This window comes from Noviherbaspirillum pedocola (genome assembly GCF_016632335.1).
Classification (GTDB): domain Bacteria; phylum Pseudomonadota; class Gammaproteobacteria; order Burkholderiales; family Burkholderiaceae_D; genus Noviherbaspirillum_A; species Noviherbaspirillum_A pedocola.
In genome coordinates this window covers 1-57,671 of record NZ_JAEPBG010000013.1, presented here as the reverse complement: position 1 = coordinate 57,671, position 57,671 = coordinate 1, and the positions used below count along the sequence as shown (strand labels likewise).

Below are 57,671 nucleotides of genomic sequence, written 5' to 3'. Positions count from 1 at the left end.
CTGACCGATGATTTCGAGTGGCGGGGAAAGGAAGAAGAGTGGAACTACCCCGTGCGGGGAACGGGTGATTGCGAGGATCTGGCGCTCGAGAAGCGGAAAAGGCTGGTTGCACGCGGATTGCCACGCGCGGCAATCCGAATCAGCGTTGTCTTTCACAAGGAGTTCAAATGCCCACATGCCGTACTTCTTGCAGAAACCAGCAAGGGCACGATCGTCCTGGATAACCTGACGAATGAGCTGCTCTGCTGGGATAAGGCTCCATACAATTATGCAAGCCGTGAACGTCCCGATGGACTATGGGAGCATTTCGACCAGAGCTTCTGGGAGTGGCAGCCCATAAGGTCTCGATGAGTCATCAGCAACGAAATATCCGGTGTGAAAGTCCGCTTTTTCATCACCGTGACTTGTGAGGTTTTTTCAGGCCATACAAACGTGGCATCGCTCGGTTTGATGAAGGCATCCTGGTCTTCCTGCTCGACGCTTGAGGCATTTCGTATTTCAGCCTGGAATACGGCCCGACCCGGTCGTAATGCTGACCGCACTCTCCTCTGCGCCACGCGTGTTACGCCTGCCAAGTTTTCCAGGCACCAAGGCCAATGCGCCAAGCCAGAACAGATGCCATGTCGCAGGTAACGGAACTGCGCGCACCTCGACGACGGAAATATCATCCAGTGCTGAGACCGTACTGTGATAGCCGAACTCGAGCAGCGTCGTAGCCGATGGAGCCATGAAGTCAAAAACATACTGTGTCCAGTCACTCGGTGCATTCCGGTTGGTTTGCGCATCCATCACATTGCCATTCAGGATGGATCGGAATCCCCCCGCCGGATTACCAGTGATATTGGGAAAATTTCGATACCAGTACGAAAGCTCGTAAGCAGTGCCCGGTGTGGTTGTCAGAACTTGTGACAATCGGATTTCCAAGTCACCCGGCGCCGAGGTAAATACCAGTCCATATCTGCCGGAATGGACGGCGTCAGCCATACCGTCGAGGCTTTCGGTGTGGGCCCCCATTCGCTGGGGAGATAGCGTCCAGCCCGTCAGATTGCCGAGCGGACTGGCGCTTGTCGGTGTAATTTCAAACCCACCGTTGAATACCAGCTCTGCGTGCGCTTGCGAGGCCAGACCCCACGCAATCGCGGCGAGGCCAATAATGAAACCTTTCCGCCATTTGCGCCTTCCTGCCAATGCAATGGCGCCGATGACAAATAAGCCAGTAATAGCAGGCTCAGGAATCTGCGGTGTCGGCCGCACGATGAAGTGTCCGGCTTCAAAGCGGAAATCCGCTTCCGAAGTTGGGCCTGAATCCAGGTAGTACGAAAGCGCCGGTTCGGTGAACAATTCGAAAAGGGCGACATTGAAGGTAATGAACGGCGGGTTGCCATCCTGAATTTGGATCAAATAATACGGAGCCCAGAATCCCTCCCGGTTTCCGCCAAAGATATCGATGAAGTTGCGCATCGCCAGATAAGCGCAAGGTACCGAATTGGGCGGACAGAATTGATAGATCGGCCGGATCAGGCCGCCGAAGAACTCGTCGTCGATGGAATATCGAAAACCCTCGAATCGTCCGCCCGGCTCCATACCGGCGAGCACTTCTCTGACGGAGAGATTTGCTGTCACCGGCAGCCTTGCCCAGTCCAGCCCGGTATCGGTATCGCGGACTATTGTTGCGGGCCCGAAAGCGGAATCGACCGTAAGCAGGGCTGCCCGCGCCGGCAGGAGCGGTAGCAGCAGGCTGAAAAGTAGAACAAGGAAACGATTCATCCTGGCCTCCATACGGATGCATGCACTTCAGTCCCAACAGGGCGGCGTTTCTCATCTTGCGCCGGGCACGCGATACCAATCTGAGATAGGGCAAACCGTCGAAAGGCACGCTGCCTACTCTTGCTGCGGCAAGAGTCGTGTCCCGAATCACTCTCGTTGAATAAGAGATGGCGAGCATCGTGCCAAGGGTCGGCAAATGCGCGCGTCGAAAATGCGCGCAAGGGGAAGCACCCTTGCTGCGTCTTTCTCCATGTCTGAACGCGAGTTCATCACTTTTATTTTTCAACGAATCGGTGGTTCAGGACATTCGCTGAACGCGGAGAAATGCCGGTGCGCGCCAATAGTCAATTTCCACGACACCGTATGCTTGCCTGGCTTGGGATTGCTCAGGCCTTTTCGCGTCGGGCGCGCGCAAAATCGGGATGCGACCGCCGTACGCACTCCCCCGCCCCGCACGCAAGCAAGCAATGAAAGAGCGCCATGCCGGATCCTGCCACCACGCCCATCCCGTTCTGGCGGGAGTCGCTGGACGCCCTGACGGTCTCGCTTGCGTCCCATGCTGGCGGACTGTCCGAGGAGGAATCCAGGCTTCGCCTGCAGCGCACCGGTCCCAACCTGCTGCGGGAACATGCCCGCCTGCCGCTCGTGCTGCAATACCTTGCGCACTTCCGCAATCCGCTGGTGATGATCCTGCTTGCGGCCAGTGCTGTTTCCGCACTCACTGGAGAATTCACCGGATCGGTGATCATCTGGATCATTGTTTTCATGAGCGTCACGCTGGATTTTGTTCAGGAATACCGCGCTGATCAGGCCGCAGAAAGGCTGAAGCAGACAGTGTCGGTGCAGGCCACGGTGCTGCGCGAGGGCACGCAGCACTCGCTGCCGATGGCCATGCTCGTGCCAGGCGACGTCGTCGTGCTCATGGCCGGCGCGCTGATCCCTGCCGACTGCATCCTGCTCGAAGCACGCGATCTGTTCGTCAATCAGGCGCTGTTGACCGGCGAATCCTGGCCGGTGGAAAAGCGGGCCAGTCCGCAGGGCATCGCTACCGAAGCGCTGAACGCCGCCAGCAATGCGCTGTTCATGGGCACTTCGGTGCTGTCCGGTTTTGCCACGGCAATGGTTTGCCGCACCGGCAAGGACACCGTTGTCGCCGGGATCGCCGACAGTCTGATCGCCAAGCCGCCGGCATCCGCATTCGAGCGCGGCAGCCACAGCTTCGGCATGCTGATCCTGCGACTGACGATGCTGCTGGTGCTGTTCGTCTTCCTTGTCAATGCGCTGCTGCACCGACCCTTTCTCGAATCCTTCCTGTTCGCCCTGGCGCTGGCCGTCGGCCTCACGCCCGAGCTGCTGCCGATGGTGATCACCGTGACCCTGTCGCGCGGCGCGCTGCGCATGGCGAAGCGGCATGTCATCGTCAAGCGTCTGGCCGCGATCCACGATCTCGGCAGCATGGACGTGCTGTGCACCGACAAGACCGGCACGCTCACCGAGGCACGCATCCGGCTTGACCGGCACCTCGACATCGATGGCAATGACAGCGACGCGGTGCTGCGCCTGGCCTACCTGAACAGTCATTTCGAGACCGGGCTGAAGAGCCCGCTGGACGACGCCATCCTCGAACATGCCGACATCGATGTCTCGGCCTGGCGAAAGATCGATGAAGTGCCGTTCGACTTCGAGCGACGGCGCGTATCGGTGCTGGTGGATGACGGCAGGCAAAGGCTGCTCGTGGTGAAAGGCGCGCCGGAAGACATCCTGCGCCTGTCCGTCGAAACGGGCCTGCCCGACGGCGCATTGCAGCCGCTGGACGACGCCTTGATGGCGCGAGTGCGCGCGCTGCATGATGCGCTCGAACGCGACGGCCACAAGCTGCTGGCGATTGCATGGCGGCGCGTCGCCGCAGACCATCCGCATGCGGTAGTGGATGATGAAACGGAACTCGTGTTCTGCGGCTTTGCCGCCTTCATCGATCCGGCCAAGGACAGCGCCGCCCATGCGCTGAAGGCGCTGATGAAGAGCCATGTCGACGTGAAGATCCTGACCGGGGACAGCGAACTCGTCACGCGCCATCTTTGCGCGCGCCTGGACCTGGCAGTGACGGGTGTGCTGCATGGCGAAGAGATCGACCGGCTGGACGACCGCGCGCTGGCGGCGCGGCTTGCCGGCGTAAACCTGCTGTGCCGTGTCACGCCGATACAGAAGAACCGGGCGATCCTGGCACTGAAGGCGCAGGGCCGCATCGTCGGCTTTCTGGGTGACGGCATCAACGATGCGCCCTCGCTGCATTCGGCCGATGTCGGCATCTCGGTCGACAGCGCGGTGGACGTGGCCAAGGCCGCGGCCGACATCGTGTTGATGAAGCATGAGCTGGGCGTGCTGCATGACGGCGTGCTCGAAGGCCGGCGCACCTTCATCAACATCATGAAGTACATCATGATGGGCACCAGTTCCAACTTCGGGAACATGTTCAGCATGGCGGGCGCGACGCTGTTCCTGCCCTTTCTGCCGATGTTGCCGACGCAGATCCTGGCCAACAATCTGCTCTACGATCTGTCCGAGCTGCCGATACCGATGGACCGCGTCGATGTCAGCCAGCTCGCGCACCCGCGTCACTGGGACACCCGCTTCATCCGCAACTTCATGTGGACCCTCGGCCCGGTCAGCTCGGTGTTCGACTTCCTCACCTTTTTCCTGCTGCTTGCAGTCTTCCATGCGGATGAGCGCCTGTTTCACACCGGCTGGTTCGTCGAATCGATCGCCACCCAGGTGCTGGTGATCTTCGTGATCCGCACCCGCGGCAGTCCCCTGGTCAGCAAGCCGAGCCGGGCGCTGGCGGCGAGCTCGATCGCGGTGGTACTCATCGCAGCGCTGCTGCCGGCAACGCCGCTGGGCGCGCCGCTCGGTTTCGTCCCGCCGCCGCCGCTGTTCTACCTGGCGCTTGCGGCGATGGTGCTGGTCTATCTCGCGGCGGCCGAAGCGGTGAAGCGCTTCTTCTATCGCCGCCTGGCGGCGTCGACAAGGAGCTGACGCCGGCAACCCTGCCATGCATGAGAACCCGGCCGCCGTCATCGCAGTGATGAACACGCTGTGAAGACTGCGCATGCAGGCAGGCGCGAGCAAACGGAGCCACCATGCAAGCGGTACAAGTATCAAGCGCCATCACGCTGTTTCTGTGCGGAGATGTCATGACCGGCCGGGGAATCGACCAGATCCTTCCCCATCCCGGACGACCTGAGCTGTTTGAAAACTTCGTTCACTCGGCGCGGGAGTACGTGCGGCTTGCCGAAGAAAAGAATGGTCCCATCCGCCGCCCGGTCGGCTTCGACTATGTCTGGGGCCATGCCCTCGATGTCCTGCGACATACGGCGCCGGATGTGCGCATCATGAATCTCGAGACTGCCGTGACCACCAGCGCTCAGGCATGGCCCGGCAAGGGCATCCATTACCGCATGCACCCGGCGAACCTTCCCTGCCTCAGCGCCGCCGGTGTCGATTGCTGCGTGCTCGCCAACAACCATGTCATCGACTGGGGTTATCAGGGCTTGGACGATACCTTGCGCAGCTTGCACCAGGCCGGCATCACCACCGCCGGCGCAGGATGCGATGCGGAAGAAGCCGCTGCGCCCGCCGTGCTCGATGTGCCCGGCAAGGGTCGAGTGCTCGTGTTTGCCTGCGCGCTCGGGGATTGCGGCGTGCCGGAGGCCTGGCGAGCAGGCAAGGCCAGGCCGGGCGTAAATCTCTTGCGCGATCTCGACGCACGCAATATGCAATCCATTACGGAGAAGGTACGCGCTACGAAGCGAGCCGGCGATGTGGTGGTGATGTCCATTCACTGGGGCGGGAACTGGGGTTTTCGCATACCGGCCGAACACCGCGACTTTGCTCACCGTCTCATCGATTCAGCCGGCGTGGACATCGTGCACGGGCATTCCTCGCATCATGTGAAGGGTATTGAGGTCTACCGCGGCAAACTGATTCTGTACGGCTGCGGCGACTTCCTGAATGACTATGAAGGAATTGGCGGCTACGAACAGTTCCGTGGCGACCTGGCCCTGATGTATTTCCCCGTCATGAAAGACGGACGGCTTGCACGGCTCGCGCTGACAGCAACGCAGATCCGGCGCTTGCGCGACTATCCCGCCCCCGAGGAGGGAGTGCGCTGGTTGATGGAAACCCTGAACCGCGAAGGGAGGACGCTCGGCACGCAAGTCGACAGACTGACCGGCACCGAGCTGCTGCTCCGGTGGCGCAGCGCTGGCTGACACGGGGGCGGCGCACGAGCGGGCACCAATTCAGCGGCCCCTTCGGCGCTTCGGATACGGATGCGATGCTCATTGATCCCCCGCAAATGCGATACCGCGGGAAGGTGGATATCTGATGCCGTGGACTTTGGCACCGCCTGTGCATCAAGGCGCGGCACAACAGCTTGTGCTCATGCACAGCCAGGACGGCTTGGCGGTAACTACGACCGCGTTCAGGGGAGCAAGCGCATCGCGTTTCACGACAGGCATTCCGGCCGAAGCCGGTCTGAAAATTGCCATGAAGGAGGCAATGATGGTCAATCGCTGGTTCGGAAAATTGCTGGCGACATGCATGTTTGCCAGCGTCACCCTGGGTGCGCATGCCGCGGCGGTTGATGAAGAGTCGCGCGGCGAGTTGCTTTACACAACGCACTGCATTGCCTGCCACACCACTCATGTGCACTGGCGTGACCAGCGACTGGCGAAGGACTGGAACAGTCTTGCCGGCCAGGTACGGCGCTGGCAAGGCAACGCGGGGCTGCGCTGGGACGACGAAGATATCGCAGCCGTCACGCGCTACCTGAACACGCTCTACTATCACTTCCCCGCCGGCTCGGAAGAAAAGACCATTTCAATGCGCAGCAAGGCGCGCTGAGCTTGCACGCCGGTCGGCTTCCGTGCGCGAGAAGGAAAAATCCATACAGCGGGTCTACCCGGCCTCGACCGCCAAAGCCTTGGCGCTTGCCTGGATACCGGGCAGGCTCATATGCCGAGCGTCTCCTGATCCATGCCAGGCTGCACCACCTGCGCAGACGGGTGCTCAACGACGATGCAATCCGTCGTCAGGACCAGGCTGGCAATCGAGGCCGCGTTGCCCAGTGCCAGGCGCGTCACCTTGGTCGGGTCGATGATGCCCATTTCCATCATGCTTCCAAAGGATCCGGTCGCCGCGTTGTAGCCGAAGTCCGCCGCGCCGCGAACCACCTTGTCGATGATGACATCCGGTTCTGCGCCGGCATTGAATACGATCTGACGCAAGGGCTCCTCCAGCGCGCGGGAAATGATGTTTACGCCCGCCCGCTGCGCCATGTTCTCGAGCTGCAGATGTTCCAGCGCGGGACGTGCCCGCAATAGCGCGACTCCGCCACCCGCGCCTATGCCTTCCTCGACGGCGGCGCGGGTAGCGTGCAAGGCATCATCCACTCGCGACTTCCTCTCCTTCATTTCCGTCTCCGTCGATGCGCCAACCTTGATCAGGGCGACGCCTCCGCTGAGCCTGGCTGCACGCTCTTCCAGCTGCTTGCGTTCATGGGCACTTCCGGCGCGCTCGACCTGGTGCCGGATCTGCTCGATACGGCTGCGGATGGCGTCATGCTCTCCGGCGCCGCCTATGATGGCGGTGCTGTCCCGTTCTATCTCGATGCGCGTCGCCCGTCCCAGAGCCTGCAGCGGCAATTTTTCCAGTGTCGTGCCGGCTTCCGCGTCGAACACCCGGGTGGCGCTGACGATGGCGATATCTTCCAGCAGTGCCTTGCGCTGGTCGCCAAAGCCGGGCGCCTTCACCGCGCAAACCTTCAGCGTGCCGCGCAGCGCATTGATCACCACTGTCGCCAGCGCGTCGCCGCTGAGGTCATCGGCCACGATCAGCAAGGGCTTGCCCGCCTTGATGACCTGCTCCAGCACCGGCAGCAATTCCTCCACGGAGGAAACATGCTTCGGATACAGCAGCACCAGCGCATCTTCCAGGACCGCCTTGCCCGTCTGCGGATCGGTGATGAAATACGGAGAGAGGTAGCCACGGTCGAATTGCAGGCCTTCGACCACCTGCAGCTCGTTCTCCATGCCGCGCCCGTCCTCCGACTTGATCATCCCGTCGCGCCCGACCCGCTCCATGGCCTGGGCAATCAGATTACCAATGGCAGGATCGCCGTTCGCCGAGATGGTGCCTACTTGCGCAATCTCCTGGCTCGTAGCCACCTTGCGCGAGTCTTCCTTCAAGCGCGCGACGACGGCGTTCACCGCGGCATCGATGCCGCGCTTCAGGTCCATCGGATCAAAGCCTGCCGCGACGAATTTCATGCCCTGCCGCACGATGGCCTGCGCCAGAACCGTGGCGGTGGTGGTTCCGTCGCCGGCCATCTCGGAAGTCCGGGCGGCAACCTCGCGCGCCATCTGCGCGCCGACGTTTTCATACGGATCGGGAAGTTCTATTTCCCGCGCGACGATCACGCCGGAATTGATCACCGTCGGCGCGCCATAGCGGTTTGCGAGCACGACGGTTCGTCCCTTCGGGCCGAGGGTAAGCTTGACCGCTTCAGCCAGGATGTCGAGGCCATCGCATATCTTCGCGCGCGCCTGCTCGTGAAACAGAATGTCCTTGGCTGACATTTCTCTTTCCTCCCAAGCCTGCACGTCGGCTGAGGGTTGCCTGTCCGTCCGCGACAGTTGAGGCTATTGGACCGAGAGCTGCTTGGCGCCGGTACCGGCCTTCTTCGGCAGAGTGAGCATCAGCAGGCCGTTCTCATATTTGGCTTCGGCCTTGGCGTCATCGACTTCCTGAGGCAAGGTGAAGCTGCGCGACTGCTGCCCGTAATAGCGCTCGCTGTATACCGTGCCAGTGCTCTTCTCTTCCTTCTCTTCCTTCACTTCGGCATTGACGGATACCCGGTTTCCTTCCACCGATATCTTGATGTCTTCCTTCTTCACTCCCGGAATTTCGGCCTTCACCAGGTATGCCTGATCGGTTTCGGTAATCTCGGTGCGGATGCGCGGTTCGGCTTGCATGTGGCGGAAGGCAGGAATAAGGGAGAACTCCCTGAACAAATCCTCGACGCTGCGGAAAGGCTCCATGCGGGCAATTTCCGAAAGCGGATTGAAGCGAGTCATGTTGCTGGCCATGATCAGTCTCCATAAGTGAATGCTTCGGGCATCGGCGGCCCGGCAGGACCATCGAATGTGATGCACCAGGTGCGGCGGCGAATCGCTGCACCGGATCATCATACGAAGCAGGTATCGCGATTCCCCTGACTCAGGTCAAACCGTCAGGGATTGCAGGGCCGTGCAGCGCGGTCTTGCGCCGGTTTCCATTCATGGCTGCATGTTTTGCGGACAAGCCGGTTCCAAGTTCGGTGGCATCGGCCGATTCCGCATCGCATACGGGCCCGGCATGCGGGGCATCTTTGACACCGGGCATGCCGGAGCAAAGCGCTCTGCTCACAATGGATCGCATCAGGCCATGCACATCTCGGGCATATGCCGCCGCAGCGGGAACGCCTTCACCGCCGCCGTCGCCCATGCGTACAGTCAACTCGCAGACGCGCCAACGAGGCGGATGCATGCCTTACGCCCGGACGGGCCCTGTCCTTCAGTACAAGGCGCAGCCATGTTGACCGCCCCCTTCACCGAACCGATTGCGCAGGAAGTATGGCAATCGAGGTATCGCCTCACCGGGCACGGTCAGGCGAACGAGCCGGACGTGTTTGCGACATGGGACCGCGTCGCGCTGGCGCTGTCGGATCAGGAAGCGCATCAGCGTGACCGATGGCGCAAAGCCTTTCGCGGACTGCTTGCGCATTTCCGCTTCCTGCCCGGCGGACGCATACTGGCCGGCGCCGGCGCCGGGCACAGGATGACGCTGTTCAACTGCTTCACGGCCGGCAACCTGCATGATTCCCTCGGCGGTATTTTCGAGGCGCTGGCCGAGGCAATGATCACGATGCAGGCCGGCGGCGGCATCGGTTGCGATTTTTCGCCGCTGCGCCCGCGCGGCATGGAAGCGGCAGGCAGCGGCAATATCGCCTCCGGCCCGGTGTCCTTTCTGCGCATCTGGAACGAAGCCTGCTCGGTGCTGACCTCGATGGCGCCGCGGTCCGGTGCGATGATGGCCCTGTTGCGCTGCGACCACCCGGACATCGAGACCTTCATCGATGCCAAGCGCGAAGGTGCTGATCTGCATCACTTCAACCTGTCGGTGCTCATCAGCGATGCCTTCATTCGGGCGGTCGAGGAAGACGCGCCATGGCGCCTGGTGTTCCCGATTGGCGACCGTCCTCAGCCCGAGGACGCCGCAATCTGTGACCGGCAATGGTCGGGCGCCGACAAGCCCGAGCGTTGCCTGGTGATGCGCACCGTGATGGCGCGCGAGCTGTGGCAGCGGCTGCAGCGCGCCGCCTTCGCATGCGGCGATCCCGGCGTCGTGTTCATGGATCGCATCCGCAGTGAAGACAATCTTCGCTATGCCGAGACCATCAGCGCGGTGAATCCCTGCGGCGAAGTGCCGTTGCCGCCGCATGGCGCCTGCAATCTCGGCTCGATCAACCTGACGCAATTCATTGATGACGCCTTCGGCGCGCATCCGAGGCTGAAGCTGCACGAGATCGCAAGCAGCGCGGCGCTGGCGACCCGGCTGCTCGATAACGTGATCGACGCCTCGCCCTTCCCGCTGAAAGCGCAGCAGCGCTGTGCGCACGGCTGCCGCCGCATCGGCATCGGCATCACCGGCCTGGCCGACGCCTTCGCCATGCTGGGCATCCGCTACGGTTCGGCGGCTTCGCTGGAAGTGGCCGATACGGTGATGAAGACGATCTGCGAAGCCGCTTATCTGGCCTCGACCGAGCTGGCGGCCGAGCGCGGCAGCTTTCCGCTGTATCGCAGCGCCGACTACCTGGCCGGGCCTTTCATCCAGCGCCTGCCGGCCGAACTTGGTGACGCGATCCGGGCCAGGGGCATGCGCAACAGCCATCTGCTGGCGATTGCGCCGGCTGGCACAATCAGCCTGCTGGCCAACAATGTCTCCAGCGGCATGGAGCCGGTGTACGCGCTCGATGGCGAACGCAGCCCGCGCAATGCACGAGGCGAGACCATTCGCATGCCGGTGCGCGATCATGCCTGGCGCCTGTTCCGCGAGCGCCACGGCGAACAGGCCAAGGCGCCGGACTATTTCGTGGAAGCGCGCGACCTGTCGCCGGTCGTTCAGCTTGAAATGCAGGCGACGCTGCAGCCGCACGTGGACCAGTCGATTTCCAAGACCGTGAACCTGCCGACCGATGCACGCTTCGACGATTGCAGCGACCTGTTCCTGCGCGCATGGCGGCTCGGGCTGAAGGGATGCACGATGTTTCGTTCGCGGCCGGAACAGCCGCTGGCGCAGGGACGCTGCGCCTGTCCATGATTGCAGGCAATCAGGCGCTGCCGGCGGGCAGGCGGGCGGCAAGGTAATCGAGCAGGTCATGCAGCGTGGCCAGCTTCGCATAGTCCGATTCCGGGATGTCGATCTGCAGATCGCGATGCAGGCCGATCAGGAAATTGAGCCAATCCATGGAATCGAGATCGACCTGGCGCCGCAACGGCTGCTCGTCATCGAGCGCGCCGGGATCGACCTCGGGCGCAATCGCGCACAGTCCCGCCAGGACCCTTTGCCGCAATGCCTGTGGTTCCATCCCTGCCTCCTTCATAGCGTTTCCGGGCGCTGCAGGCGCTCGCGCAGCGCAGCCAGGAACATCGCGCCGTAGTGGCCATCGGATACCCGGTGGTCGGCCGCCAGCGTCGCGACCACCGCCGGCAGCGAGCGCAGCGCGCCATCCTCGGCCCACGGCCGCTCGTGGATGCGGCCGAAACCGACCAGCGCCACCTGCGGCGGATAAATCACGCCATGCACCGCTTCCACGCCGCCGTCGCCGAGATTGGTCACGGTGACGGTCGGATCCGACATCTCCGAACTGCGCAGCGAGCCGGCCCGCGCGCGCTGCACCAGGTCAGCCAGATCACGCATCAATTCGTCCAGGCTCCTGCGCTCGACATCGTGCAGCGCCGGCGCGATCAGTCCGCCCTGCCGAAGCGCAATCGCCACGCCGACATGCACCGCTTCCGAAGCGCGCCGCGCGCCATCGATGAAGAAACCGTTCAGTTCCGGGTACTGCTTCAGCGTCAGCGCCACCGCCTTCAGCTGCAGCACCGCCATCAGCAACCGCGTGCCGATGTCGCGCTGCCGGTTCGCTTCCAGCAGCCACTCCTGCGCCCGGCGCAGCGGCACGGTCTCGCTCAGGTAGTAGTGCGGTATCTCGCGCTTGGAGCGGCTCATCGCGGCGGCGATCGCGCGGCGCATCTCGGCCTGGCGTTCCACGCCGCTCGCCCGCGCGGCTTGCGGCGCTTCGATGGCGCGCTGCACATCCTGCAGCGTCACCGCTTCGTCGGGGCCGGTGCCGGCGACGGTCTCGAGATCGATGCCGTGCTCCTCGGCCAGCCGGCGCGCCGCGGGGGATGTGCGTCGCCGGCCCGCTGCCGGCAACGGTGCCGTCGCGGCGCCGGCCACTGGTGGCGGTGCGCCCACCTGTGTGGCTCGCGCTGCGCCGGCCGGCGCCGACGGCTGTTCGGGCGCGGGCCGGCGCACGGTTTCCGGAGTTTCCCCTTCCTCGAGCAGGGTCGCGAGCACCGTGCCGACCGGCAGCGTTTCGCCCGGTTGCGCCAGCAGCTCGAATACCTTGCCCTCCTGCCAGCTTTCGACATCGACCGCGGCTTTCGAGGTGTCGACCACGGCGACGATCTGGCCGCGCCTGACCATATCGCCCGGCTTGACCTGCCAGCGCAACAGCTTGCCGGAGTCCATGTCCGAGCCCAGCGATGGCAGCTTGAATTCGATCATGGCTTGCCCAGCAGTTGCCTGGCCGCGTCGGCGATCGATGCCGGCGACGGCAGCGCGGCCAGCTCCAGGTGGCGCGCATAGGGTATCGGCACTTCCGCGCTGCACAGCCGCGCAACCGGCGCATCCAGGTCGTAGAACGCATGTTCCATGATGCGCGCCGTCACTTCGGCCGCCAGGCTGCCGCTCTTCCAGCCTTCATCGACGATCAGGGCGCGATGGGTCTTGCGCAGCGAGGCGGCGATGGTGGCATCGTCCAGCGGGCGCAGCACCCGCAGATCGATCACTTCCGCGTCGACGCCCTCCTGTTCCAGTTGCGCGGCCGCCTCCAGCGCCTTCGGCAGGCTGCCGCCATAGGTGATCAGCGACAGATCGCCGCCGGCGCGGCGCACCGCGGCATGCTCGATGTCGCAAGGCGCGAGTTCGGCATCCTGCTCCAGGTTGTAGAGCTGCACATGCTCGAACATCACCACCGGGTCCGGGTCTGCCAATGCCGGCGCGACCATGCCGTAGGCATCGGCAGCCGTGGCCGGCGCCAGCACGCGGATGCCGGGGATATGCGCATACCATGCTTCCAGGCTGTGCGAATGCTGTGCAGCGACCTGGCGCCCGGCGCCGGTCGCCATCCGGATCAGGATCGGCACATGGAACTGGCCGCCCGACATGTGGCGCAGGGTTGCCGCGGTGTTGACGATCTGGTCCAGCGCCAGCAGGCTGAAGTTCACCGTCATCACTTCCACGATAGGGCGCATGCCACCGAGCGCTGCGCCGATGCCGGCGCCGACGAAACCCAGCTCCGACAACGGCGTGTCGCGGATGCGCTCGGGACCGAATTCATCGAAGAAACCCTTGGTGACCGCATAGGTGCCGCCATACTTGCCGATGTCCTCACCCATCATGAAAACGCGCGCGTCGGCCACCAGGGCTTCGCGCAGCGCGCTACGCAGGGCATCGCGGTAGCTGATCTTCATACCTGCACCGCCTGCGTCGTGATGTCGCGCATCAGGTCTTCGACCGGCTCCCATGCCGAGGCTTCGGCGTATGCCACCGCGGCCTCGACTTCGCGCTGCGCGGATGCCTCGACGGCGGCGATGTCTTCGTCCGTCAGCAGACCCTGTGCCTGCATTGCGGCAATGAAGCCCGGTAGCGGGTCGCGCGTCTTCCATTCTTCGACTTCCGCCTTGTCGCGGTACAGGTCGGGATCGAACATCGAGTGCGCGCGGAAGCGGTAGGTCTGCAGTTCGAGAAAGACCGGTCCCTCGCCGTCTCGCACGCCCTGCGCCGCCTGAGCAACCGCATCTCGCACGGCCAGCACATCCATGCCGTCGACGCGCTGCGCCGGCATCCGGTAGCTGGCCGCCTTCACGCACAGATTGGTCTGCGCCTGCGCGCGCGCAAGCGCGGTGCCCATCGCATAGAAATTGTTCTCGCACAGGAAGAGCACCGGCAGCCGCCACAGCGCGGCGAGATTCATCGCTTCATGGAAAGCGCCCTCGGCCATCGCGCCTTCGCCGAAGAAGCAGGCATTGACCCGTGCGACGCCTTGCATCCGGTCGGCCAGCGCGAGCCCGACGGTCAGCGGCAATCCACCGCCGACGATGGCGTTGCCGCCGAAGAAGCGCCGCTCACGGTCGAACAGGTGCATCGAACCGCCGCGCCCGCGGCAGCAGCCGTCGCGCTTGCCATACATCTCGGCCATGATGCGTTCCATCGGCACGCCGCGCAGCAGCGCATGGCCGTGCTCGCGGTAGGTGGCGACCACATTGTCTTCCGGCCGCAGCGCGCGCAGGCAGCCAGCCGCGACCGCTTCCTCGCCGATGTACAGGTGCAGAAAGCCGCGGATTTTGCCTTCGCCATATAACTGCGCCGACCGTTCCTCCATGCGGCGGATGCGCACCATATCGGCCAGCAGCGCAAGCCCGGTCTCGCGATCGCAGGAAAGGCGCGGCGCTTGCGCTTGTTCGCTCATGTCTGCCCCTCCAGCGTGGACGTGTCGCCTTCCGCCAGCCCGAGCTCGCGCGCCTTCAGCAGTCGACGCATGATCTTGCCGCTGCGGGTACGCGGCAGCGAAGGCAGGAAATCGATTTCCTTCGGCGCGACCGCGGCGCCGAGCCTGGTGCGCGCGTGTCCGAGCAATTCCATGCGCAGCGCATCTGACGGCGCATACCCGGCTCTCAGGGAAACGAAGGCCTTGATGCTCTCGCCCAGGGTTTCATGCGGCTTGCCGATCACACCGGCTTCGGCCACGGCCGGATGCTCCATCAATGCGCTTTCGACTTCGAACGGTCCGATCAGATGCCCGGCCGACTTGATCACGTCATCGGCGCGCGCAATGAACCAGAAATAGCCATCGGCATCGCAGCGCGCCAGGTCGCCGGTCAGATACAGCTCGCCATCGAAACACTTGCGGTAGCGCTCCTCGTTGTTCAGGTAACCGCGGAACATCGATGGCCAGCCACGGCGCAGGGCGAGCTCGCCCTCGGTATCCGGCTGGGACGCCACGCGATGCGCGCCGTCCTGGTCCTTGACGACGATGCAGGCGTCGATGCCTGGCAGCGGCCTGCCCATCGAGCCCGGCTTGATGTCGAAGGCCGGCGTGTTGGCGATCATGATGCCGCCGGTCTCGGTCTGCCACCAGTTGTCGTGGATCGGCAGGCCGAGCGCTTCCATGCCCCACCACACGGCTTCCGGGTTGAGCGGCTCGCCGACGCTTGCGACAAAGCGCAATGCGCCAAACGCATGCTCGCGCGCCAGCCCGGTGCCGGCTTTCATCAGCATGCGGATCGCGGTCGGCGCGGTGTACCAGACCGTGACCCGCTGCTCTTCCAGGATGCGGTACCAGCGCTGTGCATCGAATTCGCCTTCGTCGACGATCGAGGTCACGCCATGCAGCAGCGGCGCAATGATGCCGTAGGAAGTGCCGGTCACCCAACCCGGGTCGGCGGTGCACCAGTAGATGTCGTCGGCATGCAGGTCCAGCGCATAGGTGCCGGTGGCCATGTGCGCCACCGCGGCTTCATGCACATGCACCGCGCCTTTCGGCGTGCCGGTGGTGCCGCTGGTGAAATGCAGCAGGGCCATGTCTTCGGCTTGGGTGACGGCGATAGCCTGCTGCTCCGACGCCGTCTCCATCAGCCGCGCAAGGTCGATCGTGCCCGGCGGCGCATGGCAGTCTTCGCCCGGATCGGCTACCACCAGGACGTGCCTGAGCCTGGGCAGACGATCGCGCAGCTTTTCCAGCTTGCGCCGGTACAGCGATTCGGTCGTGACCAGCACGCTGGCCTCGCCGAGCGCAAGCCGGGTGACGACCGGCTCCGGCCCGAAAGCGGAGAAGAGCGGACAGGCGACCGCACCATGGCGCAAGGCCCCGAGCACGGCGACATACAGTTCGGGCTGACGGCCCAGCAGCGTGAAGACGCGCTCGCCCCTGGCGACGCCGAGGCCGGCAAGCACATAGTCAAAGCGCGCGCACAGGCGCGAGAGCTCGCCGTAGCTGATGCGCCGTACGCCGTTTGCGCCCAGAAAGAGGAAGGCGGCGCGTTCGCGCCCCGAGCCCGCCGCATGCCGCTCGACCGCCTCGTGCGCGATGTTGAGGCCGCCTCCCGGCAGTCCTGCCAGCGTGCGCCGCGCCGCGTCCCAGGAAAAGCCGGCGCGCTGGGCCTCGTAGTCGGTCCAATTCGGAGCAACCGGAAATTCCGCGAGCGACTTGCGAATGATGGCGGGCCGGACCATGACTTTCTCCTGCCTCCGTTTCGGCACGGATCGCCTCATTGATACGCCCGGGCGGATAGCCCATCCTTGCGCGAAGTCAAACGGCGCTGGCCGCGCCGGCTGTGCCGTCGAACTCCCCGGCCAGCGGCATCAAGGCTGCACGCACCACATCGCGCAGACGCATCGCCTCTTCCCAGCAACGGCCGTCGGGAAACACGGTTTCCCCAATCGCAAGATGCAAGGGAGCGCGCCGCGGCAGCCATGTGCCGCTGCGCAGCGCCGCACGGGTTCCGTTGATGCCGGCCACGGCAACCGGCGCCATGGCCTGCGCCGCCGCGGCGAATGCGCCGGCCTGAAAGCCTTGCAGGCCGGCTTCGCGCCGGAATGTCCCTTCCGGGAACACGACGAGGCTTTCTCCACGCTGCAGCGCGCGCAGCATGCGCGCCACGCCCTCCTCGCTGTGCGCGGCGTCGCGGCGCTCGATGAAAACCGTTCCCAGTCCCCGCAACAATGCGCCAATCCCCGGGCGCGTCGCGAATTCCTGCTTGGCGACAAAGGCGTATCCCTGACTGGCCGGCAGCGTTGCACTCAGCAGGATGGCATCGAGGTAGCTCGCATGATTGACCGCCAGCAGATGCGCTTGCCGCGGCAGCCGGTCCAGTCCCTCGACGACGGGCGGCGCGCCGCAGAGCGCAAACAGCAGACGCGCGCCGGCGCGGGCAATGCGCCTGCCGATGCCCGGCTGCTGCAGCACAACGATGGGCAGTCCAAAGCACAGCGCCATGGCCGTGAACACCAGCCAGGCGTAGACGCCATAGCCCAGCATGCCGGCACGGCGCACCGCAACGCGCATCGGCGCCGCGGCCATCTGCAGCATCAGGCGCGCACGCATCCGGTACGGATTCATCCTGCCGATGCGTCCCTGCAGATAGGCATCGCGACAGGCGAGGCGGCGGATCTTGCCACTGGACGTCTTGAGCACGCTGTGCGGGGGCGCCAGCACGACTTCATCGATTGGGCTGCCGATGATGTCGAGCGCCGCACCGCGTATGTTTTCCTCTAGCACTGCGCGCCGCGCCTCGTCCGTGACACGGGTCTCGGCCACCACCACCAGGCGCTCGCCTGCGCCCTCGGCGCCAGGCGCGGCGAACGCCGCCACGCAGCCCCTGCGCACGCCGGGCAGGCCGCCCACCGCGTCTTCCAGATCGTAGGGATACAGATTGCGGCCACCGCGCTTGATTACGTCCTTCACCCGGCCAACGATGTGGATTTCACCTTGCGCCAGATAAGCCTGATCGCCGGAGTCGAGCCAGCCGTTGCGAAACAGCGCCCGAGTCGCGGCGGAATTGCGGTAATAACCGGCACTGGCCGACGGTCCGCGGAATTCGAGGCGGCCCACGCGGCGTTCCGGCAGTTCCCGTCCGCTTTCATCGACGATACGCACTTCGTGGCCCGGCAGCGGCGCTCCGCAGGAAACGAGGCGGCGCGCCGTGACGCCTTCTCGCGCCGCAACCGCGTTGCCTTCACTGGCAAGCAGGGCGGCATCGACGCAATCGATCACTGGCCCGCGCCCGGCCGGCGGAAACGCCAGGCCGACCGAGCATTCCGCCAGCCCATACACCGGCGTCAGCGCTTCCCGGCGCAGCCCGAAGGGCGCGAAGCGGCGCGCGAAGGCTTCCAGCGTTGCCGCACTGACCGGTTCCGCGCCGTTGAGCGCAAGGCGCCAGCGATCGAGACTCAGCCCTTGCATGGCTGCGTCGTCAATATGGCGTACGCACAATTCATAAGCGAAATTCGGCGCCGCCGAGATCGTGCCGCCACGCCGCGCGATCGCGTGCAGCCAGCCGACGGGACGGGCCAGAAAGTCCAGCGGCGACATCAGCACCAGCGGAATGCCGTAATACAGCGAGCCGAACCAGGCGCCGATCAATCCCATGTCGTGGTACAGCGGGAGCCAGGACACGAACACGTCGTCGACGCGCACGTCGGCGGCGCAGCCCAGCGCGCGGATGTTGGCCAGCAGGTTGGCATGGGCCAGGATCACGCCTTTCGGATCGCCGGTGCTGCCGGAGGTGTATTGCAGAAAAGCGGTGTCGGCGGCGCGCGGCCGCAGGCGCATCGGGGCCGCATGCGCCGCGGCGAGCTCATCCGGCGTGAGCACGGTCCGCAGGCTCGGCGCCGCCGCCTGCAGAAGACGCGTCACCTGCGCTGCCTCGGGCACCGAGATCAGCATCGAGGCGCCGGCATTGCCGAGGATATGCCGGTGCCGCTTCAGATGATCCTCGAGCTGCGCGATGCGCGCCGGCGGATAGATCGGCACCGGTATGGCGCCTGCCAGCATGACGCCGAAGAAGGCAGCCAGGTAGTCAACGCCCGTGGGCAGCATCAGCGCCACGGTCTGGCCCGGCTGCAGGCCGTGCAGCGCCAGGCCGCCGGCCATGTCCTGCGCGCGCTGCAGCAGGCCTCGGTAAGTCAGCGCCTCTTCGCCGCCCCGGGTTTGCAGCAGCACATGCACGCGTTCGGGATCGTGTTCGGCATGCCATTCCAGCACTTCGACCAGGGTTTGCGCAGCTGCGGGCGCGCCAGCGATCGCGGCGGCCGGCAGCGCGATGGCGGGGCCAGGCGCGACCGGCTGGTTGCCGTGGCCAAGCAGCGGCAGCAGCGCCAGCGCATTGTCGGTTTCGGAAATCACATGAGGCGGCAAGTCGATGCCGAAGTCACGGCCGATGCGCAGCATCAGTTCGGCGCGCGCCAGGCTGTCCAGGCCAAGATCGCGCTCGAACGATGCCACGAGCGTCACTGGCACGGTTCGTCCGGGAACGGTGTCCGCGACGAATTGCCGCAGCAGCGGGAGAAGCCTGTCTGCGGCATCGATGGCGGGTTCCCCGCTGACAGGCGCCGTCGCCTCGCGATCCTGACCCATACTGGCCTCGATTGAATAAGAACGCATGGGAGGAACGCTGCCGCAGTCGTTGCCCCGACGTGGCTCTTGACGCACCGCGCGGCCGCGCCTAGCGGAATACCAGTACCGGGATCTTCGAGAGCACCAGCACTTTCTGCGTCACACTGCCGAGCAGCATGCGACTCAGACCCCTGCGGCCGTGTGAAGCAATGAAGATGACATCGCATCCGCGTTCCGCCGCCGTCCTGACGATTTCTTCGGAGGGATCCGGGCTGAGTGCAGTCGATGTCTCGCACGGCACACCGGCCTGGCTGGCCATGGCTGCAATCCGCTGCACGGTAGTCTGCGCCCACTGCTGCGCCTCGCGCTCGTAGACTTCCGCATTGGGCAGAAATACCGGCTCCGCCAGAGGCGAATACGGATAGGGCTCCGCAACGCACAGGCCGATGATCCTGCCCCCGTTGCGACGGGCAAATTCAACTGCTGCAGTCGCGGCCTTTTCCGCGAGCTCCGAGCCATCGGTCGGAACCAGGATGGTAGTGAACATGAAGAGCCTCCTGCCTTTGGACTTGAGACATATGGCCAGCCACGTGATGAACTCATCAATCCGTGTTATGCCCCCAAGCCATGAAATAAGAGATGGCGGCACAGCGCCGGTTGAGCCACATCAGTAAAACGGCGATTTTGCGGAGCGCTCGCCTGTCATCCTTGTCGACGAAACCTGGATGAAGTGCACCCCGGCGCATGCGCTGGCGGAAGCTTATGCGCCGACGCGTTGGTTCCGGATAGCGCGGCATACCAGCTCTCATAAACTATTGAAAGACGAACGATGCGCCCGCTCTTGCCCTGCATGAAGAGTTAAGGCGAGAACGCCCATTTGCGCCAGATCAGAGCCATGCGCAAGACCACGATGCCCCCATGCAGACGCCCTACACTCTTGACGAGCATTGCAACGGATGGGTGGAATCAGTCATGGCCGAATGTGAGAACAGAGATGCAGCGCCGAACGAAAGGGTGTCAGCGCAAAGGATGAATGCCGTTGGTTGGGGCAGCTTCCTCATCTGGATGGGGATCGGCTTTCTGGCGAACCTGAGCTGGGCGGCAGTGCTCATCGGTGTCGGAATCATCATCGTGGCGGGGCAGCTAGCCAGATACTTCTTCAGACTGCCGATGGAACGATCCTGGCTGGTGATCGGTATCCTGCTGCTCATCTGGGTCGGACTGAATCTGCTGCAGCACCGATTCGATGGCATTTTCCTTCCCGGCGATTTCCTGCCGATCCTGTTTATCGTGGCCGGTATCGCCTTGATCGTTTCCGTGCTGATCAGAAAGCCGCACAGGGAATGAGCTTGCCTGGCCGCGGTCAGCGAGCCATCGGCGACGCAAGTTTTACGGCTTGCATCTACCCACGATGGAAAGAGTCGGACGCGACATCACCCGTCATGCTTTTACATCGCGGCAGGAGCCGTGCATCCCGCGCCACCAGACATTTCCCGGATAGCCTTGGCGAACAGAGGCGCGCAGCCGACCACCGTCACCCTGGGTTTCGCCGCTTCCGCTTCCATCCGGAACGGCGGAATGGTATCGGCCACGATGATCTCTTCCAGAACCTCGTCGGCCAGCGTAGTCCTGGCGCCCTCGGCAAAGATGCCGTGCGTGGCGCATGCGAACACGCGCTTGGCTCCCGCCTTTCGGCACGCGTGGGCCGCGCGCACCAGCGTGCCGCCCGTGCTGATCAGGTCATCGATGATCACCGCGTCCTTGCCGGCCACATCACCAACGAGCAGATCGCCGCTTATCTTTCCTTCGCTGCGGTATTTCTCCACGAATGCCATGGTCACCGGCTGCGCCATGCGCGCTGCAAGGATCTGCCGCAGCCCTTCCGCCCGCTTCGCGCCGCCTGCATCCGGGGAGACCACGGCGACATTCCCGGCATCGAGCTTATTCAACAAGGCGTCGGCGAACAACGATGCTGCTTCCAGATGGACGGTGGGAATACGAAACGCGTTCTCGAATGCCGCGAGGTTGTGCACATCGATGGAGATGATTGCATCGGTGCCAACCGCCTCGAAAAGTTGCGCCACATAGCGCGTGGTGACCGGGTCCTGCGGCTTGGTCCTGCGGTCCTTGCGCGCATAGGCCAGGTAGGGAACCACCGCCGTGACGCGCGCGGCGCCGTCGTCCCTGAGCGCGCCGATGAGGAACAACAGGCGGCACAGCTTGTCATTGCCGCTTTGCATGCCGTCGCCGTGAAGGGAGTGGATGACGAATGCATCCTTGCCCCTGACGCTTTCCATCGCCCTGACCTTGTGTTCCTTGTCTTCGAACTCTCTTTCCTCCAGGGCTGCGCGAGTCAGGCCGAGTTGCAGGCATACCTCGTCGCCGAAGAACTGGCTGCCGTTCAATGCAAACACAAGCGATGGATGCTCCATGCTGATCCTCATGGGTGATGAGCGGCCGGGCCCGGTGCCCTGCATGCGGACGAGACCGACGAAGGCATTCGATCAAGCGACTGTGCCCAGAGTGAAGGAGCGAGGAATTGATGCGCTTGAATCACATCAAAGCAAGACGACATCCTGCCTGGCGGCCCGTGTCGTGCCTGGTATCCAGCGTGCCGCATGCAGCCACCTGCCAACAGCATATCCATGACCGAGCCACCGCCGCGCGCCGGGACAGCGCCTTCGAACCACATACTCCAGGCGACCGATCAGGCGCTCGCCGCCAGGATTGCATTCCTGCAGCGACCGGAAAGCTATCCGGAGCCAACCACGCAAGTCCATATCATCGAAACCCATATGTCCCTGGTATTCCTGACCGATGGCTACGCTTACAAGCTGAAAAAGCCGGTACGCTATCCGCCTCTGGACTTCACGACGCTTGATCGGCGCGAATTCTATTGCAGGGAAGAACTCCGATTGAACCGCGCCCTTGCGCGGCCGGTGTATCTCGATGTTGTTGCGCTGGCCGCCGACCACGAAGGTCATCTGTCGCTGAACGGGCCCGGCGACGCTGTGGATTGGCTCGTCAGGATGCGCCGCCTTCCTGCCGATCGCATGCTGGATCGGTTGATTGCCTCCGCGCAGGCGGACCCTCGGGACATGGCCAGGATCGCGGCACGGCTCGTTGCTTTCTACCGCCTATGCGCACCCGTCATCATGGAGCCCGCCGCATACCGTGAGCGGCTTCGACAGGAGATCGCCAGCAACGAAGACCAGCTCCGTATGCGTTCCGCCTATCTGTCGAGGGAACAGATCAGGTGCATTTGCTCGGCGCAGCATGCCTTCCTGCAGGACAGGCAGGCGCTCTTCGATGAGCGCGTCGCCGGTGGTCACATCGTGGAAGGCCATGGCGACCTGCGCCCGGAACATGTCTGCGTACAGCGCGAGATATGGATCATCGACAGGCTTGAATTCGATCGCGGGCTGCGCATCGTCGATACTGCCGACGAAACCGCCTTCCTGGCCCTCGAATGTGAACGGTTCGGTGCGCCGGCGCTGGGCACTGCGTTCCTGAAGGCATGCGCTGGACTTTCCGGTGACTTTCCGCCCGCATCACTCATTCATTTTTACCAGAGCCTCAAAGCCTGCATACGCGCCAATATCGCCATCCGCCACCTCGATGAAGCGCAGTTCCGCGATGCGGCCGAGTGGCCTCGCCGCGCACAAGCCTATCTCGACCTTGCCGAGCAGCACACGCATGCAATGGTTCGCAAGCGCAGCGCGTGAATCCATCCATCGAAGACATCGGGCTGCTTGACAAGGCCTGCTGCGAGCATGGTTTGCCGGGCTCGCAAACAGCGAAGGAGCAGCACATCGGGATACTGCCGGACTCCCCTTTGCGCTTATACAGCCTCGCCTTCCCAGCGCGCGCGGTCGTTCGCCGACTGCGCTCGCAGCCATGCATCAAGCTTTCTGGCCATGTCCAGCAAACCCGGCGAAACGGATGGGACATATGCCTGTGCCGGGCCCAGCATGCGCAAACCGGCCGGCATGCCGGCGAGCTGCGATCCCGCATACCGGCGAATGTCCTGCAAGCCGGGCGGTGCCGCCACGAGTGCGCCATCGCGCATCACTGGCTTGAGCAATGGATCGCCTTCGATGCGCTCGTCGTGCAATGCGAGCATGTCACCGACCATCACGCCATTGCCGTCACGGCGCCGGTACACCTGTTTGCTTCCGGGCAGGTTCACCTTCCCCATCGAGTGCTTGCAGCGCGGCTGGCCCGCATATTCCATCAGCTTGTAGGCGCAGTCCAGATAGGGGGCGTCGCTGGATGTGTTCATGCGCGTGCCTATGCCAAAGCCGTCAATTGGCGCGCCTTTGCCGATCAGGTCCTGCAGTGCGTATTCATCCAGATTGCCGCTTGCAAAGATCCTGATGTCGCCGCAGTCGCCTTCATCCAGGATTGCCCGCACGCGCCGCGACACCGCATCGAGGTCGCCGCTGTCTATGCGCACGGCACTTATCGCGATGGCTTGCGCGCGTAAGCTCCGCGCGAGACGCACGACTTGCCTGGCTGCCGCCTCGGTGTCATAGGTATCGATGAGCAGGGTGGTGCGCTTCGGGAAGGCATGTGCAAACCGGCAGTAGGCATCGGTTTCGTAATCATGGGCTTCGATGTAGGAATGCGCCATGGTGCCGAACACCGGGATGCCGAACAGCGTCGCTGCAGCTGCCGTCGCGGTCCCGTCAAAGCCGGCGAGATGGCTGGCGCGCGCCGACAGCAGACCGGCTTCCGCGCCATGCGCGCGCCGCAAGCCGAAATCGATCAGCTGCCGCCCACCGGCCGCAATCACGCAGCGTGCCGCCCTGGAGGCAATCAGCGTCTGGAAATGCAGCAGATTGATGATGCGGCTTTCCACCAGCTGCGCTTCCCGCAATGGCGCAGAGATACGCAGAACGGGCTCATTCTCAAAGAACACGGTCCCTTCCGGCATCGCATCGACATCGCCGGTGAAGCGGAAATCCCGCAGCGATTCGATGAAGCCGGGGTCGAACAATCCGCAGGCGCGCAGCCAGGCGATGTCATCCTGGTCGAAACGCAAGCCCGACAGGTATTCCACGACTTGTTCCAGGCCCGCCGCGAGCAGGAAGTTCCTCGCCGGCGACAGCTTGCGCACGAAGAACTCGAACACTGCTCTGTCGTTCATGCCTTCGGAGAAATAGGCCTGCATCATCGTGATCTCATAGAGATCGGTGAGCAATGCGCTTTGCGTGTAGTGGGACATCTGACCGTGGGAAACGAGCGTGTCTCATGCAGGGTAGGCAGCGCCTCGCTACGCGACTTTGAGATGAGTCAACCGGCTCCGACGGCAGCTTGTCGCATCATGGCTTGTCATGGACATTGCTGCATTTGCGCGGGCGGCCGATGTCCAGCACGGCGATGGGCGTGGATTTGATGCACACAAGGCCCGGCAGGCATGGAGGGCACGAGTCGCCTCCTGCAGGATGGCACGAAGAGGCGGCGCGCCATGTGCGATCGGCCGGCATCGAGGCCGGCATATCCATTCGGGAAAGACGCAAGGCCATGGCACATTTCGATGTTTTCAATGGCGATGCGGATGGGCTCTGCGCACTCCACCAGCTCAGACTCGCCGATCCGCGCGATGCCACTCTGGTGACGGGAGTCAAGCGCGACATCGCATTGCTCGAGCGCGTTGCGGCCCGCCCCGGCGATTCCGTCACTGTGCTTGACGTCTCCCTGGAGACCAATCGCGCGGCGCTTCTGGCACTGCTCGAGCGCGGCGCCACGGTCCAATATTTCGATCACCACAGCTGCGGCCCGATTCCCCGGCATGCGAATCTGCATGCTGTCATCGATGCCATGCCGAATGTCTGTACCGGAATGCTGGTCGATCGGTATCTGGGCGGCATCCACCGCGCCTGGGCAGTGGTCGCGGCGTTCGGGGACAACATGGCGCAGGCAGCGCAAGAGCTTGCCATCACTTTGACGCTGAGAGCCGAGCAGCTTTCCGCGCTGCAGGAACTCGGCGAATGCCTGAACTACAACGCCTATGGCGATAGCGAAGCCGACCTCATCGTGCACCCGGCGCATCTCTACCATCTGCTGCATCGCCATGCCGATCCTTTCAGCTTCCTGCACGCAGAGCCTGTGCTGCAACGGCTACGCGCCCAACGCGAGCACGACCTGGAACTGGCTGGCGCAATTCCGCCCCATGCGGTTCTGTCCAGCGGAAGAATTGTCGTGCTCCCCGACGCCGCATGGGGCCGACGGGTGCGCGGCGCATATGGCAATTTCCTCGCCAATGCTCGCCCGGAAGAGGCGAGCGCGGTGCTCACGCCGAACAGGCTTGGGGGTTATACGGTAAGTGTGCGCGCTCCCCTTTCCACCATGCGCGGAGCGGCGCAACTCTGCGAGCGCTTTGCTACTGGCGGTGGAAGGGAGGCGGCGGCCGGCATCAATCATCTGCCGGCAGAAAAGATGCAAGCGTTTCTCCAGTCCTTTTCGCAAACCTTCGACACGGCTTGAAGCGCAGCGTGCTTCGCTTCAAGCCGTGTCTCCAGCCTGATGACGAGCCTGGAGTGAACCGCTGCAATCCTTCGCGGCGCTTTGGCGGAACCGGAAACCTCGGCGCAAGCCCGTGAGCTTGCGCCGCCACATCTCAGGGGATGAAGTTGGTCGTCTCCGGCAGATCCGAGGTCGGCACTTCGAAGTACGGCAGGGCGCCATCCGGATCGATGGTGTTGCGCGTGGCGAAGAAGGTAGCGATCTGGGTCTGCGCCTGCACCGCATACGGGGCGCCCGCTCCGAAGATATTGGTCAGGAAGGTATGCGGATTTTTCACCGTGTAGGCCGGATTGTCGTGTAGCGCCAGGTCGTTGCGGAACTGCGTGGCGCGGTCGGCCAGCTCGCCGGCGCGCAGTATCGCCGTGATCGTCGGGTTCGGCACGGTCTGGTCGCCGCGGGCGAACTGGAAGATCACGTCCTTCTTCGCATTGCCCTGTAGCGGCGACTTGCGGAGGTAAGGCGCATACGACACCGGATTACCGGACTGCTGGGCCCACTGATTCCAGTCGAGCACCCGCTGGATCGCCATCGCGCCGGGCACGGTGTTGATCCGGATCGGCTCGTTGCGCAGCGGGATGTTCTCGTTGAACAGCAGGGGATCGCCCGGCTTCACGTTGATCAGCGAGGGCTGTCTCGCCGCCAGCGACAGATAGGTCAGCCCGCGGAAAACGCCGAGGCGCGCCACTTCAGTGATCGAGCCGCCAGCCACGTTGGGCACGCCGGCCGCGATATCCGGCTCCACGCCGAGCAGCATCGTGCCGTAGATGCCGCCGAAGGACTGTCCCGAGTAAAAGATGCGCGAGGCGTCGAGATCGACCTTGCCGTCGCCGTCGACGTCCACGCCGGTCTTCACGGTTTGCACCAGCTGCATGATGTCGATCACGGTCTGGCGCAGGCCGTCGCGGTTGCCGAGCACCGTGTATGGCGCAGCGGCGTTCACGCCTTCGGTGGAATCGATTTTCCCGTTGCCGTCCTGGTCATAGCCGCGTCCGCCCGCCGGCAGCGAGACATTGCCGCCGGGTGCGGTGACCTGCAGCTTGCCGAGTTCTCCACCGCCATGGCCCACCACCTGGATGGACATCGTGGCGAAGCCGTATTTTGCGAAGGTCGACGCCACGGTCCAGGGCGCGCCGTACATGCTGTCAGTGAAGCCATGACCGAAGATGATCACCGGCCAGCCGCCTGCAGGCTTCGTTCCCGAAGGCAGGAACAGCTGGAACACCAGCTTGTTCATGCCCTGCGGCTTGGGTGTGTCATGCAGCGTTCCGACCGCCGGGATGAATTGGCTGGCATTCAGGTAGTTCGGCGAGTCGAAAGTGCCGTAGGCAATCTTGTCGACTGCGCCCGGGGACACCTGCAGCGCAGCCATCAGCGCAGCGCTGTTCGTGAACGATACCGGCGCGCTACCGGTCTGGCGCTGGATGGTGATGTTCGTGCCGGCCACCGGGAACACCGCGCGCACCGCATTGCCGTTGGCATCCTTGCCGATCATGAAGTCCGCGCTCGACGGGTGCTTTTTGATCGAAGCCATGATGCGGTACAGGTCGCTGCTGATGCTTTGGGTGGTGAACAGGCTCGCGGCGGCGACGTTCAGGCTGCCGGGAAAGCGCGCGCGCAGCGCATCGCGCAGCGCGCCGCGGTATTCGGCCGATTCGCGCCGGAAGTCGGCGACATCGTCGAAGAGGTTGATCGGCTTGATCTTCTTGCCGCGCAGATCGTGCACGCCGTCAGTCACAACCACCAGGTAGCGGGTGTGCTCGTTGAGCAGCTTGTCCGGCTGGAACACCAGGGTATTGGTGGCCTTGTCCCAGACGGCCTGATTGATGCCGACCTTCTCGCCTATGCCTTGAAAACTCACCGTGTCGCCGAGGTTCAGCAGGTATACGGTGTCGCTGTTGACGGTTGCGGGATCGATGGCGCCGTCGAAGGGAATCGTAATGCGCGGCTGCGTGGAAAAGCCATCCAGGGTATTGAGCACGCGGATGTCCTGGCAATCGCTGACCCTGACCGCGCAATCGGTAAGGGGAAGCTGTACCCGGCGCATCGTGTTCTGCGTGAAGTCAGTGACCGTGAAGCGGTCGCTCGGAAAGGGGCTGGCCTGAGGGTCCGACAAATCGTAGCGAACCGAAACGCCATCGGCCAGTGCCAGCGCCGGCGCGGCGGAAAAGGCAAGGAGGCACGCCAGCAGGCGGCCATTCAATTGCGGCATAGATGTCTCCGTTGATGTTTGTTATGTCGCTGCGCTGAGCCTGATGCAGCGTCGCGGATTGCGCATGGATTCCACGGACGATTTCCCTGCCCTTGCTGCGGAGCGGGATTCCTGCCGGAAGTCTTGCGCCGGGACATGGTACGTCGCGGTTCCTCGTAAATCAACAATACGTTAGAGCAAGATTTCTACGTGGAAATCAAGTACTTAGCCGACTTGTGCTTCCGAGGCCGACGCCTGTCGGACGCGCCCGGATAACTCTTGCGCCAAGCACTTTGTGGCGCTGCAAGCCATCGTTTTGTAACCGGTTTTGTAGCGATTCGGCGGTCCGATGGGTACAGCGGTGCACGAAAAGGAGAAGACGTCGATGAAGGATGTGACGCGCGATCCGGTCGAGGAAGCGCGCATGGTGGTGCCTACCATACAGGTGCTGTTTGGCTTTCAAACCATGGCGGTATTCAACAACCGCTTCGCGGGGTTGCCTGGACTCGGCATGTCTGCTTTCCCGGGCCTCAGGACGAGGCGGGATCGGACGTCGAGATACTGCAACGCGGCAAGACGATCCGCGCGCATGCACGGGCCTGTCTGCCGCGAAGGCCCCGAACTTATCGGCTTCCGCCCATGGTGCCCATGCCGCCGGTGGTGCCGCCCGGAGTCATGCCGCGCGGTGTGGCCTGGTCTGTGGGCGCGGCTTCGGCGCCGCCGGTGACGGCATTGCCGGTGCCGCTCGATGCGCCGGTCGAGCCCGACATGCCGCCAGGCATGGGCTGATCGGTCGGCCGCGTCGCGCTGCCGGACATGGTGCTGCCGCCGCTGCCGCTGCTGCCGTAAGAATGCATGCCGCCCTGCGCGCAACCTGTGATGAGCAGCACACTGGCGCATAGGCTTGCCGCCAGTTTCAATCGTCCTTGGGTCTTGTTCATTCTTGCCTCCGTTAAAGGGAATGTCGGTTGGACTGATGGCCGGGCCTGCTCGCTGATGCGACGTGCGATGCATGCCATTCCAGCCACCTCCAACATGCGCCAGTTCGCGCTGTCGAGCCGGTGTGAAATGGGACCGGCTTACCGGAAATCAAAGCTGTTTCGATTGCGGTTGCAGCCAGGCACGACATGTCGTTTCATCGCAGCGCATGCGGCATCAACGGCTTCGTCCATAAGCCGCACAAGCTGCAGGCAATGACGCGGCAAGCGCCCTCCTTAATGTCCGCTTCCATCCGGATCGCGAACCGATTCAAACAGGAACCAGGTGCGCTCTTCCGATTCATCGATCCAGTTTTCTATCAGGCTGGCAGTGGCAATGTCCTTGTTGTCGTCGCAGATGTCATGCGCGGCGCGCAGGTTGGAAACCAGGGCGCGGTTGTCGTCGCAGAGCTCGCTGAGCATGCGCGATGGTTCGACAAATTCCTCGTCATTGTCCGAGATGCGCTGCAGGCGCGAGATATGGCCGATTGAACGCAGCGTCTTGCCACCGAGCTTGCGGATGCGCTCGGCCAGCGGGTCCGTCATCGCGAACAGTTCGGTCGCCTGATCGTCGAGCAGCAGGTGATAGTCGCGGAAGTGCGGCCCGCTCATGTGCCAGTGAAAGTTCTTGGTCTTCAGATACAGCGCATAGACGTCGGCCAGCAAGGCATTGAGCGCCTCGGCGACTTCGGACGTGGCCTGCGGCCTGAGATCTGTTGGCGTGCGCAACGCGGGAGCGGCTTGGCCACCGTCGCCCGCGGACTTCTGGGATGTCTTCTGTTCCATGGTTTGCTCCTGACTGGGTGAAGTTGGCGCGTGGATGTTCGGCAAGGCCGTTTTTGCGCGCCACTATCTGAGTGCGAAACGCATCGCGTGTTCTGTGCGACGGGCACTATTTTGGTCGGGCTTACGTTGGATCATGCTCGACAATGCCGCCATGCAAAGACGCTTGCCGGCAAGCCATTTTTCCGCGCTGCCACGCACTGCTTTATGTGCGCACGCAATTGCCGTGATGCTACACAGCCGGGCGCAAGCGCCGTGGTGATAACCTCGCTTCGCATCAAGCCGCCGCATGCGGCTCGATACGCATATCAACAACAGGAGACGAGCGGCATGCGGTGGAAAACAGGGGAAGGCTGTGCAGGTGCGCTGTTGCTGGGCGCATCGCTGGCGGCAACAGCGCAGGACTTGCAGGTGCCGCAGCAATACCTGCAGACCTTCGAGCAAATCGCGGCCACGCCCGCGGTGATGAAGGCGCTGGCATTGCTGAAGGAGGACGACGCCAACACGCTGGCGGATCAGAAGGCGCTGGTAGCAATTCCCTCCCCCACGTTCAAGGAAGGCCCGCGCGCCGAGGACTATGCGCGGCGGATGAAGGAGGCGGGCCTGAACGATGTGAAGATGGACGCCGCCGGCAATGTCTGCGGCGTTCTGCCCAGCATCGGCAAGGGTCCGAAGCTGTTCATGTCGGCGCATCTGGATACGGTATTCCCGCAGCAGACCGAGCTCTCCGTCACGCAGAAGGACGGCAAGCTGTATGCGCCCGGCATTGCCGACGATGCGCGCGGTCTGGCGGCGATCCTCTCGATTGCGCGCGCCGTGCGCGGCAGCGGCCTTCGTACCGTGGGCGAGGTGTGGATGTGCGGCACGGTTGGCGAGGAAGGCCTCGGCGATCTGAAGGGCATCAAGGAAGTGTTCAGGCAACACAAGGACATCGACGGTTACATCGCGCTCGAATCGCCAACGGTGGCCAACGAGGAAATCTCCTTCCAGGCCGCGGGCAGCAATCGCTATCGCATCACTTACAAGGGACCTGGAGGCCACAGCTACCAGGCCTTCGGTCAGCCGAGCGCCATCCATGCGCTCGGACGCGCAATCGCGGGCATTGCCGAGCTGCAGACCCCGGCCACGCCCAAAACCACCTTCACGGTGGGCACCATCGCCGGCGGCACTTCGGTCAATTCCATCGCGGCCGAAGCGACGATGGACCTGGACATGCGCTCCAATGACAATGCCGAACTGCTCAAGCTGGAGAAGCAGGCCCTGCAGATTGCCCGGGACGCGGCAGCGGCCGAGAACCGGCGCTGGGGCAGCGACAAGATGAAAGTCGATATCGTACAGGTGGGCGCGCGTCCGGGCGGCTCGCCTGCGCCGGACAATCCGGTGGTCCATGCCTTATGGATGGGCGTGAAAGCCACCGGCGCTACGCCCCGGCTTGCCGGCGCGCGCAGCACGGAAGCCAATCTGCCGATCAGCCTCGGCATCCCGGCGGCGGTGGTGGGCGCAGGCGGCTATTCGCAAGGCATACACAGCCGCGACGAGTGGTTCGATCCGACCAATGCCTATCTCGGCCCGGTGAAGGCTCTGGTGGCAATGCTTGGATTGGTTGGTGTGGAGGGCGCGAGCCAGCCGCTGCTGCCCAAGCGGGCGCCGCGGGAGTGAGCCCGCCGAAGGGGGCGCATGCAGAAAGGCGGCGTCGCTCCGCGCGATAGCGGCACAGTAAGCATGCAGATTGCCGTAAGGACTACGCTTCCCGCGCGAGTCTTGACGGCAACGATGTCCCGGTCACGCTTGCAGTGCATCGCATGGGATATTCCCCGCGTCTTGCCGGTCCACTTTCCTGAGGGGACTTCCCATCATGAAGCCGGACGGCATCCTGAATATGGAATCGCAAGAACGGGTTGGAAAGAACGAGCAGCAAGGCGTCTCGGATGCCATTCAGAGCAATCTCGAGAAGGTCGAGGAATTTCAACGCCGGGAAGATGCCAAGCGCAGCGACGTGCAGAAGCTCATCGAGCGCGCCAGCATCTTCTTCAGCAGCCCGCGCTTTCTGGTGATGTTCCTGTCGACCACCGTGGCGTGGATCTGCGGCAACGTCGTCTGGCACTACAGCGGCCATCCCTATTTCGATGAGCCGCCCTTCTTCATGCTGCAAGGCGTCGTGTCCTACATCGGCGTGCTGATCACGATGGCGGTCCTGGTGCGTCAGAACCGGATGGCACAGGTTGAGGAATCGCGCGCGCATCTCGAGCTGCAGGTCAATCTGCTGGCGGAACAGAAGGCCACCAAGATCATCATGCTGCTGGAAGAACTCCGGCGCGACATGCCCGACGTCCACAATCGCCACGACGCACACGCGAAGACATTGCAGGCGATGACGAACCCGGACGATGTGCTTGCCGAGATCGAGAGCCGGCACGTGGTCTCGGGCGACAAGCGCGATGAAGACGCGACAGGAAGGCACAGCGCTCGATGAAGCACGAACTCACGGCCAATGGCGCTCGCCATCGGCGCCGCATACACGGGAAAGGAAGTCGGTATGGATCAGGAAAAGAGGGTCACATGGCTGAAGGAGCCGGCGCAGCATACCTATACGTCCGCCGAAATCTTCCTGCAGTTGATGTACAAGCCCAAAAAGGCAAAACGTCTGGTCGAGAAGCTGCGCCATGCCGGGATGAGCGAGTACGCCGCCCGCGACATCCTGCGCGCCTCCGCCACGCTGATGTCCTGGGTCAGCGCCTTCGATTGGAGCAAACAGCAGCAGGCGATCAATAGCGGCACGCCGATTTCTCCGATTCTGCTAGTGCGACAGAACGATGGCGGGCATCTGATCGTGGCCGATGGTTTTCACCGCATGTGCGCGCTGTTCGCGGAAGACCAGGACATCAAGGTGCCGTGCAAGATCGCGTGAGCGGCCGCGGCGCTCTTGTGCATACGGTCGCGCCGGCGCACCCTGCGCGAGTGCCCCGCGCCCTTGCGCCGGCCACTGCGCAAAGGAGTGCGCCATGGATGCTCCAGATACCGACAAGCGTTTCGCCGGTTCGATTCCGCTGCTGTATGAGAACTACCTGGTGCCGCTGATCTTCGAGCCCTATGCCGAAGATCTTGCGCGGCGACTCGAAGGCCGGCCACTGGCCCGTGTTCTGGAAATCGCGGCCGGCACCGGAGTCGTCACGCGCAGGCTCGCTGCGCAATTGCCTGCGAGCGTGGAGATCGTCGCCACGGATCTGAATGAAGCGATGCTCGCCCAGGCACGCGCCTCGGGCAGCGCGCGGCCCGTCACATGGCGCCAGGCCGACGCCATGTCGCTGCCTTTCGCGGATGCGAGCTTCGATGCCGTGGTGTGCCAGTTCGGTCTCATGTTCTTTCCCGACAAAGCGCGAGCGCTGGCCGAGGCGCGCCGGGTGCTCGCGCCGGGCGGCATGCTGGCATTCAATGTCTGGGATCGCATCGAGGAAAACGGGTTCGCCGCCACGGTGACGACGGCGCTGGAGGCGGTCTTTCCAACGGACCCGCCGCGCTTTCTGGCGCGCACGCCGCATGGCTATCACGCGATCCCGGCAGTGATGCGGGATATCGAGGCCGCAGGCTTTGCCGCAGCGGCGCAGTGCGACACCGTCGCAGCAGTCAGCCGCGCGCCGTCAGCGCGCGTGCCTGCGATTGCCTATTGCCAGGGTACGCCGTTGCGCAACGAGATCGAATCCCGCGGCGGAGCCACGCTGCAGGAAGCAAGCGACATCGCCGAAGCGGCCATCGCGCGCATTTATGGCAATGGCGCAGTGGCAGGCAAGATCCAGGCGCATGTCTTCGTCGTCGCGCGCTGAACGCAGGCCTGGGGACGAAACCGTCCTCAGCGACGCACCAGAAACGCGACCAGACCGCAAACGCAGGCAAAAACGAACAGCGCCAGCGCGCGCTGGCGCCAGGAATCGTCGACGGCTTCGCCGTCCAGCTGCGCACGTCCGAGGCCGGTGATCATCGGCGCGACGAGATTGTTCTTCCTGACGATCCAGTAGTACAGGATCGCCGCCACATGCAGGCCGATCAGCACATACAGCGCGGTTGCGCCGATGTCCTTGTGCAGCCAGGTGACGGTATCCGAAGTCTCCTTGGGGATGAAGCGGGCGAGCGGACCTTCGCTGGCGATGTCGTCATTGGCAAACAGCCCTGCCGATACCTGCAACAGCAGCAGCGCGAGCATTGCCAGCACTGACCAGGCGCCGAGCGGATTGTGGCCGTTGCGCTGCCATTGCCCTTTGAGGTAAGCGCGGATTGCGCCGGGACCGCGCACGAAATGCCCGAAGCGCGCGGTCGCGCCGCCGATGAATCCCCAGACCAGGCGAAACAGCAGCAGCGCAAGCACGCCGTAACCGGCAAGGAAATGCGTTTCCATCGCGTTGCCGCCGATCTGGCCGGTGACGATCAGCAAGATGACCAGCGCCGCAAGCGCCCAGTGAAACAGGCGCAGCGGCAGATCCCAGATGCGGATGTGGTTCATGAGATTTCCGGAGAGCGCCGCCAAATGCGGACGGCGCAATGCGATTACTTGTTGCGGAAGTTGTCGTGGCAGGCCTTGCAGGTCTGCGCGGTGGCGCCGAAGGAGGCCTTGATCGCGGCTAGATCGCCCGAGCGCGCGGCGGCGCTGAGCTTCACGGTTTCCGCCTGCATCTTCTCGGCGCCGGCCTTGAACTTGTCGGCCTCACTCCAGACTTCCGGTTTGGCCTTGGAAGCGGGCGTGGCGGAATTCGGCGTGAATGCATGCCAGGGCAGCTTGGCCAGGGTTTCGATGACGGCGGCATCCTGCTCCACCGACAGCTTGTCGTAGGGCTTCTCGCCCTTGACCACGGCGCCGATGCTCGCAAAATGCGCGCCCATGACGGTAAAGGCGCCCTGGCGATACTTGACCGCGGCATCCGCGTTCTGGAATTGAGCGTAAGAAGACAACGGCGCAGCAATGGCGACAGCGGCAAATGCCGTGGCGATGGCGAATTTCATCGGTTTCCCTTTGGTGTTTGTTAGGACGGGTTCAGAACAACGGCATGAAGGTTGCGGCGGGAGCGATGATAAGGGTGCCGTTTCATCAACGCAATAACTACTGGCAGTGCGGCATGAAAGCTTGCGCCGCGTAGTCCCATGAGCACTGCCCCTGCGCGGCATCCGCCTTGCGACCGGCACGACCGGAAGAACAACGTCTGGAGGGCCAGGTCTTCTGGCAATTTACCGCTGATCCTCAATTCTTTACCGTTCGTCGGCGACTCGATGTCGGGGATTTTAATTTCCATGTGGAAATTAAGCCGGGTGCTATGCTGTGCATTAATTTCCACAAGGAAATTTAATCCCGACTCCAAGACATCAGAATGTTCCGCACTCGTAAATCTTCCCTGACGCTGGGCAGCCTGCTCGCCGCCTTTTTCGTCCTTGCCGCCCCATCCGTTGAAGCCCGTATCCTGTCGGTCGGCCCCGGCAAGACTTTCTCGGTTCCCTGCCACGCCTTCACCGCTTCCGTCGATGGCGACACCGTGGAAATCGATGCCGCCGGCACTTATTCCGGCGATACCTGCACGCTCTACTCCAGCAACCTGATCATCCGCGGTGTGAATGGGCGGCCGAAGATCGACGCGGCCGGACGCTATTCACAGGGCAAGGGTACCTGGGTGGTGGCGGGCAACAACGTCACGATTGAAAACGTCGAAATGATGGGCGCCGCGGTGCCTGACCGTAACGGCGCGGCGGTACGGCTCGACGGTCGCGACCTGACCCTGCGCAAGGTCTATTTCCACCACAACGAAAATGGCCTGCTGACCGCCAACGACTACGTCACCAACCTCGTCATCGAGAATTCCGAGTTCGCCTTCAACGGCGATGGCAGCGGCTACAGCCATAACCTGTATGTCGGCCACGTCAACAGTCTCGTGTTTCGGGGCAATTATTCGCACGATGCCAATGTCGGCCATGACCTGAAGACCCGCGCGCAGACCAACACCATCGCCTACAACCGCTTTTCCAGCACCGAAGGCGGCCGGCCCAGCTACGAGATCGATATCCCGAACGCCGGCACGTCCTACGTGATCGGCAACATCATCCAGCAGCCGGCGGGCAATTCGAACCCGAACATCCTGGCCTATGGCGAAGAAGGCGCGTCCAACAATGGACAGGACCTGTACGTCGTCAACAACACCTTCCTGAACGACGACAGCTCGAACGGCGCCTTCATCATGGTCGGCGGCAGCGTTTCCACGCCGGCCCTGGTGCAGAACAACATCTTCGCCGGCACCGGCAACGCCATCTCGCAATGGAATGCGATCGACCGCAACAATTACCGCGGCACCTCGCCGGCCTTCGTTGACCGCAACGGCTGGGACCTGCGTCCGACCGCCGGTTCGCCGCTGGCCAACGCCGGCGCCGCCGCCGACAATGCGCCATCCGGCGTGTCGCTGGTGGCATCGCTGCAGTACGCACACATCGCCGGCACCGCTTCGCGTCCGAACGATGGCGCCATCGATATCGGCGCCTACGAAGCGGCCACGGCGACGAGTACGCAAAACCCCGATTCGACGTCGTCGAATCCGGTGAGCACCACCTCGCCGTTCACAAGCACCGCACCGGTGACGAGTTCGCCGACTGACACCAGCACCAACTGGGTGCCGTGCGCCAATGAATGGGGCGTGTGCAATTTCTCCGGCACGCGACAGGTGCGCTTCGGCGTCAATGGCCAGTATGTCTACAAGACTGTGACCGGCCCGGTGTCCTGCACCAATGATGTATTCGGCGACCCGGCCGTGGGCTATGCGAAGAACTGCGCGTATGCCGTTGTGACATCTTCGCTGTCCTCGGAAACGCCGACGGCCAACGCCAACTGGACCTTCTGCGCCAATGAATGGGCTTCCTGCAATTTCACCGGCTCGGCCCAGGTACGCTTCGGCGCCAACGGCCAGTATGTGTACAAGACCGTGACCGGCCCGGTGTCCTGCACCAATGATGTGTTCGGCGATCCGGCTGTCGGCGTGGCGAAGAATTGCTCCTACGCCCCGGTCCAATCCACGGTCTCCTGGACCGGATGCGCCAGCGAAAGCGGCATCTGCAGCTTCTCGGGCGCTATGCGGGTGCGCTACGGCGCCAACGGCAGCTATGTCTACCAGGTTGCCACCGGCTCCATCGGCTGCAACAACGCTATCTTCGGCGACCCGGTCTATGGCATCGCCAAGTCCTGCGACTATGCGCCGCTGGACTCGGTCACCAATACCAGCCTTGACGCCACCATGCCGGCAATCACGGTCACGCCGAGCGTGACCTGGGCGGATTGCTCGGCGCAGTGGAGCTTCTGCGGCTTCTCGGGCACGCGCCAGGTGCGCTATGGCGTGCCGGGCAAGTATGTCTACAAGAGCTTCAGCAACGGCGTAGCTTGCACCAACGACATGTTCGGCGACCCGGCAGTGGGCGACACCACCAAGTCCTGCGCCTACGCGATGTAGTCGCTTCGAGCAAAATGCGGGCGCGGCGGGTTCGGGGATCCGCCGCGCCTTTTTCATAATGCGAACCAACCATTCACATCATGAATGGTGCGTATCGGAAATGGAAATTGGTCACCGTGCGGTCAACGCCCTAAGATTCATGCATCGATCATCCACGATCATTCATTCAAGGCAGATGACATGAACACTTCCACCACTCAGCAGTTCACCCCGGCCTACGGCGTTGCCAGCGAAGAGAAGAAGTCGATCTGGCGCCGTATCTTCGATGCATGGGTCCGTTCCCACGAAGCTCGCCTCGGCCCGAACGGCATTCCCTTCCTCGATCTGTAATCCGGTTCGCCTGCATCGCTGCACGAATACCGCGGCCTCATCAAACGCAAAGCCCTGCGTCTCATGCGAGACGCAGGGCTTTGTAGCTTGTGGACCGGCCGTGCTCAGGCGTTATTCACATGCAACCGCACATCGATGTTGTTGCGCGTCGCATTCGAATACGGGCACACGATGTGCGCCTTGTTCACCAGTTCCTGCAGCTGCGACTGGTCCATGCCAGGCGCGCGGATGGTGAGATCGACCTCGATGCCGAAACCGGTCGGAATCGCGCCGATGCCGACTTCGCCGGTGACGGTCAACTCCTTCGGCAACTGCACCTTCTGCTGGCCGGCGACATATTTCAGCGCGCCGAGAAAACAGGCCGAATAACCGGCCGCGAACAGCTGCTCCGGGTTGGTGCCGCCGCCACTACCTCCCATTTCCTTCGGCGTAGTCAGCTTCAGATCGAGCACGCCGTCCGAACTCCTGGATGTTCCTTCGCGCCCGCCGGAAGACTCGGCCTTGGCCCGATACAGGACTTTTTCAATACTCATTGCTTTCTCCTGGTGGATGCAGCGAGGCTTCCCCGCCGCGATGCTGCCGCACGCCCGCTATAACATGGGGTAATCGATGTAGCCATGCGCATCGCCGCCATAGAAGGTCTGCGGATCGGGCTTGTTCAGCGGCGCATTCCTGCGGAAGCGTTCCGGCAGATCCGGGTTGGCGATGAACAGCTGGCCGAAGGCGACCAAATCGGCCAGTCCTTCGGCCAGCACCGCATTGGCGCGTTCCTTGGTATAGCCCCCGGCGACGATCAGCGTGCCCGGATACATGGGCCGGAAGGTGCGCGCCGACAGATCCGGCTGCGCATGCTCGCCCTGCTGCGGCGTTGGCTCGATCAGGTGCAGGTACGCCAGCTTCTGCTGCGCCAGCCGCTTGATCACATGGCTGAAGGTGGACAGCGGATCGCTGTCGAACATGTCGTTGAAGCTGCCGCCCGGCGACAGTCTCACGCCGACGCGATCGCTGCCCCAGACGCCGCAGACCGCTTCCAGCGTTTCGAACAGCAATCGCTCGCGGTTCGACACGCTGCCGCCGTACGCATCCTGGCGCTGATTGGTGCCGTCCTCGAGAAACTGGTCGAGCAGATAACCGTTGGCGCCATGCACTTCCACGCCGTCGAAGCCGGCCAGCCGGGCGAACTCGGCGGCCTGGCGGAACTCATCGACGATGCCGGGAAGCTCTTCGGTATTGAGCGCGCGCGGCGTCGGTATCGGCTGCAGGCCTTCGCTGGTATAGGTCTGCACGCCACGCGGCGCAATTGCCGATGGCGCCACCGGCAGCTCGCCGTTGCGAAACACCGGATGCGAAATGCGGCCCACATGCCAGAGCTGCACGAAGATCAGGCCGTTCTGCGCATGCACCGCGTCAGTGACTTCCTTCCAGGCACGCGCCTGCGCCTCGTTATGCAGCCCAGGCGTGCTGATGTAACCCTGTCCGCCCGCGCCCGCCTGCGTGGCTTCGGTAACGATCAGGCCGGCGCCGGCGCGCTGGCTGTAATAGGTCGCCGCCATCGCCGACGGCAGATTGCCTTCGCGCGCGCGGCTGCGCGTCAATGGCGCCATCACCATACGGTTCTTCAGCTCCAGGTGTCCGAGCCGGTACGGCGAAAGTATGTCGTTGTTTGCTGCCAATTCCATGCGCTTTCTCCATGTGGTACCGCAGCAGTGACACCTGCCCTCAGGAGCCGCGGAATATGCGATGGACTGCGCCCGGCCCGAAGGGTTCCGAACGCGCCGCCACGGAAAAGCCTGTCATTCCGACGTCACGCGCCTGCCCTACCGTCCGCATTTCCTGCCAACAGTCATCGGAGAACGGGATACAGGCGCTCCACATCGATGCACGCACGGTTGGTTCGCTTCATGGTGACGCAGGGTGCGCAGCTTCAGACCGATGTCCCTCGCGAGTTTGTCGATGTCCATGTTCCCCGTATAAGTGAAGAAGCTTGAAGCCCGGCATCAAGCCAGGATAGGACGCACAAGCACATTGCGCCGACCGCTCCAGAAAACAGCACATTCGCCCCACTTCGGCGCGCCGATTGGCGTTGCCGCATAAGAAGGCGAATCTTATTTGTCGCTGGCGCAGTATCTGCTTATAGTTTTTGCAAGAGGCCGCATGGCCGTTGCGTCATCAAACGCGGCGACGGCGCGGCGCCATATCGACGCAAGAGGAGGTAGGAACGGATGGGAGCCTCGGTGTTGCTGGACTTGCTGGGCGGGGTATCGCTGCTGCTGTGGGGATTGCACATGGTACAGAGCGGCATCCTGCGCGCCTTCGGCCCCCGCATCAAGGACTGGCTCGGCCGCTTGCTCAGGCGGCGACTGAACGCGCTTGCCGCCGGCATCGGCGTCACCCTCTTCCTGCAGAGCAGCACCGCCACGGCGCTGATGCTGTCCTCGTTCTCGGCGAACGGCTTTGTCGAGCTGGCGCCGGCGATCGCCGTCATGCTCGGCGCCAATATCGGCAGCACGCTCACGGTGCAGCTGCTCTCCTTCGATTCCTCATTCGCCGCGCCGCTGCTGCTGTTTGCCGGCGTGATCGCCTTCAAGCGCGGGCAGCGCACCATCACCCGCGACCTCGGCCGCGTCGCCATCGGCCTGGGGCTGATGCTGCTGTCGCTGCATATCCTGCTGTCCAGCCTCGCGCCCGCGGACAACGTGCCGGCGATGCGCGAGATCCTGCGCTTTCTCACGCGCGAGCCGGTATTGACGCTGGCGCTCGGCGCCGCGCTGGCCTGGGTTGCGCATTCGAGCGTGACCACGGTGCTCCTGGCAATGTCGCTGGCCTATTCGAACTTCATCACGCTGGAAGCAGCGATGGCGCTGGTGCTTGGCGCCAATCTCGGCAGCGCCATCAATCCCTTGCTGGAAGGCGCGAGCGGCGGCAATCCGGCGCATCGGCGCCTGCCGGTGGCCAATGTGATTACCCGCCTCGTCGGCTGCATGCTGTTCCTGCCGCTGATACCGGCGCTGGCGCAATGGCTGTCCGACATCGCGCCCAACTACGGCACGGTGCGCCTGGTCGCTGATTTCCATACCGGCTTCAATGTGGCGCTGGCCCTGCTGTTCCTGCTGCCGCTGCGTCCCTTTGCCGCGCTGCTCGAACGCGTGCTGCCGGATGTGAAGCAGGGCAATGATCCGGGCACGCCGCTCTATCTCGACGAAAGCGTGATCGACATGCCGGCCATTGCGCTGGCCTGCGCCGCGCGGGAAACCCTGCACATGGGCGACATCATCGAAACCATGCTGCGCCAAGGCATGCAGGCGCTGCTGGCCAATGACCGCAAGCTCGCTGCCGAGGTATCGCGGCTGGACAATGCGGCCGACCGGCTGCATGAAGCGATCAAGCTGTACCTGGTCAAGCTCACCCGCGGCAGCCTGGAGGAATCCGAGGGTCGACGAGCGATGGAGATCATGGCCTTCTCGGTGAACCTCGAGCATATCGGCGACATCATCGACAGGAACCTGATGGAGCTCGCCAACAAGAAGATCAAGCGCCATCTGCAGTTCTCCATCGAAGGCCGCGCCGAACTGGAAGAACTGCATCGCCTCACGATCGACAACCTGAAGGTTGCCTTCAGCATCTTTCTGTCCGGCGATGTGCGCCTGGCCCGGCAACTGCTGCAGGAAAAGACCCGCATCCGCGAACTCGAAATGACCGCTGCCGAAAGCCACATCGCGCGGCTGCGCGAGGGGCGGCAGCAGAGCATCGAGACCAGCTCGCTGCACCTGGATGTGCTGCGCGATCTCAAACGCATCCACTCGCACATCTGCGCGTCGGCCTATCCGGCGCTGGACGCCGCCGGCGAGCTCAATCCGAGCCGGCTCAAGGAACGCCTGGAAGCGAAGGTTCGTGAAGAAGATGGCTTCCAGGGCAAGCTGTACCACGCGCCTTGAGCGGCGTTGAGCGGCCTTGCGCGGCCCTGATCGGTCCTGGACACATGCCGGCGCGACCGCACGATTGCGCGACGGCAGGCGCGTAGCGCATGCATTGCCCCGGCGCAAGCGCAGCCCCGGTCGGGAAACTGAGCTACCAGCTTGCGCTTCGAATGCTGCACGTCAATGCCTGCGCACCGGTTTTTGTTAATGTCGCCAGGCTAAGGACCTCACATTCGGGCCGTGCGGCAGCCTGCTTGCAGTTTCAGGCAGCGGATAGCGGGCTACATGCCGCTCGCGCCCCTATTTCCCCAGGATTTGCATGCAATCGTTGAGAGACATGCCAGCCCAGCAACGGCTGCGCCTGTTCGTAGAACAAGCCAAGGATTACGGCATCATCATCCTCGACGAAGCCGGCATGATCCTCGACTGGTCGGTTGGCGCACTGCAGCTGACCGGCTGGACTGCCGAGGAAGCCATCGGCCAGCCGGGCGCGATCATCTTCACCCCGGAAGACCAGGCCGCGCGCATGCCGGAACGCGAATTGGAGACGGCCCGGCGCGAGGGCCAGGCACCGGATGTGCGCTGGCATCTGCGCAAGGACGGCAGCCGCTTCTTCGTCGACGGCACTACCTTCGCCGTGTACAACGACACCGGCCTGGCGATCGGTTTCGGCAAGATCCTCATCGACATCACGCAGCGCAAGCGACTGGCCGAGGAATCCGAATGGCAGGCCAGCCTGCTGGAGCTGTCCCATGACGCCGTGATTGCCTGGGATTACGCCAGCGGCGGCATCGTCTACTGGAACCGCGCGGCCGAGGCGCTTTACGGTTATGCGGCGAGCGAGGCGATCGGGCATTCCTGCTCCGGGCTGCTGAAAGCGCGGTTCCCGGAGAGTCATGAAGCCTGCCGCGCCGCGCTGTCGCGCCATGGGGAATGGCAGGGCCTGTTGAGCCATGCCACCCGCGCCGGCCGCCGCATCCGGGTCGACAGCCGCATGGTGCTGCGCAGCGACCGCAGCGGGCAGCCCATCGTGCTGGAAGCCAATCGCGACGTCACCGCCGAGCTGCATGCGCAGGAACGCCTGCAGCAGAGCGAGGAACGCTTTCGCTCGCTGGTCACCGCGACTACGCAAATCGTCTGGCTTGCCGGTGCCGACGGCCGCAGCAGCACCGATTCGCCATCGTGGCAGCGCTTTACCGGACAAAGCTGGGAACAGTGCCGTGATTACGGATGGCTAGACGCGCTGCCGGCGGAAGAACGCGCGCGGGTCGCCACGTTGTGGCGGCAATGCATCGCAGAGCGCCGGGTCTATGAAAACGAGCACGAGGTGCGTCGTCATGACGGCCAGTACCGCTGGATGGCGGTGCGCGGCGTGCCCATCGTCGACGCCGACGGCTCGGTACGCGAATGGATAGGCACCGCGACCGACATCACCGAGCGCAAGCGCAACGAACTGGCGCTATACGAAGCGCGCATGCGGCTGGAAGCCACGCTCAACGCCGCTGAGGTCGCCACCTGGATTTACGACATCCCGGCTAACCGCGTCATCGCCGACCGCAACCTTCAGACCCTGTTCGGCGTATCGACCGCAGCAGCGGATGGCGGCGTGCCGCTGGAAGCCTTCACGCGCGCCATTCATCCGGATGATCTGGCCGAAGTGAATCGCCGGCTCGACGAAGCGATCCGCAGCGGCTCCTCTTATGAAGCGGCCTACCGTGTGCGGCGCGCCGACGGCGCATGGCGCCATGTGATTGCCCGCGGCAGGGCCGAATACGCCACTGACGGCCGCGCGTTGCGCCTGCCGGGTGTCGTGCTCGACGTGAGCGAGCAAAGGCGCGTCGAGCAGCGCCTGCGTTCCAGTGAAGAGCGCTTCCGCAGCCTGATCACGTCGATGGACGAAGCGTATTGCACCATCGAGGTCATTGCGGATGACATGGGGCGTCCGCTTGATTACAGGTTCCTGGAGACCAATCCCGCCTTCGAGCTGCAGAGCGGACTCTCCAATGCGCCGGGCAAGACCATCACCGACCTGGTGCCCACCATCGAGCGGCACTGGATCGAGCTGTATGGCCGGGTCGCCGCCACCGGCGAGCCGATACGCACGGTGCAGCATGCCGCTTCGATGGGCCGCTGGTTCGACGTCTACGCCACCCGCCTTGGCGGCAGCGACAGCCGCAGCGTTGCCCTGCTGTTCAAGGACATCACCGCGCAAAAGCGCGCGCAGGATGCGCTGCGCCAGCTTGCCGCCGACCTGTCGCGCGCCAATCACCGGCAAAGCGAATTCCTGGCCACGCTCGCACACGAACTGCGCAATCCGCTGGCGCCGATCCGCACCGGCCTGGATCTGATGGCGGTCAGCGAAGGCAAGCCGGAAACCATCGTCCGCATGCGCGACATGATCGGCCGCCAGGTTGACCACCTGGTGCACCTGGTCGACGACCTGCTCGATGTCGCGCGCATCAGCAGCGGAAAGATCCAGCTCAGGAAAGCGCCAGTGCAGATCGCGGAGATCATCGCGCATGCGGCCGAAGCCAGCATGCCCGTCATCGAAGCCAAGCATCATGCGCTCGTCGTTGACGTTCCCGACGAAGCGCTGTGGCTGAACGCCGACCAGAACCGCATCGTGCAGGTAATCAGCAACCTGTTGACGAATGCAGCGAAATACACGCCCGACGGCGGCCATATTGCGCTCACGGTGCGGCAAGAGGAGCAGGAAGCAGTCATCTCGGTGAGCGACAACGGCATGGGTATTCCACCCAGCGATCTTGGCACGCTCTTCGAAATCTTTACCCAGGTCGGACGCAACATGCATCAGGCACAGGGCGGGCTCGGTATCGGGCTCTCCCTGGTGCGGCAGCTCACCGAAAAGCATGGCGGCAGCGTCTCGGCCGCAAGCGCCGGGCCGGGCCAGGGCAGCGTATTCACAGTGCGGCTGCCGCTGGCGCCGGGCGGCCATATCGATACGCAGCCAAGGCACGATGCCTATCCCGCTCAGGAACGACAGATGCGCATCCTTCTGGCCGACGATAATCGCGATGCCGCGGCCACCATCGCTGAGTTGCTGCGCGCGATGGGCCATACCGTAGAAGTGGTGAACGACGGCCAGCAGGCGCTCGGTAGCCTGCAGCGCTTCGATCCCGACATCGCCCTGGTCGATATCGGCATGCCGGTCATGAACGGTTATGAATTTGCCCGCGCCGCGCGGGCATTGCAGCGGGAAGAGAAAACGATACTGGTCGCCTTGACCGGCTGGGGCGATGCCGATGCACGCAAGCGCTCGCGCGAAGCCGGGTTCGACCACCATCTGACCAAGCCGATCGACATCGCCATGCTCAGGAGCCTGCTGAGCGGCTAAGCGGCTGAGCGCAGCGCGGTCGCAACTTACTGCGGTATCTCCACGTGCCCGCCGAAGCCGAAGCGCATCGCCGACAGCAGCCGGTCGGCATAGGTGTGCTGCGACTGCGAGCGAAAGCGCGCGAACAGCGCGGTGGCCAGCACCGGCACCGGCACGCCCTGCTCCACCGCGGCGTCGATGGTCCAGCGGCCTTCGCCGCTGTCGGCAACCGCGCCGCTGAAGCGGTCCAGCTTGACGTCGCCGGCCAGGGCAAGCGCGATCAGGTCCAGCAGCCACGACGATACCACGCTGCCGCGCCGCCAGACCTCGGCGATATCGACGAGATTGAGATCAAAACGGTGGCCGCCGGGCAAGCCTTCCTTGGCCTTGGTGCGCAGGATGTCGAAGCCCTCGGCATAAGCCTGCATCAAACCGTATTCGATGCCGTTGTGCACCATCTTCACGAAGTGACCGGCGCCGACCGGGCCGGCATGGATATAGCCGCGCTCGGCCCTATCGTCCGGCGCATTGCGGCCCCTGGTGCGCTCGATGGCGCCGTAGCCCGGGGACAGCGTCTGGAAGACCGGCTCGAGCCGCTCGAAGATTGCGGCCTCGGCGCCGACCATCATGCAATAGCCGCGCTCCAGGCCCCACACGCCGCCCGAAGTGCCGACGTCGACATAATGAATGCCCTTCTGCGCCAGGCCCTCAGCGCGGCGCACATCGTCCTTGTAGAAGGTGTTGCCGCCGTCGATGATCACATCGTCCGCGGCCAGCAGCGCGCCGAGCACGGCGATGGTTTCCTCGGTCGGGGCGCCGGCCGGCAGCATCACCCACACCACGCGCGGCTGCGGCAGCGCGGCGACCAGGGCTTCCAGGCTTTGCGCGCCGCCGGCGCCCTCGGCAGCCAGGGCCGCGACCGCTTCGGCATTGCGGTCGTAGGCCAGCACGCCGTGCTTGCCGCGCAGCAGACGCCGCACGATGTTGCCGCCCATGCGGCCGAGACCGACGATACCGATCTGCATGACTGTGTCCTTTCAGGATGCGTTGAGAATGAGGTCCGCGACGCGCACGACGATCCCGCGCATCCCGGCCCTGCGGAAATAGGGCAATACTTTTTAGAAGCATGCCGGCGCGGAAGTTCCTGCCCCTTCGGTCTTTTGTTGATGAGGTACATGCCGCGGGCGACGGGCAGTCGATAGCAGGGAGATGGAAAGGGAAAGGCGGCGCATGCGCCGCTGCGTGAAGCGGGTTCAGCGCCGCTGCAGCCGCACCATCAGGTCCACCGGCGCAAGCGTAAACGACAGCCGTTCCCGCACCGCGCCGCCGCCGCCGCGCGCGCCGGCGTCGACGATATCGAAGCCGCGCAGCAGCATCGCCATGAACATCTTCATTTCCTCCAGCGCCAGGTAGCGGCCCGGGCAGATGCGCGGGCCGGCGCCGAAGGGAATCGAGGTTTTGCGCCTGTCGCCGTTCGCGGCGTCGCCGAGCCAGCGACCGGGGTCGAATTCGCCGGCATGCGCGAAGTGACGCTCGTCCAGTGGCGCCACGCGGGTCAGCAGCATCACCGATGCGCCGCGCGGCACGGCGATGTCGCCGATCACGCTGTCGCGCCTGGCTTCGCAGGCGATCACGGGTCCGACCGGTTTCATGCGCATCGCTTCCTGTAGGCAGGCATCGACGATTTCCAGGCCAGCCAGCTGCTCGTGCGATTGCGGTAGCGCGTGCCCGCCGAGGGCGGTGTCGACCTCGGCGCGTGCCGCGTCCAGCCAGCGCGGCGAATGATGCAGCAGCAGGATGAGCCAGGCCAGCGTGTGCGCGGTCGTGTCTTCGCCGGCCAGCAGCATCGTCACCACGTTGCCGGCGAGCTCGGTTTCGGTCAGCGCGCCGGCCTCTTCATCGCGGGCGGCGAGCATCGCTTCGAGCAGGCTCTGCGGCTGCGCGAAGCGCCATGGCTCGGCCGCCATGCGCGCGCGGGCCGCGCGGAGGAAGCCGGACACCGCCTCGGCCACCGCCCGCAGGTCGCGTTCGAGCTGGCGGTCTTCCTTGAAGCGGATCCAGCGCCAGTACGGCACGACCGCGAACAGCCGCTTCTGCAGCATGCGAAAAATATCCTGCAGATGGCGCTGGATGATGGCGCCGTCGTTTTCTATCGTGTTGATGTCGCTGCCAAAAGCCAGGCCGGCGGTGATATCGACGGTGTAGCGCATCAGTTCCGGTTCAAGCTCGAATGGCGCATCCTGTGCCGCCAGCCGCTCCCAGCGTCGCGACAGTCGGCCGGCGGCGGTGGCCAGCGACGGAAAATACGCCTTCACATGCGCGGGATTGAAGGCCGACATGATCAGCGGCCGCTGTCGCCTCCACTGCGCGCCATTGGCCGCGAACAGTCCGCCCGCGCCCATTTCGCGGCATGCCGCTTCGAGACGGCTGGTGCGGGAAAAGCCTTCCGGCCTGTCCTTGAGCACCTGCGCGATATCGTCGGCATTGGCGGTGACGAGGAAGCGGCGCGGACCGAAGGCCACGCGGAAGCGCTCGCCGTACTGGCGGCACCAGTCTTCCAGCTGCGCATGCAGCCGCGGCTGATCAATCTGCAGCGCATTGCCCAGCAGCGGCATGCCGCGCGGTCCGGGGAGGTCGCGTATGGCGCGCAGACGCGCGCGCTCAGCCGGTGCCGGTACGCTGTTCATGTTCGTCTCCTCACTGATCCGCTGCGATGACGCGAAACACTATGCGCGTTGGCGCCTGAACCGGATTGAGGCGGAACAAGCGTCGCCGGCTCGTCGCTCCACCCGAAATGGCTGCGGGAAATGCTATGGAAACTGGTACAATTCTTACCTTATGGCAAGCGCGCGCGAATCATTTCCCCCGCCGCGCGCCTCCGCCTCCGGTCGCAGGGGAAACCTACTGTCGCAGCGCATGGATCCGCATTCCTTCATCCTCATTTCCGCGGCCTTCGGCGTACTGTGCGCCTTCGTATTTCTGGCGCTGCGCTCCGGCTTTCCGCGCGACATTGCCGGCCTGGCGCGCTGGGGCTGGAGCTGCGCGCTGATGGCAGGGGCGGCGCTGCTGTTTGCGCTGCAAGGCAAAGCGCCCATGTTCATTTCCAGCTTCGTGCCGAATCTTGCCGTTGCCGCCGGCGTGGCCGGCCTGCGCGGCAGCGTGCGCCGCTTCGCGGGCAAGACTGCAGGCGACGCCTGGCCGGCGGCGCTCATCATCCTGTGCGCGGCGGGTCTGATCGTCGCAACGCTGGTTTATGAAGATTTCCGCCTGCGCGTGCTGATCATGAGTGGCGCGCTGGCCCTGCTGTTTGCGTCGTCCGCGTTCGAGGTCTGGCGCGTGCCGGCGCGGGCATTCGCCGAGCGCTACACCGCCGCCATCTTCGGCGCCACCGCCGCGATGATGCTGACGCGCTTCGCCGCGGCGCTGGGTTGTGGCGATGCTTCGCGCGCGGCGCTGTGCGCCGATGTGGCTGTGCTGCACATGGTCTACATGGCGACGTTTTCCTTTTCCATCGTCGCGCTCAGCCTGGGCTTTCTGCTGATGGTCAACCGCGCGCTGCAGACGCGGCTGGAATCGCTGGCCAGCCGCGATCAGCTCAGCGGCGCCTATCGCCGCGAAGCCTTTCTCGCCCTGCTGGACCGTGAATTGATAGGGGAGCGCGCCGCGCAGCGGCCCTTGTGCCTGCTGATGATGGACCTCGACAACTTCAAAGCCATCAACGACTGCCACGGTCACCTTGTCGGCGACCGGGTGATCCGCGATTTCTCGGAAAAGGTGAAATCCGTGCTGCGCCGCGACGACCTGGTCGGCCGCTACGGCGGCGAGGAATTCCTGGTGCTGTTTCCCGATACGCCGCCCGATGATGCGCAGGCGATCGCGCAGCGCATTCTGCAGGCGGCGCGGCGAGGCAGTGTCGGGCTTCCCGCCTACACCGTTTCCATCGGCATGGCGATCCTGGAAGGCGGCGGCATCGACGCCGCCGCAGTCATTGATGCTGCGGACGGGGCGCTGTATGCCGCAAAACGCTCGGGCAAGGATCGCCTGGAGCTTGTGCGGCCCGCCGGACTTTCGGTTGCGGCCTGAAGCGGCGGGCGCTAACCCTCGTGACGGAAGTCGCGCACCGGGTTCTTCGACGTCTCGGTCTTGAGCGCAGCGCGTACCCGCTCCGCCAGGTCGTTGAGCCGGAACGGCTTGGGAAGAATATTTAGCGGCCCATCGCCATCCTCAACGCCGGCACGCATGCCGGAAACGCTGGTCAGGTCGTCCATGTAACCCGTTGCGATCAGCACCGGGATATTCGGTTGCAGTTGTCGCACCTTGCGCATCAGCTGCAGGCCGTTCATGCCGCCCGGCATGATGATGTCGGTAAACAGCAGATCGACATTGCCGTAGCGCTCGAGCAGATCCAGCGCTTCCTCGCCGCTGGCCGCCGACAGCACGCGATAGCCTTGCGACTGCAGAAATGTGCCCGACAGCTCGCGGATATCCTGGCTGTCATCGACCAGCAATATCGTCTTGCGCTCCAGGATGGCTTCCACGTTCCATTCCGGGCCGTTGCCGGCACGGTTCTTTTCAATGCGGTCGGCCATGATGTCCAGCGCCGCACGGTCGGCCACCGGAAAAATCATGCGTATGGTGGTTCCCTTGCCAGGGGTGCTGTCGATTTCCAGTTGCCCATGCGACTGCTGCACGAAGCCATGCACCATCGCCAGCCCGAGGCCGGTGCCCGGGCCCTTGGTGGTGAAGAAGGGTTCGGTCGCGCGACGGGCCACTTCCGGCAGCATGCCTTCGCCTTCATCGACGATGCAGATCACCACGTACCTGCCAGGCTGCAGCCCGTGCGCCTCAACGCGATCCCGGTCCTGCAGCAGCGACGTGCCGACAATCACCTTGCCGCCATCGGGCATCGCATCGCGGGCATTGATCAGCACATTGAGCAGCGCCATTTCCAGGTGCGTCGGATCGAGCTCGCACGAGGGGATGCCGGGCTTCAGGTCCAGATGCAGATCGACCCTTTCCCCCAGCGTGCGGATCAGCATTTCGCTGAATTCGATCACCAACGCATTCAGATTCACCCGCTTGGGCTCGAGGCGCTGCTTACGGGCAAAGGTCAGCAATTGCTGCGTCAGTTTGGCGGCCTTGGTAATGGCGGACTGCGCGCGCTCGATGGCCCGGGTTGCGGCTTCGTTGCCATCGCCTATCAATTCTAGTGCCACTTCCTGGTTGCCCGAGGTGACATGCAGCAGATTGTTGAAATCATGCGCGAGGCCGGCAGTCAGCTGACCAATCGCTTCCATCTTCTGTGCCTGCAGATAGGACTGCTCGGACACGCGGCGTCGAGTGATATCGAGCTGAGAAGCGAAGTAATACAGCAGCTTGCCGCCCTGGTCGAAGATGGGGCCGATGAACAGCGCATTCCAGAATGCCTTGCCGCTGGCCTTGTAATTCAGGATATCGACCGCCACCGCACGCTGTTCCTGCAATGCGGCACGGATTTCGTCGACGGTGGCGGGATTGGTGTCCTTGCCCTGCAACATGCGGCAGTTGCGGCCGATGACCTGCTCTTCTTCATACTCGGTCAGGTCGAGAAAGGCGCGGTTGACGAAGACGATCGGATTGTCCGGCTGGTTCGGGTCGGTGACGAGCATCGGCATGCGGGTCATTTCCACCGCGGCGAAGAACACGTTGCCGCGATCGTTCAATCCAGGCTCGCTGATGAAGCTGGTCTGCCAATGCTTCATGCCCGGGTTGCCCATCGGCGAAAAGCTGTTGCCTTCCACTTCGCCGGATGCCGGAATGCCGGCACTTTGGCCATTGCCTTCGTCGTCGAGAGCCTTGTCTTTCGTGTCCTTGCCGCTGCCTATTGCCATAACCGTGGGCCTTCAAATCCTTCGGATGCCTGAACGCGCCATGTGCAGGGCGCATTCTTTATACATTTACAAAAAGCAAAATACTAACCGTTTTCGTAGAAGGCGAATGGCTTTCCACGGCGCGACATGCTGATGCGGTCAAGCTTTCCGTGCGTTTCCGCCCCGGGGTGCCGCGCGGTCCGCGCCGCGATCGACACTGGACACGGCGTCGGCAGGCGTGGTCTGGCCGGACATGTCTTTTTCGTCCGGGAATGGCGCCTGGGCCTCGACGTCTTCCACCTGGCCCGTGGCTTCGGCGATGTCGTCGGGATAGTCGTCATCATTCAGCGAGGTAGCGTTCGGGTCCTGCTGCGTTCCGGCAAGTACGTGCGGGTCGGAGCTGGCACTGGTGCCGTCGATCGGCGCATTGCCCTCGCCGGTGCCATCGGCGAGGCTGGGCTCGGTTGGCGCCGCGCCGCTGCCGCGCGGGGTGCCGTCTTCGCGCGCCATCGGAACGCGGTGTGCTTTGTATAGTGGCCGCATCGTGCTCTCCTTTCATGTCCATGCTGCCCCTGGCAAGGTCGAGGGGCGAATGGAACACAGCATAGGAAAGCGCATGCGTCAGGAACATCGGACAAAGCCCCGATTCGCTGTAGGACGCGTGTGCCATCAAGCGTCCGCTTTGCCGGGCGGGCCTGCCAACCCGTGTTTCAGGAAAGTAGGGCTTCGCCTGCGCTCCGCCCGGCCGCTCGATGATTGCAAGCAAAAACCGGGGAACCGGATTCTGTTTCAATATACTGACCATTCGCAGTTGGCAACAAAGCCACGCAGCCGCGTCACACATGCATGGCTCCTATCCCGCCAATTCATGCGCCGGCAACCGACATCACAACCGGTTGCCACCACATCCCGGGAGATTCATTGAACACACAGCGCTTGCCTCGGCGCCCTGCGCCATTTGCCCGCCTGCGCCGCAGCATGGCGCCGCTAATGGCCATCGTCCTGTTGTGCTGCGCCAACCCGGCGCTGGCGAAATACCGCGTCGAACTGGAGGCACAGGCGCCGCTGAAGAGCTTGCTGTCGGACTTCCTCGACCTGATGCGCTATCGCGATCGCGACGACATCAATGCCGACCAGCTTGAATTCATGGTTGCAACCGCCTCCGAGCAGGTGCGCGACCTGGCCGCCACCGAAGGCTATTTCTCGACGAAAACCGAGGCCACGCTCGAACGCGGCCGCGACACGCCACTGGTGCGTATCCGCGTGGAAAACGGACCGCGCACCATGGTCACGGCCACGCATATCGACGTCACCGGCCCGGCACAGCAAGACGCGCCACGGCAGGCGCAGCGCCTGGTCAACGCCTGGCCGCTGCGCCCGGGCGAACCTTTCCGCCAGGGCGACTGGACCGCCGCCAAGGAAAGCAGCCTGCGTGAACTGAACCGGCACAGCTATGCCGCCGCCAAACTCGCCAACTCGCGCGCCGACATCCATGCCGAGCGCGAAGCCGCCGAACTGTTCGCCACCTATGACAGCGGCCCGGCCTTCACGCTCGGGCCGCTAACGGTTACTGGCACGCGGCGCTATCCCGAGCGCATCGTGGCGAACGTGAACCCGCTGCAGCCGGGCGAACCCTACGACGTCGACCGCCTGCTCGAGCTGCAGCGCGCGATTCTGCGCACGCCCTACTTCAGCAATGTAGTCGTCGATATCGATCACGACCCGGCGCATGCGGAGCTTGCGCCGGTCAATGTGCGCGTCACCGAATACCCGACGCAGCGCCTGCGCGGCGGTGTCGGCTATGCCACTGACACTGGCGCGCGCGTCGAGGGCCGCTACACCCATAACAATGTATTCGGCCGCGCCTGGGTGCTGGATTCGCAACTGCGCATCGAACAGCGTCGCCAGCTCGGCTCGCTCGACCTGGCCATGCCGCCCGACGCCGGTGCCTGGACCAACAGCGGCCACATCTCGAGCGACCGCACCACGCTGGAAGGCATCGACTTGCGCAGCCGCCGCATCGGCGTGCGCCGCGCGCGCAAGACCGAAAAGGATGATTACGCCTACACGCTTGAGTACTACCGCGACCGGCTGGACCAGATCGATGGCACAACGCTGCCTTCCACCATCGTCGCCGAGCCCGGCAGCCATCAGGCGCTGGTGGCCGGCTATGCCCGCACCCATCGCGCCGTGGATGACCTGGTGTTTCCACGCCGCGGCTACGTCGCCTCGTTCGAAGCCGGCGTCGCGGCGCAGGGACTCCTGACCGATCAGAGCTTCTTCCGCTTCTATGGCCGCGGCCGGCGCTATCTGCCCGTGGGCAAGCTGGACCTCGTGATTTTGCGCGGTGAACTCGGCACGGTGATTTCCAAGCCCGGCAATGCATCGATTCCGGCGTCGCTGCTGTTTCGCGCCGGCGGCACCGACTCGGTGCGGGGCTATGCGTACCAAAGCATCGGCAACGAGGTTGACGGCACCGTGTATCCGACCCGTTATCTCGCCACTGCCAGCGCCGAGTATCAGCACTGGTTCACCCGCGACTGGGGCGGCGCGGTGTTCTACGACCTCGGCCTCGCCACCGACAGCTGGAGCCACAAGAATCTCTTTCACGGCGTGGGCGTCGGCGTGCGCTGGCGCAGCCCGGTTGGCCCGGTCAATGCCGACATCGGCTACGGCATCCAGAACCACAATATCCGCCCGCATTTTTCACTCGGCGTGGCTTTCTGAAAGGCGCAAGGCATGGATGACACCACGAACGCGCCCGATAGCGTGCCCAATAACGAGCCAGATAAGCAGCAGCACGCGAAGGCGCCAAAACCGCGCAGGCGCTGGCCGCGGCGCGTTGCCGCCTCGCTGCTGCTGGCACTCATTGCGCTTGTCGCGCTCGGCTATGCGCTCCTGGCCACCGACTGGGGCACCCGCACGCTATGGCGCACGGCCCGGCATTTCGTGCCCGGCCTGTCCGGCGACATCAGCGGCAGCCTGACGCGCGGCCTGAACCTGCGAAACCTGGTCTACGACGCGGCCGGCACGCATATCGCCATCGACCGCATCTCGGGCGCCTGGCATATCGTGCGCGCGCCGCGCGGTCTGGTCATCGAGAATCTCGATGCCGGCACCGTGGACCTGACGCTGCCGCCATCGAAGAACGACAACAGCAAGACGCAACTGCCGCAGCAGATCCGGCTGCCGCTGCGGCTGCAGCTCGATAGCGCCCACATCTCGCGGCTGCGGCTGCATGACGCGGGCAAGACCACCGAGTTCACCGACATCAAGCTCGCCGCCTCCTCCGACACCGTGCATCACCGCGCGCAGGCCAGCGTCGACACGCCCTGGGGCACGGTGGCATCGACGCTGCAGCTCGACGGCAGTGCCCGGCCGTTTCCGCTCACGGGCACGATCAACTATCACGGCGACTGGGACCATGAACGCTACGTCGCCGACGCCAAACTCTCGGGTTCGCTGGAAAACCTCGGCATCGCACTGGACGCCGCCGGCGGCGCGCTTGATGCGCATGCGACGATTGCCGCCACGCCTTTCGCGCCGCTGCCGTTCCGCAGCGCGAAGCTCGCGCTGGACCATCTCGATGTGCGCCGCTTCGCGCCGGCCGCGCCGCAATCCGACCTGCAGATACGCGCCGACCTCGCGCCAGTCGGTAATGCGCCGCCGCAGGACCTGGCGCAATTGAGCGTGGCAGGCCCGCTGACGGTGCGCAACGCGATCCCGGGCCGCATCGATCAGTCGCGCCTGCCGCTGGCCTCGCTTGATGCGCAACTGTCGCTCAATGCCGAGCGCCAGCAACTGTCCGCGCTCGTAGCGAAGCTCGCAGGCGGCGCCACGCTCGAAGGCGAAGGCGAATTGCGCAAGGATGGCAGCGGCAGCGCCGTGCTGCGCGCCCGCGACCTCGATCTGCATGCGATCGATGCCGCAGTGCGGCCGACGCGGCTCAATGGCCCGATCGAGTTGGCAATGGCCAATGGCGAACAGCAGGTCCGCGTCGACCTCAAGGGCGGTCCGCTGGCGCTGGCCGCCGAGGCCAACATCGATGCGCAACAGATCCTGCTCAAGCGGGCACAACTGCGCGCCGGCGACGCGAGGCTCGATGTTTCCGGCAGCCTCGGCCGCGACGAGCGCGCGTCCTATGCCGTCAAGGCCAAGCTCGCCAGCCTGGATCCGGCGCGCTTCCTGGAGACGGTCGCGCCGCCACAGAAGCAGGGCAAGAAGGCGCCGCGCATACCGCGGGCCGATATCAACATGGACCTCGAAGCCGAAGGCGCAATGAAGCCAGAACTCGGCGCGAAGCTGCGTTTCACCATTCATGACAGCAGCTACGAAAACCTGCCGATGAGCGGCGATGGCACGCTGCAATTGCAGGGCAAGGCGATCCCGGCCGCCGATGTGCGCCTGCTCGTTGCCGGCAATCGGGTGAATCTGAACGGTGGCTTTGGCGCGCCGGGCAAAACCCTGGCTTTCGACATCGATGCGCCGGCGCTCGATCGCCTCGGCTTCGGCCTGGCCGGCCTGCTGCGCGCGCAAGGCACTGCCACGGGCAGCATCGAGCGGCCGCAAGTGCAGGCGAACCTGCAGGCCGAGCGCCTGGCCCTGGGCGAACTGGGCGTGGCGCATCTGGCCGGCAAGATCGACATGCGCGGCGTTCCCGGTGAAGACCCGAATGCGCATATCGACGTCGATGTGAATGGCCGCGCGCTGCATGCCGCCAATGTGCTTCTCAATGACTTCAGCGCCCGCATCAATGGCAGCTACGCGCGCCACGACATCGCGCTCGCCGCCAACGGCAAGCTCGCCGGCCAGCCGCTGCAGGCCGTGCTGGCGGCGCAGGGCGCGCTGCGGCAGCAGCCAAACGGCATGGCCTGGGAAGGCAAGCTGTCGAAGCTGGAAAACCGCGGCGTGCCGCAGGCGACATTGCACAGCCCGCTGGCGCTGCTGGCCGAGCCGGGGCATGTGCGCCTGGGCGCAACCCGTCTCGATGTCGAAGGCGCGCGCATCGAGCTGGCCAACGCCGATGTTGCCGTCGACGGTCCGATCCGCTCGAAGGGCAGCCTTGCCAACCTCGACATCGCGCGCATGCTGGCACTGGCGCAGCGCTTTACCGGCAAACCCTTGCCGGTGAAGTCCGACCTGGTGCTGGATGGCGAATGGGACTTCGCCCTCGGCGACTCCGCCAGCGGCGGCTTCGGCATCACCCGGCGCAGCGGCGATGTGCAGCTGCCGGTGGGCAGCGGCACCAGCCCGCTTGGCCTGCAGAGCCTGCAGCTGGCCGGCACGATGGCCGGCAATGCGCTGGCGCTGAACCTCGACGCCGGCACCGCGCGCTACGGCACCGTGCGCGGCGAAGGCCGCATCGGGCTGGTGCCCGGAGCCGGGAGGCTGGATATCAATGACAGCTCTACGCTTTCCGGCCGCGTGGTGGCAACGCTGCCCAAGCTGGCGAACCTGGCCGCCCTGACCGGCCCGCGCATCGCCCTGAACGGCAGCGTGCGGCTGGACTTGAGCGCGGCCGGCACCGTCGGCCAGCCGCTGGTATCGGGTGAAGTCTTTGGCGATGACCTGGCGCTGACGCTGTACGACCAGGGCGTGCGTCTGCACGATGGCATCGCGCGCATCAGCATCCGCGACAACATCGCCGAACTGAAGGAAGTCGTGTTCCACGGCGGCGATGGCACGCTGCGCGCCACCGGCCGTGTGCCGCTGGATGCATCAAGTCCGGACATGGCGGCGACCATCGTCGCCGACCACCTGCAGCTGCTGGCCGATCCGTCGGCGCAGCTCACGGTCTCGGGCCAGGCCAGCGTGGCGAATCTCAATGACCAGCTGCGCGTGAACGGTCGCTTCACTGTCGATCGGGGCCTGTTCAACCTGCCGGAAAAGAGCGCGCCGAAACTGTCCGACGATGTGGTGGTCTACCGTGCCGGCGACAAGCCAGACAAGCCGCCGCCGCGCGGCCAGGAAGGCGCGGGCCAGCGCGCGGCCAGCCCGTTCTCGCCCTACGTCGATGTGCAGGTCGACATGGGCAATGATTTCTGGTTCCGCGGCGCCGGCGCGAATCTGCGGCTGGCCGGCACGCTATCGATACGCAGCGCGCCCAATGAAACCCTGCAGGCCATCGGGACGGTGCGCATCGCCGAGGGCAATTACAAGGCCTTCGGCGCGGAGCTTGCGATCGAGCGCGGCATCATCAACTTCCAGGGATCGCTGACCAACCCGAACATCAATATCCTCGCGATGCGGCGCAACCAGGATGTGGCCGCCGGCGTGCAGGTCACCGGCACGGTCAACGATCCGCGCGTGACCCTGGTATCGGAGCCGAACGTGGCCGACGAGGAGAAGCTGTCATGGCTGGTCTTCGGCCATGGCGGCAGCAGCGCCGGCACCGGCGCCGACACCGCCGCCCGCGGCGCCGCGCTCGGACTGCTCAACAAGCTCGGCGGCGACAAGCTTGCCAAGGGCTTTGGCCTGGACCAGCTGTCCATCGGCACCAGCGAATACGGCGTGGCCGGCGAGCAGGTGGTCAGCCTGGGCAAGAACATCTCGGACCGGCTGGCGATCGGTTACGAGCAGAGCCTGGCTGGCGCCTCCGGCGTGGTACGGCTGACGTGGCGCATCGGGCGCTTCTGGTCGGTGGTGCTGCGCGGCGGGCAGATCGGCGGGCTGGATTTGAATTATTCCCGGCGGTTTGATCAGTTGGGGGATCTGGAGCGGACGCGGTAGGCGCGGAACAAGCTGGGTGCAGTGCCGGCTGCGTTGCGGGGATTGTGCCCCGCCGACGGCCGTATGTCGGTCGGAGGCTTAAGGCAAGGGCTGGGTTTGCAGGCGTTTTGCTTCGGCTTGAGCAGTTGCAGTTGCAGTTGCAGTTGCAGTTGCAGTTGCAGTTGCAGTGCCTTTGTAGTTGCCGTTGCTTTTAATCCCGTTGATCGCGCCGTGGCGCCGGGCCCTGAAGCGGATAAGGTGCGGCGTCTGTCTGAGCGAAGCGCAGCGTAGCGAGTTTAGCCGCACCCGCTTCAGGGTTCGGCG

At 64.2% G+C, this 57,671-nt stretch carries 44 protein-coding genes (1 of these 44 running past the window's edge); 19 read left to right on the top strand and 25 right to left on the bottom strand.

The window, feature by feature from the left end; translation table 11 throughout:
* Nucleotides 1-351 carry the 3' portion of a transglutaminase-like cysteine peptidase gene (locus JJB74_RS23535; protein ID WP_200596038.1) on the top strand. Its footprint begins 285 nt before the window's first position, so only the last 351 of its 636 coding nucleotides appear in the window; its start codon lies off the left edge, out of view; the stop codon is at nucleotides 349-351.
* A gap of 147 nt (nucleotides 352-498) precedes the next feature.
* Here the strand turns inward: JJB74_RS23535 and JJB74_RS23530 are convergent, their stop codons facing one another.
* Nucleotides 499-1,767, bottom strand: a complete 1,269-nt coding sequence (locus tag JJB74_RS23530) for a PEP-CTERM sorting domain-containing protein (protein ID WP_200596036.1) — start codon at nucleotides 1,765-1,767, stop codon at nucleotides 499-501.
* A 480-nt stretch (nucleotides 1,768-2,247) separates the two neighbouring features.
* Here JJB74_RS23530 and mgtA point away from each other — a divergent pair, with 480 nt between their 5' ends.
* From mgtA to JJB74_RS23515, 3 genes are all read left to right on the top strand, one after another.
* Nucleotides 2,248-4,800, top strand: a complete 2,553-nt coding sequence (gene mgtA, locus JJB74_RS23525) for a magnesium-translocating P-type ATPase (RefSeq protein ID WP_200596034.1) — start codon at nucleotides 2,248-2,250, stop codon at nucleotides 4,798-4,800.
* 104 nt (nucleotides 4,801-4,904) lie between these two features.
* Complete coding sequence (locus JJB74_RS23520) at nucleotides 4,905-6,035, top strand: CapA family protein (protein ID WP_200596032.1); 1,131 nt, start codon at nucleotides 4,905-4,907, stop codon at nucleotides 6,033-6,035.
* A 289-nt stretch (nucleotides 6,036-6,324) separates the two neighbouring features.
* Entirely contained in the window at nucleotides 6,325-6,669 is a 345-nt protein-coding gene (locus JJB74_RS23515) for a c-type cytochrome (RefSeq protein ID WP_234484793.1), read from the top strand.
* Between the two features lie 107 nt (nucleotides 6,670-6,776).
* Here the strand turns inward: JJB74_RS23515 and groL are convergent, their stop codons facing one another.
* Nucleotides 6,777-8,402 (bottom strand): chaperonin GroEL, encoded by a 1,626-nt coding sequence (gene groL / locus JJB74_RS23510; protein ID WP_200596030.1) that lies wholly within the window; start codon nucleotides 8,400-8,402, stop codon nucleotides 6,777-6,779.
* Between the two features lie 63 nt (nucleotides 8,403-8,465).
* Complete coding sequence (locus JJB74_RS23505; RefSeq protein WP_200596028.1) at nucleotides 8,466-8,912, bottom strand: Hsp20/alpha crystallin family protein; 447 nt, start codon at nucleotides 8,910-8,912, stop codon at nucleotides 8,466-8,468.
* A 484-nt stretch (nucleotides 8,913-9,396) separates the two neighbouring features.
* Between JJB74_RS23505 and JJB74_RS23500 the strand changes: the two genes are divergently transcribed.
* Nucleotides 9,397-11,184, top strand: a complete 1,788-nt coding sequence (locus tag JJB74_RS23500; protein WP_200596026.1) for an adenosylcobalamin-dependent ribonucleoside-diphosphate reductase — start codon at nucleotides 9,397-9,399, stop codon at nucleotides 11,182-11,184.
* A 10-nt stretch (nucleotides 11,185-11,194) separates the two neighbouring features.
* Here JJB74_RS23500 and JJB74_RS23495 read toward each other — a convergent pair whose 3' ends face one another.
* The 7 genes from JJB74_RS23495 to JJB74_RS23465 all read right to left on the bottom strand — a co-directional run bounded on the left by JJB74_RS23495 (nucleotide 11,195) and on the right by JJB74_RS23465 (nucleotide 19,811).
* Entirely contained in the window at nucleotides 11,195-11,452 is a 258-nt protein-coding gene (locus JJB74_RS23495) for an acyl carrier protein (RefSeq protein WP_200596025.1), read from the bottom strand.
* Between the two features lie 11 nt (nucleotides 11,453-11,463).
* Nucleotides 11,464-12,654, bottom strand: a complete 1,191-nt coding sequence (locus tag JJB74_RS23490; protein WP_200596023.1) for a dihydrolipoamide acetyltransferase family protein — start codon at nucleotides 12,652-12,654, stop codon at nucleotides 11,464-11,466.
* Nucleotides 12,651-13,622: an alpha-ketoacid dehydrogenase subunit beta gene (locus JJB74_RS23485; protein ID WP_200596021.1), complete on the bottom strand. Its 972-nt coding sequence runs from the start codon at nucleotides 13,620-13,622 to the stop codon at nucleotides 12,651-12,653. Before JJB74_RS23485 ends, JJB74_RS23490 begins: the two co-directional genes overlap by 4 nt.
* Nucleotides 13,619-14,620: a pyruvate dehydrogenase (acetyl-transferring) E1 component subunit alpha gene (gene pdhA / locus JJB74_RS23480; protein WP_200596019.1), complete on the bottom strand. Its 1,002-nt coding sequence runs from the start codon at nucleotides 14,618-14,620 to the stop codon at nucleotides 13,619-13,621. Before pdhA ends, JJB74_RS23485 begins: the two co-directional genes overlap by 4 nt.
* Nucleotides 14,617-16,383 (bottom strand): acetate--CoA ligase, encoded by a 1,767-nt coding sequence (gene acsA, locus JJB74_RS23475; protein WP_200596017.1) that lies wholly within the window; start codon nucleotides 16,381-16,383, stop codon nucleotides 14,617-14,619. Before acsA ends, pdhA begins: the two co-directional genes overlap by 4 nt.
* A gap of 76 nt (nucleotides 16,384-16,459) precedes the next feature.
* Nucleotides 16,460-19,285 (bottom strand): AMP-binding protein, encoded by a 2,826-nt coding sequence (locus JJB74_RS23470; RefSeq protein ID WP_200596015.1) that lies wholly within the window; start codon nucleotides 19,283-19,285, stop codon nucleotides 16,460-16,462.
* An 88-nt stretch (nucleotides 19,286-19,373) separates the two neighbouring features.
* Nucleotides 19,374-19,811 carry a universal stress protein gene (locus tag JJB74_RS23465; RefSeq protein WP_200596012.1) on the bottom strand — a complete coding sequence of 146 codons (438 nt, stop codon included), beginning with the start codon at nucleotides 19,809-19,811 and terminating at the stop codon, nucleotides 19,374-19,376.
* Nucleotides 19,812-20,182: 371 nt separating this feature from the next.
* Between JJB74_RS23465 and JJB74_RS23460 the strand changes: the two genes are divergently transcribed.
* The gene (locus tag JJB74_RS23460; protein WP_200596010.1) at nucleotides 20,183-20,611 is read left to right on the top strand and encodes a hypothetical protein; all 429 of its coding nucleotides are present in this window, start codon (nucleotides 20,183-20,185) and stop codon (nucleotides 20,609-20,611) included.
* A 101-nt stretch (nucleotides 20,612-20,712) separates the two neighbouring features.
* On the opposite strand, the gene JJB74_RS23455 is transcribed toward JJB74_RS23460, so the two are convergent.
* Nucleotides 20,713-21,696: a ribose-phosphate diphosphokinase gene (locus JJB74_RS23455; RefSeq protein WP_200596008.1), complete on the bottom strand. Its 984-nt coding sequence runs from the start codon at nucleotides 21,694-21,696 to the stop codon at nucleotides 20,713-20,715.
* A 213-nt stretch (nucleotides 21,697-21,909) separates the two neighbouring features.
* Between JJB74_RS23455 and JJB74_RS23450 the strand changes: the two genes are divergently transcribed.
* Entirely contained in the window at nucleotides 21,910-22,989 is a 1,080-nt protein-coding gene (locus tag JJB74_RS23450) for a hypothetical protein (RefSeq protein WP_234484792.1), read from the top strand.
* A gap of 116 nt (nucleotides 22,990-23,105) precedes the next feature.
* On the opposite strand, the gene JJB74_RS23445 is transcribed toward JJB74_RS23450, so the two are convergent.
* Entirely contained in the window at nucleotides 23,106-24,491 is a 1,386-nt protein-coding gene (locus JJB74_RS23445) for a nicotinate phosphoribosyltransferase (RefSeq protein ID WP_200596007.1), read from the bottom strand.
* Nucleotides 24,492-24,790: 299 nt separating this feature from the next.
* Between JJB74_RS23445 and JJB74_RS23440 the strand changes: the two genes are divergently transcribed.
* On the top strand, nucleotides 24,791-25,753 hold the full coding sequence (locus tag JJB74_RS23440) for an acetyltransferase (protein ID WP_200596005.1): 963 nt from the start codon (nucleotides 24,791-24,793) through the stop codon (nucleotides 25,751-25,753).
* Nucleotides 25,754-25,886: 133 nt separating this feature from the next.
* Here the strand turns inward: JJB74_RS23440 and JJB74_RS23435 are convergent, their stop codons facing one another.
* The 3 genes from JJB74_RS23435 to JJB74_RS23425 all read right to left on the bottom strand — a co-directional run bounded on the left by JJB74_RS23435 (nucleotide 25,887) and on the right by JJB74_RS23425 (nucleotide 29,743).
* Nucleotides 25,887-28,001, bottom strand: a complete 2,115-nt coding sequence (locus tag JJB74_RS23435; RefSeq protein ID WP_200596003.1) for an Ig-like domain-containing protein — start codon at nucleotides 27,999-28,001, stop codon at nucleotides 25,887-25,889.
* A gap of 602 nt (nucleotides 28,002-28,603) precedes the next feature.
* Complete coding sequence (locus tag JJB74_RS23430) at nucleotides 28,604-28,921, bottom strand: hypothetical protein (RefSeq protein ID WP_200596001.1); 318 nt, start codon at nucleotides 28,919-28,921, stop codon at nucleotides 28,604-28,606.
* A gap of 273 nt (nucleotides 28,922-29,194) precedes the next feature.
* The gene (locus JJB74_RS23425) at nucleotides 29,195-29,743 is read right to left on the bottom strand and encodes a Dps family protein (protein WP_200595999.1); all 549 of its coding nucleotides are present in this window, start codon (nucleotides 29,741-29,743) and stop codon (nucleotides 29,195-29,197) included.
* Nucleotides 29,744-30,070: 327 nt separating this feature from the next.
* Here JJB74_RS23425 and JJB74_RS23420 point away from each other — a divergent pair, with 327 nt between their 5' ends.
* The 4 genes from JJB74_RS23420 to JJB74_RS23405 all read left to right on the top strand — a co-directional run bounded on the left by JJB74_RS23420 (nucleotide 30,071) and on the right by JJB74_RS23405 (nucleotide 33,561).
* Nucleotides 30,071-31,399, top strand: coding sequence for a M20/M25/M40 family metallo-hydrolase (locus JJB74_RS23420; RefSeq protein WP_200595997.1), 1,329 nt, complete (start codon nucleotides 30,071-30,073; stop codon nucleotides 31,397-31,399).
* Nucleotides 31,400-31,595: 196 nt separating this feature from the next.
* Nucleotides 31,596-32,213, top strand: a complete 618-nt coding sequence (locus JJB74_RS23415; RefSeq protein WP_200595995.1) for a DUF1003 domain-containing protein — start codon at nucleotides 31,596-31,598, stop codon at nucleotides 32,211-32,213.
* Nucleotides 32,214-32,276: 63 nt separating this feature from the next.
* Nucleotides 32,277-32,648: a ParB N-terminal domain-containing protein gene (locus JJB74_RS23410; protein WP_200595993.1), complete on the top strand. Its 372-nt coding sequence runs from the start codon at nucleotides 32,277-32,279 to the stop codon at nucleotides 32,646-32,648.
* 94 nt (nucleotides 32,649-32,742) lie between these two features.
* Nucleotides 32,743-33,561: a class I SAM-dependent methyltransferase gene (locus JJB74_RS23405; protein WP_200595991.1), complete on the top strand. Its 819-nt coding sequence runs from the start codon at nucleotides 32,743-32,745 to the stop codon at nucleotides 33,559-33,561.
* 26 nt (nucleotides 33,562-33,587) lie between these two features.
* On the opposite strand, the gene JJB74_RS23400 is transcribed toward JJB74_RS23405, so the two are convergent.
* Genes JJB74_RS23400 through JJB74_RS23390 form a run of 3 tightly spaced genes read right to left on the bottom strand, consistent with a single transcriptional unit; the run spans nucleotide 33,588 to nucleotide 35,019 of the window.
* Nucleotides 33,588-34,235: a cytochrome b/b6 domain-containing protein gene (locus tag JJB74_RS23400; RefSeq protein ID WP_200595989.1), complete on the bottom strand. Its 648-nt coding sequence runs from the start codon at nucleotides 34,233-34,235 to the stop codon at nucleotides 33,588-33,590.
* A gap of 44 nt (nucleotides 34,236-34,279) precedes the next feature.
* The gene (locus tag JJB74_RS23395) at nucleotides 34,280-34,732 is read right to left on the bottom strand and encodes a c-type cytochrome (protein ID WP_200595987.1); all 453 of its coding nucleotides are present in this window, start codon (nucleotides 34,730-34,732) and stop codon (nucleotides 34,280-34,282) included.
* A gap of 20 nt (nucleotides 34,733-34,752) precedes the next feature.
* Complete coding sequence (locus JJB74_RS23390) at nucleotides 34,753-35,019, bottom strand: hypothetical protein (protein ID WP_200595985.1); 267 nt, start codon at nucleotides 35,017-35,019, stop codon at nucleotides 34,753-34,755.
* A gap of 75 nt (nucleotides 35,020-35,094) precedes the next feature.
* Between JJB74_RS23390 and JJB74_RS23385 the strand changes: the two genes are divergently transcribed.
* Nucleotides 35,095-37,209, top strand: coding sequence for a right-handed parallel beta-helix repeat-containing protein (locus JJB74_RS23385; protein WP_200595983.1), 2,115 nt, complete (start codon nucleotides 35,095-35,097; stop codon nucleotides 37,207-37,209).
* Nucleotides 37,210-37,389: 180 nt separating this feature from the next.
* Entirely contained in the window at nucleotides 37,390-37,539 is a 150-nt protein-coding gene (locus JJB74_RS23380) for a hypothetical protein (RefSeq protein WP_200595981.1), read from the top strand.
* Nucleotides 37,540-37,643: 104 nt separating this feature from the next.
* Here JJB74_RS23380 and JJB74_RS23375 read toward each other — a convergent pair whose 3' ends face one another.
* Nucleotides 37,644-38,072 (bottom strand): organic hydroperoxide resistance protein, encoded by a 429-nt coding sequence (locus JJB74_RS23375; RefSeq protein WP_200595980.1) that lies wholly within the window; start codon nucleotides 38,070-38,072, stop codon nucleotides 37,644-37,646.
* A gap of 57 nt (nucleotides 38,073-38,129) precedes the next feature.
* Nucleotides 38,130-39,218 (bottom strand): alkene reductase, encoded by a 1,089-nt coding sequence (locus JJB74_RS23370; protein WP_200595978.1) that lies wholly within the window; start codon nucleotides 39,216-39,218, stop codon nucleotides 38,130-38,132.
* A 543-nt stretch (nucleotides 39,219-39,761) separates the two neighbouring features.
* On the opposite strand from JJB74_RS23370, the gene JJB74_RS23365 reads away from it, so the two are divergent.
* On the top strand, nucleotides 39,762-41,474 hold the full coding sequence (locus JJB74_RS23365) for a Na/Pi cotransporter family protein (protein WP_200595976.1): 1,713 nt from the start codon (nucleotides 39,762-39,764) through the stop codon (nucleotides 41,472-41,474).
* Between the two features lie 319 nt (nucleotides 41,475-41,793).
* Complete coding sequence (locus tag JJB74_RS23360; protein ID WP_200595974.1) at nucleotides 41,794-44,811, top strand: PAS domain S-box protein; 3,018 nt, start codon at nucleotides 41,794-41,796, stop codon at nucleotides 44,809-44,811.
* 26 nt (nucleotides 44,812-44,837) lie between these two features.
* On the opposite strand, the gene gnd is transcribed toward JJB74_RS23360, so the two are convergent.
* On the bottom strand, nucleotides 44,838-45,815 hold the full coding sequence (gnd, locus tag JJB74_RS23355; protein ID WP_200595972.1) for a phosphogluconate dehydrogenase (NAD(+)-dependent, decarboxylating): 978 nt from the start codon (nucleotides 45,813-45,815) through the stop codon (nucleotides 44,838-44,840).
* 228 nt (nucleotides 45,816-46,043) lie between these two features.
* Nucleotides 46,044-47,477 (bottom strand): cytochrome P450, encoded by a 1,434-nt coding sequence (locus JJB74_RS23350; protein WP_200595970.1) that lies wholly within the window; start codon nucleotides 47,475-47,477, stop codon nucleotides 46,044-46,046.
* A 229-nt stretch (nucleotides 47,478-47,706) separates the two neighbouring features.
* Here JJB74_RS23350 and JJB74_RS23345 point away from each other — a divergent pair, with 229 nt between their 5' ends.
* Nucleotides 47,707-48,873 (top strand): GGDEF domain-containing protein, encoded by a 1,167-nt coding sequence (locus JJB74_RS23345; protein ID WP_200595969.1) that lies wholly within the window; start codon nucleotides 47,707-47,709, stop codon nucleotides 48,871-48,873.
* A gap of 11 nt (nucleotides 48,874-48,884) precedes the next feature.
* Here the strand turns inward: JJB74_RS23345 and JJB74_RS23340 are convergent, their stop codons facing one another.
* Nucleotides 48,885-50,660, bottom strand: a complete 1,776-nt coding sequence (locus tag JJB74_RS23340; RefSeq protein WP_200595967.1) for a histidine kinase famiy protein — start codon at nucleotides 50,658-50,660, stop codon at nucleotides 48,885-48,887.
* 138 nt (nucleotides 50,661-50,798) lie between these two features.
* Nucleotides 50,799-51,149: a hypothetical protein gene (locus JJB74_RS23335; RefSeq protein ID WP_200595965.1), complete on the bottom strand. Its 351-nt coding sequence runs from the start codon at nucleotides 51,147-51,149 to the stop codon at nucleotides 50,799-50,801.
* A 468-nt stretch (nucleotides 51,150-51,617) separates the two neighbouring features.
* Between JJB74_RS23335 and JJB74_RS23330 the strand changes: the two genes are divergently transcribed.
* Nucleotides 51,618-53,366 (top strand): autotransporter assembly complex protein TamA, encoded by a 1,749-nt coding sequence (locus JJB74_RS23330; protein ID WP_200596169.1) that lies wholly within the window; start codon nucleotides 51,618-51,620, stop codon nucleotides 53,364-53,366.
* Nucleotides 53,367-53,378: 12 nt separating this feature from the next.
* Nucleotides 53,379-57,368 (top strand): translocation/assembly module TamB domain-containing protein, encoded by a 3,990-nt coding sequence (locus JJB74_RS23325; protein WP_200595963.1) that lies wholly within the window; start codon nucleotides 53,379-53,381, stop codon nucleotides 57,366-57,368.
* A gap of 78 nt (nucleotides 57,369-57,446) precedes the next feature.
* Here the strand turns inward: JJB74_RS23325 and JJB74_RS33415 are convergent.
* On the bottom strand, nucleotides 57,447-57,671 hold a 225-nt coding region (locus tag JJB74_RS33415), incomplete at its 5' end, for a hypothetical protein (RefSeq protein ID WP_234484791.1).

What these genes read in the sequence shown, in the direction of transcription:
- JJB74_RS23415 (WP_200595995.1), top strand. Translation starts at nt 31,596, where the DNA reads ATGAAGCCGGACGGCATCCTGAATATGGAATCGCAAGAACGGGTTGGA.
- JJB74_RS23435 (WP_200596003.1), bottom strand. Translation starts at nt 28,001, where the DNA reads ATGCCGCAATTGAATGGCCGCCTGCTGGCGTGCCTCCTTGCCTTTTCC.
- JJB74_RS23495 (WP_200596025.1), bottom strand. Translation starts at nt 11,452, where the DNA reads ATGGAACCACAGGCATTGCGGCAAAGGGTCCTGGCGGGACTGTGCGCG.
- gnd (WP_200595972.1), bottom strand. Translation starts at nt 45,815, where the DNA reads ATGCAGATCGGTATCGTCGGTCTCGGCCGCATGGGCGGCAACATCGTG.
- JJB74_RS23455 (WP_200596008.1), bottom strand. Translation starts at nt 21,696, where the DNA reads ATGGAGCATCCATCGCTTGTGTTTGCATTGAACGGCAGCCAGTTCTTC.
- JJB74_RS23445 (WP_200596007.1), bottom strand. Translation starts at nt 24,491, where the DNA reads ATGTCCCACTACACGCAAAGCGCATTGCTCACCGATCTCTATGAGATC.
- JJB74_RS23375 (WP_200595980.1), bottom strand. Translation starts at nt 38,072, where the DNA reads ATGAGTATTGAAAAAGTCCTGTATCGGGCCAAGGCCGAGTCTTCCGGC.
- JJB74_RS23515 (WP_234484793.1), top strand. Translation starts at nt 6,325, where the DNA reads ATGATGGTCAATCGCTGGTTCGGAAAATTGCTGGCGACATGCATGTTT.
- pdhA (WP_200596019.1), bottom strand. Translation starts at nt 14,620, where the DNA reads ATGAGCGAACAAGCGCAAGCGCCGCGCCTTTCCTGCGATCGCGAGACC.
- JJB74_RS23335 (WP_200595965.1), bottom strand. Translation starts at nt 51,149, where the DNA reads ATGGCGCGCGAAGACGGCACCCCGCGCGGCAGCGGCGCGGCGCCAACC.
- JJB74_RS23345 (WP_200595969.1), top strand. Translation starts at nt 47,707, where the DNA reads ATGGATCCGCATTCCTTCATCCTCATTTCCGCGGCCTTCGGCGTACTG.
- JJB74_RS23370 (WP_200595978.1), bottom strand. Translation starts at nt 39,218, where the DNA reads ATGGAATTGGCAGCAAACAACGACATACTTTCGCCGTACCGGCTCGGA.
- groL (WP_200596030.1), bottom strand. Translation starts at nt 8,402, where the DNA reads ATGTCAGCCAAGGACATTCTGTTTCACGAGCAGGCGCGCGCGAAGATA.
- JJB74_RS23465 (WP_200596012.1), bottom strand. Translation starts at nt 19,811, where the DNA reads ATGTTCACTACCATCCTGGTTCCGACCGATGGCTCGGAGCTCGCGGAA.
- JJB74_RS23385 (WP_200595983.1), top strand. Translation starts at nt 35,095, where the DNA reads ATGTTCCGCACTCGTAAATCTTCCCTGACGCTGGGCAGCCTGCTCGCC.
- JJB74_RS23380 (WP_200595981.1), top strand. Translation starts at nt 37,390, where the DNA reads ATGAACACTTCCACCACTCAGCAGTTCACCCCGGCCTACGGCGTTGCC.
- JJB74_RS23440 (WP_200596005.1), top strand. Translation starts at nt 24,791, where the DNA reads ATGGCACATTTCGATGTTTTCAATGGCGATGCGGATGGGCTCTGCGCA.
- JJB74_RS23340 (WP_200595967.1), bottom strand. Translation starts at nt 50,660, where the DNA reads ATGGCAATAGGCAGCGGCAAGGACACGAAAGACAAGGCTCTCGACGAC.
- JJB74_RS23490 (WP_200596023.1), bottom strand. Translation starts at nt 12,654, where the DNA reads ATGATCGAATTCAAGCTGCCATCGCTGGGCTCGGACATGGACTCCGGC.
- acsA (WP_200596017.1), bottom strand. Translation starts at nt 16,383, where the DNA reads ATGGTCCGGCCCGCCATCATTCGCAAGTCGCTCGCGGAATTTCCGGTT.
- JJB74_RS23395 (WP_200595987.1), bottom strand. Translation starts at nt 34,732, where the DNA reads ATGAAATTCGCCATCGCCACGGCATTTGCCGCTGTCGCCATTGCTGCG.
- JJB74_RS23325 (WP_200595963.1), top strand. Translation starts at nt 53,379, where the DNA reads ATGGATGACACCACGAACGCGCCCGATAGCGTGCCCAATAACGAGCCA.
- JJB74_RS23430 (WP_200596001.1), bottom strand. Translation starts at nt 28,921, where the DNA reads ATGAACAAGACCCAAGGACGATTGAAACTGGCGGCAAGCCTATGCGCC.
- JJB74_RS23485 (WP_200596021.1), bottom strand. Translation starts at nt 13,622, where the DNA reads ATGAAGATCAGCTACCGCGATGCCCTGCGTAGCGCGCTGCGCGAAGCC.
- JJB74_RS23500 (WP_200596026.1), top strand. Translation starts at nt 9,397, where the DNA reads ATGTTGACCGCCCCCTTCACCGAACCGATTGCGCAGGAAGTATGGCAA.
- JJB74_RS23400 (WP_200595989.1), bottom strand. Translation starts at nt 34,235, where the DNA reads ATGAACCACATCCGCATCTGGGATCTGCCGCTGCGCCTGTTTCACTGG.
- JJB74_RS23360 (WP_200595974.1), top strand. Translation starts at nt 41,794, where the DNA reads ATGCCAGCCCAGCAACGGCTGCGCCTGTTCGTAGAACAAGCCAAGGAT.
- JJB74_RS23425 (WP_200595999.1), bottom strand. Translation starts at nt 29,743, where the DNA reads ATGGAACAGAAGACATCCCAGAAGTCCGCGGGCGACGGTGGCCAAGCC.
- JJB74_RS23330 (WP_200596169.1), top strand. Translation starts at nt 51,618, where the DNA reads ATGGCGCCGCTAATGGCCATCGTCCTGTTGTGCTGCGCCAACCCGGCG.
- JJB74_RS23505 (WP_200596028.1), bottom strand. Translation starts at nt 8,912, where the DNA reads ATGGCCAGCAACATGACTCGCTTCAATCCGCTTTCGGAAATTGCCCGC.
- mgtA (WP_200596034.1), top strand. Translation starts at nt 2,248, where the DNA reads ATGCCGGATCCTGCCACCACGCCCATCCCGTTCTGGCGGGAGTCGCTG.
- JJB74_RS23520 (WP_200596032.1), top strand. Translation starts at nt 4,905, where the DNA reads ATGCAAGCGGTACAAGTATCAAGCGCCATCACGCTGTTTCTGTGCGGA.
- JJB74_RS23470 (WP_200596015.1), bottom strand. Translation starts at nt 19,285, where the DNA reads ATGGGTCAGGATCGCGAGGCGACGGCGCCTGTCAGCGGGGAACCCGCC.
- JJB74_RS23420 (WP_200595997.1), top strand. Translation starts at nt 30,071, where the DNA reads ATGCGGTGGAAAACAGGGGAAGGCTGTGCAGGTGCGCTGTTGCTGGGC.
- JJB74_RS23365 (WP_200595976.1), top strand. Translation starts at nt 39,762, where the DNA reads ATGGGAGCCTCGGTGTTGCTGGACTTGCTGGGCGGGGTATCGCTGCTG.
- JJB74_RS23410 (WP_200595993.1), top strand. Translation starts at nt 32,277, where the DNA reads ATGGATCAGGAAAAGAGGGTCACATGGCTGAAGGAGCCGGCGCAGCAT.
- JJB74_RS23350 (WP_200595970.1), bottom strand. Translation starts at nt 47,477, where the DNA reads ATGAACAGCGTACCGGCACCGGCTGAGCGCGCGCGTCTGCGCGCCATA.
- JJB74_RS23405 (WP_200595991.1), top strand. Translation starts at nt 32,743, where the DNA reads ATGGATGCTCCAGATACCGACAAGCGTTTCGCCGGTTCGATTCCGCTG.
- JJB74_RS23530 (WP_200596036.1), bottom strand. Translation starts at nt 1,767, where the DNA reads ATGAATCGTTTCCTTGTTCTACTTTTCAGCCTGCTGCTACCGCTCCTG.
- JJB74_RS23390 (WP_200595985.1), bottom strand. Translation starts at nt 35,019, where the DNA reads ATGGAAATTAAAATCCCCGACATCGAGTCGCCGACGAACGGTAAAGAA.
- JJB74_RS23460 (WP_200596010.1), top strand. Translation starts at nt 20,183, where the DNA reads ATGCAGACGCCCTACACTCTTGACGAGCATTGCAACGGATGGGTGGAA.
- JJB74_RS23450 (WP_234484792.1), top strand. Translation starts at nt 21,910, where the DNA reads ATGACCGAGCCACCGCCGCGCGCCGGGACAGCGCCTTCGAACCACATA.